The organism is bacterium, from assembly GCA_016786595.1.
Taxonomy (GTDB): domain Bacteria; phylum Bdellovibrionota_C; class UBA2361; order SZUA-149; family JAEUWB01; genus JAEUWB01.
This window is the reverse complement of record JAEUWB010000018.1, coordinates 1-57297: the sequence shown is the minus strand read 5'-3', so window position 1 is coordinate 57297 and position 57297 is coordinate 1. Positions and strand designations below refer to the sequence as shown.

General features: G+C 44.1%; 61 protein-coding genes. 15 read left to right on the top strand and 46 right to left on the bottom strand.

Going from position 1 to position 57297, the window contains the following annotated elements; genetic code table 11:
• Positions 1-336 (top strand): integration host factor subunit alpha, encoded by a 336-nt coding sequence (locus JNK13_03580; protein ID MBL7661815.1) that lies wholly within the window; start codon positions 1-3, stop codon positions 334-336.
• 11 nt (positions 337-347) lie between these two features.
• Positions 348-974, top strand: coding sequence for a TetR/AcrR family transcriptional regulator (locus tag JNK13_03575; GenBank protein ID MBL7661814.1), 627 nt, complete (start codon positions 348-350; stop codon positions 972-974).
• A gap of 78 nt (positions 975-1052) precedes the next feature.
• On the opposite strand, the gene JNK13_03570 is transcribed toward JNK13_03575, so the two are convergent.
• The gene (locus JNK13_03570) at positions 1053-2927 is read right to left on the bottom strand and encodes a hypothetical protein (GenBank protein ID MBL7661813.1); all 1875 of its coding nucleotides are present in this window, start codon (positions 2925-2927) and stop codon (positions 1053-1055) included.
• 289 nt (positions 2928-3216) lie between these two features.
• On the opposite strand from JNK13_03570, the gene JNK13_03565 reads away from it, so the two are divergent.
• The 3 genes from JNK13_03565 to JNK13_03555 are packed head-to-tail and all read left to right on the top strand — an operon-like array spanning position 3217 to position 5713.
• Positions 3217-3471, top strand: a complete 255-nt coding sequence (locus JNK13_03565) for a ferrous iron transport protein A (GenBank protein MBL7661812.1) — start codon at positions 3217-3219, stop codon at positions 3469-3471.
• Positions 3472-3482: 11 nt separating this feature from the next.
• Positions 3483-5546, top strand: a complete 2064-nt coding sequence (gene feoB, locus JNK13_03560; GenBank protein MBL7661811.1) for a ferrous iron transport protein B — start codon at positions 3483-3485, stop codon at positions 5544-5546.
• A gap of 5 nt (positions 5547-5551) precedes the next feature.
• Complete coding sequence (locus tag JNK13_03555; protein MBL7661810.1) at positions 5552-5713, top strand: FeoB-associated Cys-rich membrane protein; 162 nt, start codon at positions 5552-5554, stop codon at positions 5711-5713.
• Here JNK13_03555 and JNK13_03550 read toward each other — a convergent pair.
• Positions 5706-6272: a lytic transglycosylase domain-containing protein gene (locus JNK13_03550; protein MBL7661809.1), complete on the bottom strand. Its 567-nt coding sequence runs from the start codon at positions 6270-6272 to the stop codon at positions 5706-5708. The genes JNK13_03555 and JNK13_03550 overlap by 8 nt on opposite strands.
• Before the next feature lie 107 nt (positions 6273-6379).
• On the opposite strand from JNK13_03550, the gene JNK13_03545 reads away from it, so the two are divergent.
• From JNK13_03545 to JNK13_03535, 3 genes are read left to right on the top strand one after another with little or no spacing between them, the layout of a single operon-like run.
• On the top strand, positions 6380-6985 hold the full coding sequence (locus tag JNK13_03545; GenBank protein MBL7661808.1) for a hypothetical protein: 606 nt from the start codon (positions 6380-6382) through the stop codon (positions 6983-6985).
• Between the two features lie 56 nt (positions 6986-7041).
• On the top strand, positions 7042-7296 hold the full coding sequence (locus JNK13_03540; GenBank protein MBL7661807.1) for a hypothetical protein: 255 nt from the start codon (positions 7042-7044) through the stop codon (positions 7294-7296).
• Complete coding sequence (locus tag JNK13_03535) at positions 7293-7703, top strand: type II toxin-antitoxin system VapC family toxin (GenBank protein MBL7661806.1); 411 nt, start codon at positions 7293-7295, stop codon at positions 7701-7703. Before JNK13_03540 ends, JNK13_03535 begins: the two co-directional genes overlap by 4 nt.
• Here JNK13_03535 and JNK13_03530 read toward each other — a convergent pair.
• Entirely contained in the window at positions 7693-13905 is a 6213-nt protein-coding gene (locus JNK13_03530; protein MBL7661805.1) for a VCBS repeat-containing protein, read from the bottom strand. The genes JNK13_03535 and JNK13_03530 overlap by 11 nt on opposite strands.
• A 194-nt stretch (positions 13906-14099) precedes the next feature.
• On the opposite strand from JNK13_03530, the gene htpX reads away from it, so the two are divergent.
• On the top strand, positions 14100-15020 hold the full coding sequence (gene htpX / locus JNK13_03525) for a protease HtpX (protein MBL7661804.1): 921 nt from the start codon (positions 14100-14102) through the stop codon (positions 15018-15020).
• Positions 15021-15022: 2 nt separating this feature from the next.
• Here the strand turns inward: htpX and JNK13_03520 are convergent, their stop codons facing one another.
• Together JNK13_03520 and JNK13_03515 are read right to left on the bottom strand one after the other, a co-directional pair.
• A complete protein-coding gene (locus JNK13_03520; GenBank protein MBL7661803.1) occupies positions 15023-15613 on the bottom strand; it encodes a hypothetical protein in 591 nt (196 codons plus the stop codon).
• Entirely contained in the window at positions 15610-16851 is a 1242-nt protein-coding gene (locus JNK13_03515) for an acetyl-CoA C-acyltransferase (GenBank protein ID MBL7661802.1), read from the bottom strand. Before JNK13_03515 ends, JNK13_03520 begins: the two co-directional genes overlap by 4 nt.
• Before the next feature lie 267 nt (positions 16852-17118).
• Here JNK13_03515 and JNK13_03510 point away from each other — a divergent pair, with 267 nt between their 5' ends.
• Both JNK13_03510 and JNK13_03505 read left to right on the top strand, forming a co-directional pair.
• On the top strand, positions 17119-17382 hold the full coding sequence (locus tag JNK13_03510; GenBank protein MBL7661801.1) for a Smr/MutS family protein: 264 nt from the start codon (positions 17119-17121) through the stop codon (positions 17380-17382).
• Positions 17383-17611: 229 nt separating this feature from the next.
• Positions 17612-18865 carry an HlyC/CorC family transporter gene (locus JNK13_03505; GenBank protein ID MBL7661800.1) on the top strand — a complete coding sequence of 418 codons (1254 nt, stop codon included), beginning with the start codon at positions 17612-17614 and terminating at the stop codon, positions 18863-18865.
• A gap of 1 nt (position 18866) precedes the next feature.
• Here the strand turns inward: JNK13_03505 and JNK13_03500 are convergent, their stop codons facing one another.
• The 6 genes from JNK13_03500 to JNK13_03475 all read right to left on the bottom strand — a co-directional run bounded on the left by JNK13_03500 (position 18867) and on the right by JNK13_03475 (position 22749).
• A complete protein-coding gene (locus tag JNK13_03500; protein MBL7661799.1) occupies positions 18867-19313 on the bottom strand; it encodes a response regulator in 447 nt (148 codons plus the stop codon).
• A 346-nt stretch (positions 19314-19659) separates the two neighbouring features.
• Positions 19660-20229 carry a Spy/CpxP family protein refolding chaperone gene (locus JNK13_03495; GenBank protein ID MBL7661798.1) on the bottom strand — a complete coding sequence of 190 codons (570 nt, stop codon included), beginning with the start codon at positions 20227-20229 and terminating at the stop codon, positions 19660-19662.
• Positions 20226-20561: a hypothetical protein gene (locus tag JNK13_03490; GenBank protein ID MBL7661797.1), complete on the bottom strand. Its 336-nt coding sequence runs from the start codon at positions 20559-20561 to the stop codon at positions 20226-20228. Before JNK13_03490 ends, JNK13_03495 begins: the two co-directional genes overlap by 4 nt.
• 2 nt (positions 20562-20563) lie before the next feature.
• A complete protein-coding gene (locus JNK13_03485; GenBank protein MBL7661796.1) occupies positions 20564-21031 on the bottom strand; it encodes an RNA polymerase sigma factor in 468 nt (155 codons plus the stop codon).
• 141 nt (positions 21032-21172) lie between these two features.
• Positions 21173-21898 (bottom strand): sigma-70 family RNA polymerase sigma factor, encoded by a 726-nt coding sequence (locus JNK13_03480; protein MBL7661795.1) that lies wholly within the window; start codon positions 21896-21898, stop codon positions 21173-21175.
• Between the two features lie 215 nt (positions 21899-22113).
• Positions 22114-22749, bottom strand: coding sequence for a hypothetical protein (locus tag JNK13_03475; protein ID MBL7661794.1), 636 nt, complete (start codon positions 22747-22749; stop codon positions 22114-22116).
• A gap of 38 nt (positions 22750-22787) precedes the next feature.
• Between JNK13_03475 and JNK13_03470 the strand changes: the two genes are divergently transcribed.
• Positions 22788-24044, top strand: coding sequence for a hypothetical protein (locus tag JNK13_03470; GenBank protein ID MBL7661793.1), 1257 nt, complete (start codon positions 22788-22790; stop codon positions 24042-24044).
• Between the two features lie 4 nt (positions 24045-24048).
• Here the strand turns inward: JNK13_03470 and JNK13_03465 are convergent, their stop codons facing one another.
• The 8 genes from JNK13_03465 to JNK13_03430 form a co-directional block, all read right to left on the bottom strand.
• Positions 24049-26298, bottom strand: coding sequence for a hypothetical protein (locus JNK13_03465; GenBank protein MBL7661792.1), 2250 nt, complete (start codon positions 26296-26298; stop codon positions 24049-24051).
• 132 nt (positions 26299-26430) lie between these two features.
• Positions 26431-28071, bottom strand: coding sequence for a hypothetical protein (locus JNK13_03460; protein MBL7661791.1), 1641 nt, complete (start codon positions 28069-28071; stop codon positions 26431-26433).
• Between the two features lie 21 nt (positions 28072-28092).
• Entirely contained in the window at positions 28093-29427 is a 1335-nt protein-coding gene (locus JNK13_03455) for a hypothetical protein (protein MBL7661790.1), read from the bottom strand.
• An 11-nt stretch (positions 29428-29438) separates the two neighbouring features.
• Positions 29439-30026: a cytochrome c gene (locus tag JNK13_03450; GenBank protein MBL7661789.1), complete on the bottom strand. Its 588-nt coding sequence runs from the start codon at positions 30024-30026 to the stop codon at positions 29439-29441.
• The gene (locus JNK13_03445; protein ID MBL7661788.1) at positions 30016-30540 is read right to left on the bottom strand and encodes a DUF3341 domain-containing protein; all 525 of its coding nucleotides are present in this window, start codon (positions 30538-30540) and stop codon (positions 30016-30018) included. Before JNK13_03445 ends, JNK13_03450 begins: the two co-directional genes overlap by 11 nt.
• Positions 30541-30561: 21 nt before the next feature.
• Positions 30562-31893 (bottom strand): polysulfide reductase NrfD, encoded by a 1332-nt coding sequence (nrfD, locus tag JNK13_03440; GenBank protein MBL7661787.1) that lies wholly within the window; start codon positions 31891-31893, stop codon positions 30562-30564.
• Between the two features lie 18 nt (positions 31894-31911).
• The gene (locus tag JNK13_03435) at positions 31912-34875 is read right to left on the bottom strand and encodes a 4Fe-4S dicluster domain-containing protein (GenBank protein ID MBL7661786.1); all 2964 of its coding nucleotides are present in this window, start codon (positions 34873-34875) and stop codon (positions 31912-31914) included.
• Positions 34876-35039: 164 nt separating this feature from the next.
• Positions 35040-35657, bottom strand: a complete 618-nt coding sequence (locus tag JNK13_03430) for a cytochrome c3 family protein (GenBank protein ID MBL7661785.1) — start codon at positions 35655-35657, stop codon at positions 35040-35042.
• A 298-nt stretch (positions 35658-35955) separates the two neighbouring features.
• Between JNK13_03430 and argS the strand changes: the two genes are divergently transcribed.
• Complete coding sequence (gene argS / locus JNK13_03425; GenBank protein MBL7661784.1) at positions 35956-37668, top strand: arginine--tRNA ligase; 1713 nt, start codon at positions 35956-35958, stop codon at positions 37666-37668.
• Between the two features lie 71 nt (positions 37669-37739).
• A complete protein-coding gene (locus tag JNK13_03420) occupies positions 37740-39608 on the top strand; it encodes a right-handed parallel beta-helix repeat-containing protein (protein ID MBL7661783.1) in 1869 nt (622 codons plus the stop codon).
• An 11-nt stretch (positions 39609-39619) separates the two neighbouring features.
• Here the strand turns inward: JNK13_03420 and JNK13_03415 are convergent, their stop codons facing one another.
• Positions 39620-40273: a hypothetical protein gene (locus JNK13_03415; protein MBL7661782.1), complete on the bottom strand. Its 654-nt coding sequence runs from the start codon at positions 40271-40273 to the stop codon at positions 39620-39622.
• A gap of 205 nt (positions 40274-40478) precedes the next feature.
• Here JNK13_03415 and JNK13_03410 point away from each other — a divergent pair, with 205 nt between their 5' ends.
• Positions 40479-41498, top strand: coding sequence for a hypothetical protein (locus JNK13_03410; GenBank protein MBL7661781.1), 1020 nt, complete (start codon positions 40479-40481; stop codon positions 41496-41498).
• A 7-nt stretch (positions 41499-41505) separates the two neighbouring features.
• Here the strand turns inward: JNK13_03410 and JNK13_03405 are convergent, their stop codons facing one another.
• The 26 genes from JNK13_03405 to rplP form a co-directional block, all read right to left on the bottom strand.
• Entirely contained in the window at positions 41506-41946 is a 441-nt protein-coding gene (locus JNK13_03405) for a hypothetical protein (GenBank protein ID MBL7661780.1), read from the bottom strand.
• 13 nt (positions 41947-41959) lie between these two features.
• Positions 41960-43630: a hypothetical protein gene (locus JNK13_03400; GenBank protein MBL7661779.1), complete on the bottom strand. Its 1671-nt coding sequence runs from the start codon at positions 43628-43630 to the stop codon at positions 41960-41962.
• Positions 43630-44616 (bottom strand): glycosyltransferase family 2 protein, encoded by a 987-nt coding sequence (locus JNK13_03395; GenBank protein ID MBL7661778.1) that lies wholly within the window; start codon positions 44614-44616, stop codon positions 43630-43632. Before JNK13_03395 ends, JNK13_03400 begins: the two co-directional genes overlap by 1 nt.
• Positions 44613-45218, bottom strand: a complete 606-nt coding sequence (locus tag JNK13_03390) for a class I SAM-dependent methyltransferase (protein ID MBL7661777.1) — start codon at positions 45216-45218, stop codon at positions 44613-44615. Before JNK13_03390 ends, JNK13_03395 begins: the two co-directional genes overlap by 4 nt.
• 126 nt (positions 45219-45344) lie before the next feature.
• Positions 45345-46112 (bottom strand): enoyl-ACP reductase, encoded by a 768-nt coding sequence (locus JNK13_03385; protein ID MBL7661776.1) that lies wholly within the window; start codon positions 46110-46112, stop codon positions 45345-45347.
• 13 nt (positions 46113-46125) lie between these two features.
• A complete protein-coding gene (gene rplQ / locus JNK13_03380; protein MBL7661775.1) occupies positions 46126-46635 on the bottom strand; it encodes a 50S ribosomal protein L17 in 510 nt (169 codons plus the stop codon).
• Between the two features lie 23 nt (positions 46636-46658).
• A complete protein-coding gene (locus JNK13_03375) occupies positions 46659-47687 on the bottom strand; it encodes a DNA-directed RNA polymerase subunit alpha (protein ID MBL7661774.1) in 1029 nt (342 codons plus the stop codon).
• 32 nt (positions 47688-47719) lie between these two features.
• Positions 47720-48346 (bottom strand): 30S ribosomal protein S4, encoded by a 627-nt coding sequence (rpsD, locus tag JNK13_03370; GenBank protein MBL7661773.1) that lies wholly within the window; start codon positions 48344-48346, stop codon positions 47720-47722.
• Positions 48347-48404: 58 nt separating this feature from the next.
• Entirely contained in the window at positions 48405-48833 is a 429-nt protein-coding gene (gene rpsK / locus JNK13_03365; protein MBL7661772.1) for a 30S ribosomal protein S11, read from the bottom strand.
• Positions 48834-48880: 47 nt separating this feature from the next.
• Positions 48881-49261 carry a 30S ribosomal protein S13 gene (rpsM, locus tag JNK13_03360; protein MBL7661771.1) on the bottom strand — a complete coding sequence of 127 codons (381 nt, stop codon included), beginning with the start codon at positions 49259-49261 and terminating at the stop codon, positions 48881-48883.
• Positions 49262-49338: 77 nt separating this feature from the next.
• Complete coding sequence (gene rpmJ, locus JNK13_03355; GenBank protein MBL7661770.1) at positions 49339-49455, bottom strand: 50S ribosomal protein L36; 117 nt, start codon at positions 49453-49455, stop codon at positions 49339-49341.
• Positions 49456-49493: 38 nt separating this feature from the next.
• Positions 49494-50258 carry a type I methionyl aminopeptidase gene (gene map, locus JNK13_03350; protein ID MBL7661769.1) on the bottom strand — a complete coding sequence of 255 codons (765 nt, stop codon included), beginning with the start codon at positions 50256-50258 and terminating at the stop codon, positions 49494-49496.
• A 29-nt stretch (positions 50259-50287) separates the two neighbouring features.
• Positions 50288-50845, bottom strand: coding sequence for an adenylate kinase (locus JNK13_03345; protein MBL7661768.1), 558 nt, complete (start codon positions 50843-50845; stop codon positions 50288-50290).
• 30 nt (positions 50846-50875) lie between these two features.
• Positions 50876-52225, bottom strand: coding sequence for a preprotein translocase subunit SecY (gene secY, locus JNK13_03340; GenBank protein MBL7661767.1), 1350 nt, complete (start codon positions 52223-52225; stop codon positions 50876-50878).
• Between the two features lie 101 nt (positions 52226-52326).
• Entirely contained in the window at positions 52327-52791 is a 465-nt protein-coding gene (gene rplO / locus JNK13_03335) for a 50S ribosomal protein L15 (protein MBL7661766.1), read from the bottom strand.
• A gap of 23 nt (positions 52792-52814) precedes the next feature.
• Positions 52815-53003 (bottom strand): 50S ribosomal protein L30, encoded by a 189-nt coding sequence (gene rpmD, locus JNK13_03330; protein MBL7661765.1) that lies wholly within the window; start codon positions 53001-53003, stop codon positions 52815-52817.
• 19 nt (positions 53004-53022) lie between these two features.
• The gene (gene rpsE / locus JNK13_03325; GenBank protein MBL7661764.1) at positions 53023-53586 is read right to left on the bottom strand and encodes a 30S ribosomal protein S5; all 564 of its coding nucleotides are present in this window, start codon (positions 53584-53586) and stop codon (positions 53023-53025) included.
• Positions 53587-53624: 38 nt separating this feature from the next.
• A complete protein-coding gene (locus JNK13_03320) occupies positions 53625-53987 on the bottom strand; it encodes a 50S ribosomal protein L18 (GenBank protein ID MBL7661763.1) in 363 nt (120 codons plus the stop codon).
• 22 nt (positions 53988-54009) lie between these two features.
• Positions 54010-54558, bottom strand: a complete 549-nt coding sequence (gene rplF / locus JNK13_03315; protein MBL7661762.1) for a 50S ribosomal protein L6 — start codon at positions 54556-54558, stop codon at positions 54010-54012.
• 17 nt (positions 54559-54575) lie between these two features.
• Positions 54576-54977: a 30S ribosomal protein S8 gene (gene rpsH, locus JNK13_03310; GenBank protein MBL7661761.1), complete on the bottom strand. Its 402-nt coding sequence runs from the start codon at positions 54975-54977 to the stop codon at positions 54576-54578.
• 40 nt (positions 54978-55017) lie between these two features.
• Positions 55018-55554 (bottom strand): 50S ribosomal protein L5, encoded by a 537-nt coding sequence (gene rplE / locus JNK13_03305; GenBank protein MBL7661760.1) that lies wholly within the window; start codon positions 55552-55554, stop codon positions 55018-55020.
• 32 nt (positions 55555-55586) lie between these two features.
• Positions 55587-55973, bottom strand: a complete 387-nt coding sequence (gene rplX, locus JNK13_03300) for a 50S ribosomal protein L24 (protein ID MBL7661759.1) — start codon at positions 55971-55973, stop codon at positions 55587-55589.
• Between the two features lie 3 nt (positions 55974-55976).
• Entirely contained in the window at positions 55977-56345 is a 369-nt protein-coding gene (rplN, locus tag JNK13_03295; GenBank protein MBL7661758.1) for a 50S ribosomal protein L14, read from the bottom strand.
• A gap of 37 nt (positions 56346-56382) precedes the next feature.
• A complete protein-coding gene (gene rpsQ / locus JNK13_03290; GenBank protein MBL7661757.1) occupies positions 56383-56664 on the bottom strand; it encodes a 30S ribosomal protein S17 in 282 nt (93 codons plus the stop codon).
• Between the two features lie 30 nt (positions 56665-56694).
• Positions 56695-56901 carry a 50S ribosomal protein L29 gene (locus JNK13_03285; protein ID MBL7661756.1) on the bottom strand — a complete coding sequence of 69 codons (207 nt, stop codon included), beginning with the start codon at positions 56899-56901 and terminating at the stop codon, positions 56695-56697.
• Positions 56902-56931: 30 nt separating this feature from the next.
• Positions 56932-57264: a 50S ribosomal protein L16 gene (gene rplP, locus JNK13_03280; GenBank protein ID MBL7661755.1), complete on the bottom strand. Its 333-nt coding sequence runs from the start codon at positions 57262-57264 to the stop codon at positions 56932-56934.
• Positions 57265-57297 lie beyond the last annotated feature (33 nt).

Genomic DNA, 57297 nt, shown 5'->3' with positions numbered 1-57297 from the left:
ATGGAACAAAAAGATAAGGGCTGTCTTACTAAAGCTGATTTAATCGACTCTGTGTATGACAACCTTCCTTTCGATAAGCAGAAGGCTACTCAACTTGTTGAAGATTTAATCGAAACCATTAAAGAAGGTTTGGCGCGTGACGATAAGGTCATGATTTCTGGCTTCGGTGTATTTGAAGTCAAGAAAAAGAAGGCGCGCCCAGGTAGAAACCCTCAAACTGGAGACCGCATTGTGCTTGCTCCGCGCAACAATGTGAAATTCAAACCTAGCCAGATTTTGCGTAAAGATCTCAACGGTGGAGTTGATCCTAGCGGCGGCAAGGACGACGATTACTAAATCAACTATTCATGAGCACAACCGAAATCCCCCAGCCAGACGATCAAGGCCCGCGCGAGCGAATCCTTGATGCATCTTTAAAACTCTTCGTTGGGCAAGGATATTTCAACACCAATGTACCTGATATCTCTAAGACTTCCCGCTGCAGTGTCGGTTCTATTTATCACCACTTCCTTAATAAAGAAGAAATTGCATCTTGCCTCTATAAGGCTGGAATTCAGCAATTTAGACTAGCGCTTGATAATTCTTTTAGCGAAGGAGAAAACTTCGAAGAAGCCCTACCTAAGGTGATTATTGCATTCCTAAAATTCGCAGAAGACCAGGAACTACTTTCACGATACCTTTGGCTCTCGAGGCATTCAGAATTTTTATCGCAAAAGATTTCAACCCCAACCACTGTTGGTTTTGATAGTCTCGGGCGCAAGCTTGCCAGACTGATTCGCGGTGCAATGAAGCGCGGCGATATGGCTCACTATGAAGCTGAAATTGTCTGGAACATTCTCTTTGGCATACCACTAAGTTATGTGCGGGACTGGCTTGAAGGTTTTACCAAAACTAAACCTTCAGAAATTGCCCCAGTAATTGCCCAAGCCTGTCTAGCTGCGCTTAAAGCTCCGCAAAAGAAACACAAGAAGTAAAACAACTGCGTGTAAATAAAAAAAGCCGCTACAGTTTTTGCTGTAACGGCTTTTGAGGTTTAGCTTTACCCTACTTACTTACGGGCAAGCACTTTGCTCATCAGGAATTTGGTTAATGTCCTTGAGCGTATCATTATAAAGCTTTTGCGCGTTTTTAATGATCTTTTGATCGGTCTTCGAAAGTCTACCACCTTGTATACTCTTGATACTTTTCATCAAAGCATTAACACGGTCAAGTTGCTTTTTTGCTAAGACACGCAGCAATTCTTTATTTGCTGTTTCAGATACAGACACGCAGAACTGTGAATTTGAGCAGAACATAAATGTCGCTGAAATATCAATCCAGTTTGTCGTCCAGAATAATGAGTAGTCTGAAGTTGCAGCCTTGGAAGTTTGATCGGCTTTTTTCTTGGCACTATTTAGCTTACTTCCACGCTTATACCTTTTAGTTGCGGCTTGAACGTAGCGCTTGGCGGCGTTACGCACTTGGCGGTTTGCATTTGAAGCGTTACCGTCAGCACCTAAAAGGGTTTGGGAAATATCTAGAGTTTCGCAGCCTAAGCAAGACTTACCATCTCCATCGCAAACGCCGCAGCGATCGCGCTTACTGTCACCAAACGGCACGCCAAAGCAATCGACCGGACAGGCTGGGACATTTACTTCCGATCCACAGTCGGTTTCCTCGACGCCATCAGAGACTAGCAATCTAACGCTACATTCTTGATCGATACCCTTACCAGGTAAGGTTAAAGTCAATGTCGGATTTACAGATTGCGCATTGGCTAATGTTGAGCTTGCGCAGTCTGTCTCCCAACGATAGGTTAAACTACCACCGTCCGGGTCAACCGAAGCACTGCCATCAAGATTAATAATTGTGTCGTAACCTGTGCAAGCGCCAGCATAACCGCCACTTGTACCGCTTGAGCAGCGTGGTGCACGATTTTCAACAGAAACTTTCATTCTACATGTAGCCGTTTCTAAATAGCTTCCGCCTACTTCCATGAATGATAGCAAAATCTCATACATGCTACCGATATCTCCAAGTCCAGGAGTCCAGGAGATAGTTCCCGCCAATGGAGATTTTTCAATTGAATTGTTCGGAATTGATGTTGTCGCTCCAGGAGGAAGTCCAGCATAAGTTACTTTGAGCTTATCGCCATCAGGATCAGCCGCCTTAAATTCACTTAAGAAGGTGTCTCCCACATGCAACACAGTAGACTCATGTTCTACGCTGCAATACGGAATGACATTGGCTGTTTGATTATCAGTGTCATACCATCCACCAGTTTGATAGCCCCATGTTGTAAGATATCCATTATCATATGCTGTACTTAAGCCGTGGCGCGGGTGAAACCACATTCCGATTTTCTTAGCAAAAGTTATACCTTCCCATGCATCCCCGTCAGGGTCTGGATATAGTGGTGTGTGTGCATTGATTTGGGTTGTATCAATTTTTAATACAAATGTTCGTGTTCCATCGACTTCATTTGTAACGGAAATTTCCTTGACCCAGCTTGAATCCAAAATCGACGATGCTATACGGTCAGGAATTTGCGTGCCAGCTTGGCTTGATCCATCACGGTATGAACTTTCTGAGGCAGTTCCATTGTATCCATAAACTGTTACTTTTGGATTGTTCAAATCAACAGCATCAAAATAAATTGCTGCCAAAGTGCCTGCAAAAGGTTTTGGATTTGGGCCGTCATTAACTACAAAGTGATAACCATTGGGTAGTTTACCAGTTGCTGGGGCTGGTCCGAAATTGACATACCAATAGAACTCTTTGGTATCTTCACTGTAGCGGGCCTTGAAAAGTTTTGCCTCACCCGCTGTCGGGTTATAGCTACCAGGAGCTGGTGCCCACTGGAAAACGTAATCAAGCGCAAAGCTAGACAACGGAAAGGTCAGCATTGCAAACATTATTAAGGTTAATTTTTTGATGAAATGAAACATTGCGATAAACCTCTTACTCAAACTTTTGTCGCTCCTACTACACCTTTTTGACTCATTACAGCAATCTACCCACGAAAAGCCTGCCTTTTCGTATTTTAAGTCATGGTTTTGATTTGTTATGTAATATTGAATGATAATCGAAGCATTAAGGGCCTTGCTTTTTTGCGAACAATAAAATCTCAATAAAATTGAGATAGTTACACTACTTGCTTGATATACCAAGCAAGATCATGTATGCTCTATATAGTTAAATAGTTACATAATCGACTAACATATCTTTTGGATACTTATGTTCTGTGAAAAAGGAAAAGAGCGCTGTCTGTCTGAACTGAAAGCCGGTGAATCGTGCGTGGTTTCCTCGGTTCAATGTGAATGTGCAGAACTCAAACGCAAACTCCTTTCACTTGGACTAACCAATGGTCGCGAAGTTTCGGTCCATTCAATTGCTCCACTAGGATGCCCAATCACTGTTTCTGTAGCTAATACGCTCTGGTCACTTCGCAAATCTGAAGCAAGCCATATTCGTGTTAACGATCAAGACTAGCTCAACTAACTGTGCGCACACCTTTTATCGCACTTGTCGGTACACCAAATTCTGGCAAAACGACCTTATTTAATGCGCTGACTGGTTCTAACTATAAAGTCGCAAATTACCCTGGCGTCACCGTAGAGAAAAAAGAAGGAGCTCTGCAGCTCCCTTCAGGAAAAAAAATCATCCTCTCGGACTTACCAGGCATTTACGGCATTGGCGGCAGTTCCTTTGACGAGCAAATCACCTCAAATATCATACTAGGCTTAGATACCCACACTCGAACCCCGGATTTAATTTTAATTATCGCCGATGCAATTAACCTCGAGCGTAACCTCTATTTGATTTCACAATTACTCGACCAAAACACTCCGACCATTCTTTGCTTGAATATGATGGATGAGGTTGAGTCAGCGGGTATTACAATTTATCGCGATTTACTAGAGAAAAAAACAAATCTGCCTGTTGTCTCAATTTCAGCTCGCACCAAATCTGGACTTGATGAGCTGCAGAAAAAAATTGAAGATCTACTCGCTCTCGAGCAAAAAGACGCGCCGCATCTACTCTCTTGGAATAAAGCATCAGAACAGGTTCGTGAAGAGTTAGAACATATCAGAACAGACCTAGAGAGTGTGGCCAATTCCCCCTCTCCTTATGTTTTAGCAGGCGCCTACTTATCTCAGTCGATCGTGCCCGCAAGCGCAAGCGAGCGTGAATTGATTAATCAGGCGCGCGCGCGATTAATTACAAGTGGAATCGATCCGTTTTCTTACGAAGCTTCAGGACGCTATCAATGGGCGCATAGTGTTGCCCGCGACGTGCAGCGCCTACCCGAATTAAAACAATTTTCATGGCGCGCTAAAATTGATAATTTTATTTCCGGCAAGTACACTGGACTTGCTACGTTTGCAATCATGATGTTTTGCATGTTTCAAGCAATATTTTCCTGGTCGAGCGTGCCAACTGAATTGCTCGATAGCTTAATTACAAAAATTAGTGGCGCACTGATACAAATTATCCCTCCTGGACAAATCCAAAGCCTGCTTGTCGATGGCATTCTCGCAGGAGTAGGCAGCGTAGTTGTCTTTGTTCCGCAGATTGCTTTGCTATTTTTATTCTTGGGATTTTTGGAAGATAGTGGCTACCTGGCACGCGCAGCAGTCTTAATGGACCGCATCATGCGACCCTTTGGCCTGCAGGGTCGTGGATTTGTGCCACTGCTAAATTCTTTTGGCTGCGCAATACCAGGAATTCTTTCAACTCGTTCTATTCCCTCATGGGCCGACCGCCTGACAACAATCATGGTTATCCCACTAATGAGTTGCAGTGCGAGACTGCCAGTCTATACTTTGATCATTGCCGCGGTAATCCCCGCAACCACAGTTTTAGGCGTTTTCTCGCTACAAAGTATAACCTTCTTTGGTCTTTATTTTTTAGGCATTATTGGCGCCTTATTTGTAGCATTAATTATGCGCCGTGGTTTTTTACACCATAACCCAACGGTGTTTGTCTTAGAACTTCCCCCACTGCGTGCGCCGTCCCTTAGAACAACGCTACGACAAGTCTGGGATCAAGTTTTAGGTTTTCTCAAGAACGCCGGGACGATTATTTTTCTTTGTTCAATTATTCTTTGGTTTCTTACCACCTATCCGCATTATGACGAACCCCAAGCCGATATTCGTGCGCGAAGTAGTTTTGCCGGGCAGCTTGGGCATATCCTCGAGCCAGCGCTTAAGCCGCTGGGTTTTAATTGGGAGATTGGCGTTGGCCTGATTGCTGCTTTTGCTGCGCGTGAAGTTTTTGTGAGTAGCCTAGCCACGATGTATAACGTCTCCACAGAGGGCGAAAATTCGCACTCACTCTTGCAATTACTCAAAGAGCGGCACCTACAAGGAGATTTTTCAATTGCAACAGCTTTGTCACTACTGGTCTTTTTTGTCTTTGCTTGTCAGTGTATGTCGACTTTGTCGGTCTGTTACCGAGAAACTCGGTCATATAAATGGCCGATCATTATGTTTGGATATTTAACACTACTTGCTTATCTTGCCTCGATGTTAACCTATAACGTAGCATACAGCCTGGGGCTTTGAAATTTATGCATGATGAACTCGAATCACTGGTAATTATTGTTGTAGTGATACTTGCTGCATTTGGGCTTTTTCAACGTCTGCGTCGCAGCAAAGGGGAAAAATCTTGTGGGGGTTGTTGTGCGGAGAAAAACAAAAAAAGTGAAACGCCCCAGAGTTTCCCTAAATAATTTCTTTTTTTAGTTTTGTGACTTTTCTCACATACTCGGATGTTTCTTTATTTTTCGGAATGCCCTTGGCACGCCGCACGCAAGCAGGGCCGCAATTATAGGCAGCTAGCGCTAATTTCTCATCTCCGAATTGGTCAAGCATCTTACGTAAATAGCTTGCGCCTGCAAAAACGTTGTCATACGTGCGCTCAAGCTCGTCGGTCCCAACTTCTGCCCCGGTTGCAGGCATGACTTGCATTGCTCCGCGAGCTCCTTTTGGGGAAACTGCGTCAGTTTTACAAGCTGACTCGGTTGCGACAACGGCAAGTAATAAGGTCTGATCTAGATCATATTTGGCTGCCGCTGCTCTGACTGCCACGCGCAACTCGGGATGCATTTGCCGATTGGATCCTGGGCACACTGCCATGCTTGTTTGTCGTGCTTCGAGAACTAAAGCCAAATTTTTACCAAACGGAGAAATTAATCGATTCTTGTTAGTGATAAAAACATGATAGGCGCAGTATGTAACTGTCGCAGCAACGGCTACATTCCAGAGGTATTTAAGAATCCTTAAATTCATGCCGATTTAATTTTTTTTAGCGTCCCAGTCACAACTCACTCCCAAACGGACGATAATTCTATTGTTACCATTTGACAATTTTGACGAGTCTACAAGGTTTAAAGCGAATGTTTTATCGACATCTGAGTTGGAAGTCGATTCCAACTCCTGAGCATGAACTAGAAATTCGCAGCATCCTGAGTCAAGTTAACAACTTAGCCGACTTTGTGCTGCTTTTTTCTAAACCTGGCCGTAGTCTATTTTTCTACGGACGGGAGGCGTGTATCCAAAAAAATATTTGCTGTGAAATTGTCGACAATGATCAAGTAATTCTAACGATTGAGCTTTCTGACCGTGGGCAGGAGGTAATATTTTCATCTAATAACGAGCGTTTGCCTGATTCAGTTCGCGGATATTTCAAGGAGAATTACTCGTCAGCTCGCGCTGCACTTGTCGAAGAGTGGTTTCGTAAGCGTGATGAACGGCTTGGTTTATATTGGAGTGAGGCTTATGGGGGGATGACATTGCGCCTGGAGGGTTTAGAGATTTTAATGGCGCAGTATTTGGAACTACAAGGCAGTGTGCTGACTATCAGCTATTTGCAAGTGCGAGATTTATTTGTCCAGGCCATTTCGATTTATTTTCAGGATAGAGCATCAAGGCGCGGATTGATTGAGAGATTATATATTGAGTTATCAACTTTCACTAAAAAGCGCTGGGATAATCTATCGTAACTATGGATAAAAAATTAAATTTCCAGTTTATAGAAATATCAGCTATACTCATACATATGAGTATGATTAAAAGATTGCAAATCCCGATTGCACCAGGAGATGAGCATCTCCTCAAATCTGCGGCGAAACGTGAAGGAATTTCACTAGCTGAGTGGGCACGCAGACATTTAAGAGACAAAGCGCTAAGTTCTATCGGAGAGTGCACGACCGACAATAAAAAAACTGCACTAATGAAGTTATTTTCCCAAAATGCTCCAGTGTCTGACGTAGATACAATGATCAAGGAATCATTTAAACGGCGCTATAAATGATTTTTATTGATGCAAATATCTTCATGTATGCTGCCGGGAAACCAAGCCCCGAGCAGAAACCCTGCCAAAAATTCCTGGAGGGGCTCCTACGACCAACGAGTCGAGAAAAATATTGCATAAATAGTGAAGTTTTACAGGAGATTTTGCATCGTTATATTGCAATCAACAAGCGTGAAGTTGCATTTAACTGCTTTGATAGTATTCAAATCTTAGATCTGGCGATTCTCCCAATTGGAAATGAAGAACTATTACGTGCTAGAAGGCTTCTTGAAGATTATCCAAAACTAACCACTCGAGATGCTATTCATATCGCTTGCATGGAAGTCAATCAAATCACCCAAGTTGCAACTTACGATCTAGATTTCGAAATTGTGCCTTGGGTGAAACGAGTGAAATTTATCTCATAGGCAGTGAAAAGATCACAGGTGGCTTGACATACGTGGCATCGGGCTCAGCAACCAGCATATTTGATTTAGAATTATAAGCCGCAGACTTTGGAGTCTTAAACAATTCTAGTGCCTGACTTATGCCATAATCGATCACTATTGACTTAACGCCAGATAAAGCTTTCCTAGTTAACGAGTAGTCAGTTGGCTTATACGGCGTAACAAGATCTTTCGTCGAACTACCTACGTCGACTAAATCGCTTGAGGTTGGATCTTCTTTATTTATTGTTGACAGTAAATTAATAGCCGTAAAGGACTTATCAATCATACTTACGGCTTTGACTTCGGGAAAAAACCAGAATGCGGCATTTAAAACAATTTTCCGATCTTCAAACATTTGCTGCATTTCCAGTTCCGTTTTCGCAATCATTAGAGGATCAGAACCGTTGCGAAAGTTTCTGATCATACTTACATTTGTCGCATCCCGTTCCGCAACAAGCGTGCCTTGGATCGGTTTAAAGGTTTGCAGTGGTTGCATGTCTTGATTCAATCTCATCGCCGCATTCGCAGAATTCACTACCGATATAAATCCCATTCCGTCGACTCCTCTGAATGTATTAACCGCTGAAATATTGGCAGAGATATCTACGACCGCACTAGTTCCACTAAAGGCAATCGGGTCAGGCGGTATTTGCGCATGACCACTTGGATCTGTAAACATTGTTGGACTATTGTTGACATAACTATAGCGATTAAAGCTCTGCGAATTAGTTACATCCGGCACGAGCGTGTCTGCCGAAGCAAACCGCGCAGTAATTGGGTCATAAACCCGGGCATTCATGTCAATCAATTTGAGATTTTGATAATACTCATGTCCGGTAAATCCACGCTGATTTGAGGAAATGCCACTACTTACTGCCTGCCCAAACGGATCAAACTTGTGTCCACTTACAAGATTGCCCGAACTATTTGTCACTGCGGTTATTGAGCCCAAGCGGTCCGTATTATGATAAAGTAGCGTGACTTGTGGTGTTATCCCAACAAACGTGTCAAATCTTGTAGCGACAATCGCATCGCCTACGTAAACAAAGCGCTTCTGAAAACTGCCCAAACTATTCACGGTTGACTCATAAATCTTCCCGACATAATGGGTTCGGAAAGTGTTTAATCCGTCTTGCACAGCAATTTTCTTCAAGTCCGGATTATAAGATATTAATATGTCGTTAACACCATCACTAATTCTTGAGGGCATTCCCTGTGGATCCCAAGCATAATTTTTACCATTTCCAGATAAGGTGTTGCCGGCCAAATCATATTGGAAGTTAATTTGCGGGCCAGAGTATGGCGTAATTGATTTTACTGCGTGTGGCTTAGCGCCAGGAGCGTATAAATAATTTCCTAGGTCTGACTTTGAGAGGATATTGCCAATTTTATCATAGCTATATGTTTTTGGAGCGCTGCAGACATATAAGAAGTTACACGACGTTGAATGCGTAATGCGGTCGATCGCATCATACTGATGCGACAGGATATAGCCATTTTTAATATCGTACTCGGCGCTAAGACGGCTTAGATTGTCATAATAGTAAACAAGTTGCTGATAAAAGTTTGTGCTGCCAACTTTATTCGTATTAATACCTGCAACTTGACCTGACGACCGGTGGTATGTTCGCTTTTCTTCTACGTTATTCCCTAGAATGAAATGACCGGACTGCAAGCGCTCATTGGCTTTGACTAATTGCCAGTAATTGCCGTTATTCGCTGGGTTATAAACACGTGCAAGATATCCAAAAGTATTATATCCATAGGCAACCTTCATTAACGGTGCACCTGGGTATGTGATCTCGGACATACGTCCTGATGAATCATAAGCAAAACTTGTAGTGTAATTACTACCTTGAATAGTTTCTAAGACAGCAGAAGGTCGGGTAAGCGTGTCATATGAATACTGTGCTATGTATCCATTGCTACCTTGTAATCTAGAAAGAGTTCCCTTCTTTGCCAAATCATATGTCCACTGGCTGACTCCTGATGCGTCTGAACGAATCTTTAACCGGCCTAGTAGGTCATACTGATACATCGTAATTAAGCCTCGGGCGTCTTTGCTCGACATGACTTGGCCGAGCGCATCATAGTTATAAGAATTTAATCCTCGGTCAGGGTCATTTAACGAAAGTTGATATCCTAAGTTATCATTAGTTGCAGTAGTGATATTTCCATTGGCGTCTACTGTTTTGAATAAATTTCCATAAGTATCATAAGAATAACTCTGCATTTGTAGCATTGTTCCATTGGAACTGCTGACGTCATGTGTTTGAATTAACTGGCCTAAATCGTTATAGCTGGAGATACTTTCCCGATTTCCTGTTCTCAATTCCCGGACAGTCCGCCCATAAGTTGTCGCGCCCACAACCGGATTAGCAATAACCACCGCTGGAGCTTGATAAGTAAATTGCGAGATCGCTCCAGTTGGATAGGTAATTTTTGCTGGGCGGTCGATTGGATCATACTGATAAATCTTTGCGGGAACGTTAGTGTTTTGTCCTTGAAAATACGGCACAGTTGTCGATATTAGTCTCATCAATCCATCAAATTTATTATCAACAAAGATTGGAGTTCCATCAAAGCCGATTTTCACACTTCTAAGACTTCGTCCCAGATTGTCAAAGTGCATTCGTCTTTCTGGTTTCCCGGTTTCTCTGATAACGATCGAATGACTATATAATGGAGGGATTTCAGCCAATGTCGGCGTATAACAATAGTCAATAGACGTAATGGTTCCGTCTGGTCTTAGCGTCCCAATGTATCGACTAAACGTATCGTAATAATTATCCGTCATCTGATTATTTACATCGATAGTGCTGTCGAGCACTCCGAATTTACTATTGAAATAGTAGCGCTCGATATGACCTAGAGCGTTCATACTCTGAGTAGGGAATTGCCCAAAAGCGTCATAAATCGTATCCATCTGACGTGTTGAGATGTTCGTGCCAGAGATTTTTTCAGTCAGAATATTTCCTCGAGAATCGTAGGTATAATCTATCCTTAAGGTCATGGAATTTAAGTTTTGCATCCAAGTCGTAGTAGAACTTAATAGCCGGCGCCGCTGCGTATCAAAGGTGTTAAAGATTGAATACGATTGCGAACTACCATTTGCGACGGAAGCACTACGAACTTCGCTACTATGCAAGCCAATTGTCCATGACAACTCATCTGCTGGTAAATACGTATACGTATTCGTTTCTCCATACGCAGTTGGCGTAGTTCTTTTGATCGACAAGATATTATTGTAAGCATCATAGGAATTTAAAGTCGTGACGTTACTGATAGTGGCGCTATTAAGCTCGCGCTCGTTACGCACAGTTTTCTCGAGATAGACTCTTTTAACTTGCGGGTTAAGAGTATTCGATTGGGTTTTCCAAGTATGAACGTCCTGTAGCACATTGACTAAATTAGCAGTTCTTAAAGTTTCAGAGGCAGTAGTTCCTGTCAGCGGATAAAGCTGATTATATTTCGCAATTCGGCTAAACTGGCGCTGCGGGTCGCTTGTGGTGATTTCTTCGAATCCAAGTAAGCCATAGCTCAAATGTGCCTTGGAACCACGATATGCATGTGTCTCACTATACATTCCATCATTGCCATTAGAGCGGCCAATTGACTCGACTACATAAAAAGCTCCACGTTGATGTCTAGTTAACACATCGAATGACGTAAGCGGCGTATCACCTGTATAAATTGAATCATCTGAGATCGGCTTGTAGCTAATGTCGATGCGCTTTCCATGGCCGTCAAAAATTGAGGCGATACGGTCAGGGAATAGGAACATATCTGACAACCATACTTCTGCAGAGTTATTAGTATCTTGATGAAAACTAATGATATCCGATCTACCATCACCGTCAGGATCTCCAATTAAGATCTCATCGTGCCCAGCAACCCCATTGGCCCAAACAATTGGCGGTAGAAATCCGTTAGCGCTAGATAGTTGGACCTCCACATCATTGGTAGCATTTTGCACAAACCGAACTAAATCAGATTTGCCGTCACCATTGATATCAGCAATCTGCCCGATGAAATCAGGCCTTGTGAATACGTTCGTGCGATAAAAGAACCCCGTATCCGAAACATCGAACGAAGAATCTCGCACCAGCGTTGTGGCATATGGGGCATTGGCAATACTTCCTGTAGACAAAAATACATCTAATGGGGAATTATGAATATTACCTAAAGTATCCATATCGGGATCGAATATTAATAAATCTGCAAGCCGATCTCCGTTTACATCAGCTAATGTTGTAACGGTTTTTTTATTCAGATCGGAATTATGTAAACCTGGGTAAATCGTCTGGATTTCGCTGAATTGAGCGCCATTAGAGAGGTAGACCTTAATCTCTGGAGTATTAAACGCATTGCCGGGATCGGCAGTAACAACGTCGGATAAACCATCTCCATTGATATCCCCGAGATGTATCTGATCTACTCTGGGGAAATTGTACGCTGATGAAAAATCGATTACAGTCGTGTTAAAACCGACATCTTTAGATAACCACACTTTTGGCTTAGTTTTATTTGGATTGTAGTTACCAAACTCTTTTTTCTTCTCGAATTCAATAACGTCTGAACGAGCATCCCCGTTTACGTCAGCAATAATTACATCTTCGGCACTACCCGCAGCGATAGAAGAAAATACTGTATTAAATCCGCTTCCGGTTGAATATAAGATCTGAGTCGAATTGCTGCTGTATAGAAAATTAATGATATCCGTTTTGCCATCACCATCAAAATCACCCAGTCGGAAATCTTCAATTGAGTCAACAATTCCCCACATCCCTTGAGAAACGAACTGGGTGCCATCTGAAAGCCATACATAGACTTCACTTCCACCACCTGTCGGATGAATTTGAAATGCGTCAGTTTTGCCGTCACCATTAAAGTCAGCGAGAAAGTCTTGCAGCACTTTAGATCGATTATACGCAAAGTTGACAGAAACCGGACCAATACCAACGCTGGCAGAAATAGAAAAGCCGTTGGATCGGAAGCCGGGTAGAGCAATCGGGATCGGAGTCGCACCTTGAATCAATGCTATTGTGCCTAAAGCTGATCCTATATCCGGAGACCAGTCTCCCACTAAAGTATCTTTTGTAACTGTTGTCTTACCTCCAAATCCAGTCCCCCAGACTCCGGCGTTTCGTGCATCGTATGATTGTGACCCCGTAGCTGGATCGGTCCAGATAAACCGAGTTGGACTTAAACACACTCCAGACTGGTCGCAGCGTTTAATCGCGTCGAGTCTGGGGCGTTCCGTTTGTATTCCCGGACTAGACTGATAAGATAAATTATACGACCCTACCGCTGAACCGTGTGCAAAAATCGACACCTTAGAAAGTAGCTGCTTAACTCTTATGTACGAACCTCCAACCCAAAGACTTTCGGACTGACCTAATGCATGTTGGAATCTTATGAGATTGTAGGGCTGTCGCTCTTCGATGCAGTTTATGGGTAATCCTGAAGAATTTCTTTGCACTGCGCAGATACCAGAATATTCGATCGAGGCTGGAAAATAATCTCCATCAGAAACGCCATACGTAAATTTCATGAAGTTTCCAGACCTGTCATATACTCGACTAAGTGCCCAGACGCGCACTTCGGCCGGGCTCAGTCCATTCGTGAGAATCCTTCCATTTGACGCGATCGCATTTCCACCGTATTCGTATACTAAACCATCTTTGGTATAGACCATGAAATGCTCTGGACCAGTATTACCTTGACCTAAATCGTAGGCCACGATTAACGATTGTGAATCAACAGATGTTCGGTAAGTTGACCCTTGAAGCCCATAAATGCCAGTCATCAATTGTAGTTTTTGTCCGTCGAGACAAAAACGATCTTGAACATCAAAATGAACTGAACCAATGTATCCATCTTGATGGCGGTTCGCATTGCAGCGTGTAATTGCTGACAGTCCCGATAATTGCCAACCCATACCAAGATGGCTTGCACCGCCCATACTTGAATAATGAAAGGACAATTGCGGCTGCATACCATTTGTTGCTGGCGGGACAACGATCGGAATGTCGTAGTGGGCTTGACCGAGGTGATCAACTTCAAATTCACCGGGCAATGTGCCCTTCAAGCAACTCTGCTGTGCTTGAATTTCTTCAATGCAGAATACCAAACAAAATAACAGTGCAAGGATCGGAGCAAGTAAGCAGATTTTTTTCATGCAACACCTAATAGATAAAACCTATAAAAATATATCCATCACTCTATGTCAGATGCCTAATAATTGAATAATTCATCAGCATTGTCCCTGCGCCTAGAAAAAATAATCAAAAATTTGCCCTCCGTGCGTTAAATGATTATTAGTATTTCAATTATTCAGTATCACGAGTATTCTATTGGGGAATTTTAGTATTAATTATGTTTAAGCGAATTGGATTTTTCTTAGTAACAAACTTGGCGATCATCTTGACTATCCAACTTATTCTTGAATTAGTTGGCGCTAAGCCATGGATGACACGTAGTGGTATTGACTACCAGTCACTAGCAGTTTTTTGCTTAATCTACGGCATGGTTGGATCATTTATCTCGCTCCAACTCTCCAAGTTCAGTGCCAAGATGATGTATGGGGTAAAGATTATTAACCCCGATCAGCCTGGGCAATATTCCGAACTCGTGCAGATGATCCGCCGCTTAACGCAGTCTGCAGGACTGCCAAAGCTTCCCGAAATCGGCGTATATAACAGCCCCGAAGTCAACGCCTTCGCGACAGGGCCTTCTCAGTCACGGGCACTCGTGGCCGTGTCCCAGGGATTACTCAATACGATGGATCGCAACCAAATCGAAGCAGTCATGGCACATGAAATCGCACACATTAAAAATGGCGACATGGTAACCATGGCCCTCATTCAAGGCGTGATTAACGCTTTTGTGATGTTCTTTGCGCGCATTCTTGCATTCGTGGTCAGTCAAGCGATTCAAAATCGAAATTCCGATGATGGCGAAGCTAGCCATTCTCCCTGGTTACAATTTATCCTTGTCGAAGTTTTCTCACTGCTCTTCGGGTTTTTAGGAATGATGGTTGTCTGCTACTTCTCACGTCAGCGCGAATTTCGTGCAGACCGCGGCGCAGGTCAATACGCTGGACGTGAGAAAATGATCTCCGCCCTTGAAGCTCTCGGTTCGCTTTCCGGCCGTAGAGCACTACCAGCGACCCAAGCTGATGCTCTGGCCGTCTACAAAATCTCTGGGGGACGTAGCCGAGGAATTGGCGCGTTATTTATGACACACCCACCAATCGAAGAACGGATTAAAGCATTACAGAGCTTTGCTACTTAAGCCTAGCTAAGTCTAATAATTTTTGGCGCCTCCAGATTTTCTCGACGGTGAAAGTCTGGGGGGTCACAGCGAAAGCTTGCTGCTGAAAAGTATTTCCCGTCGCTCATGCACGTCACATTGATTAAGAGTCGATCTAAGTCTGAAAAATTTGTTTTTAAAACACGAAGCGGAATTGCCATTAAAATAACCTGTGTCCAGATTTCTACTGTTACTACACCAGGGTTAGTAAGGCTTCGATCGTTATCGGCACGTTGGCGATAATCACTAAATGCTTGTGCCCACCAGGCTCCATCAGGGGCAAGATGAATTTCTTCGTAGGCTGGGCTACCCTGATTAGCAATAAATAGCTCAAGCACATTACCCTTCCAGAGATCCTCGCAATACTTACTTTCCCTAGCAGAAGCTGTTGTATAAGTTTTGTCGTTGAGCGCTATACATAGTGACGGGGTTTCAGCTTTAAGATCCAAAGCGATATTATAAGTATACGGGCAATTACTCTTGAGATCGTTCCAATCACGTTCAAATCCATAAAAAGGCAGATCGAAAGTCGCCAGTTTATCTCCGCCCGATTGATCAACAAAAATTGGAATCATCTCTCTAAAATCATAGCCCCGGCCATCGCTCCGGCCGCACAAATGCTAATCAAGCCCCGTTTGAGATTTTTACGCTTGAGTTCGTGCGCAAGTGCAACCGCAATACGGCCCCCCGTTGCAGCAAATGGATGGCCGAGGGCAATTGACCCGCCGAGGGTGTTAACCTTTTGCCAATCAATCTTGCCACAAGCTGGCTCTTTCCAGCCGTTCTCCCAGGCCCAAACGTTGGCTGCAACTTGCGCACCAAAAGCTTCATGAATTTCAATCAAGTCAAAATCCTCAAGCTTAAGATTATGTCGGCTAAGTAATCGCGGCACGGCAACTGCTGGAGCCATCAATAAACCGTCGCTAGCATCGATTGCGCTGAATTCATAGTCACTAATCCAGGCTAGGACGTCTTGATTAAGCTTCGAGGCAGCTTCAGCGCTAGCAAGCGCAACGCAGGAAGCCCCATCCGTGAGCGCACTGGAATTACCAGCTGTCAGTGTTCCCGAACCCTTGCGGTCAAAAACTGGCTGAAGTTTTGCAAGTTTTTCGAGCGAAGTATCTTTACGCACAATCGTGTCACTGGTGACGCCCTGAACGGTCATGGTCAGATGCTGATGAATACCTTCTGCCCAGGCACGTGCGGCATTTTGATGACTTCGCAAGGCAATTTCATCTTGAATTTGTCTAGCAATAGCAAGTTTCTGAGCTGTAAGCTCCATGTGCTGTCCCATCGTCAATCCGGTTGAGGGTTCAGTAATCCCCGGAGGATGTGGAGCAAAGTGCTTCGGACGAAGTTTTAAAACCTGGCTAAGTTTCTGACCAAGGGTTTTTGTGCGCGCCAGGTTTAGAAAAATTGAACTCGCTTGTGGAGAAAATAAAACTGCTGGATTGGACATTGATTCGGTTCCGCCAGCTAAAATTAAATTCGCTCGCCCCGAACCCAAACGATCAAAGCCTGCAGCAATTGCCACTAATCCCGAAATGCAATTATTTGAAACTGCGTAGGCATAAACGGTCTTGGGTAGTCCTGCAGCAAAGAGGATTTCACGTGACCAATTGGGAATTCGTGGATCGAGTAAAACAGTGCCCATAATGAGCTCGTCGATCTTTGCTGGATCGAGATTCAACCGCTCGATTGTGCCTTTCACCACTGCAGCCCCAAGGTCTTTTAATGTTAAATTACGAAATTCTGCGCCAGCTCTGACAAAAGGTGTGCGAATACCGCCGATAATTGCAATTTTTTTATTCATAGGATTCCATTTTCATACACTGTAACTCTAAGAGTTGCATTGTAAAAAGTAGCTTATAGCGTTTCCCATAAATATTTTGATGATGTAGCAAACACAGCTGAGTCATAAAAACATTCCCTCTGCATGCACAAGCTTTGCATGGGCTTGTTTTTAAAGGGGGAAACGCTATTTATTGGCTGGTTGTGTCTCCGACATAACTTATATACCAGTTTGCAAAAACCCTGTGTTTGATCCAAAATCTTTTTGCAAACTGGTATAATTAAACAGATGAAAAAGCGACCGATCCCTCAACGTAAGCGTATTGTGAAAATTGACCTGCATGGAATGACCGTGCGAGACGCAGTTGACTCCTTCGAAGAAACCCTTAATCGGGCAATACTCGATGAAGATGTAGCACAAATTGAAGTGATTCACGGGATTGGAACAGGTAAGGTCCGTGAGGGAATCCATCAATATTTGAGAAAATCTAGGGTCATTAGCAGTTTTCGCCTACTTGATCACAACGCCGGGACAACGCTTGTCTATCTCTAGCAAAGTAACCCCGTACCTTGACTGCGTCCTCCCCACAAAGTAACCCCGTACCTTCATCCCAAAGTAACCCCGTACCTCTTCATCCCAGCTTTCAGAGGCAAACAGAAAAGCGCTTAGCGGCTATTCATGGAATTCCATAACTCACCGAATTTATTCATATAATAAACTTCTGTTTGACTTTATATGCTCATCGATAGGATTATATAGCTTTGGCGTTGCCACCTTCTAAATGCACGATCTGCTTTCAATCTCCGTTGTCATACTGTCGCTTTTCATTCTGCGCCTATTCGTGCGCATGGTTGAAGTCGCGCTTGAGCAAAATATTTCAGATGATCCAAAGGACCGAATTGAGCAGGAAAATCAAATCTCGAGCCTGCAATTTATCCGCATAATTCTAACATTAATTCTAGGTATGTATTGCGGCTTAAAAATCATGCCGCTGCTTAAGATTTATTTCCCCGGCGTCATTTACTCTTTTTTTGCTGCACTCTTCTTAAGCATCCTGATTGCAATCCCCTACGCGATCATTGGAGAGCTCGTCCCACGTGGGCTTGCCCTCAATAGCCCTGAAGCATTAGGGCGCACTTTCTCTAAAGTAGTTAAGCTTGCCAGTAATTTGGCCCGCCCCCTACTCGGGTTTCTAAATTGGTGCGCAGCACAAATCCTTAAAATCTTCGGCGTCAAACCCCCAGTTGAAATGGCTATCGCAGAAGCAAGTGAAGAAGCACAGTCTGACGAAGAATCACTCCTCGAAGAACACCAAGAAATGCTTGCATCCAGAATCGAGCAACTCTCTGAAAGACGAGTTGACTCAATCATGACGCCACGCACAGACATTTTGTGGATTGAATATGATGATAACTTTGAAGAAGTTTTGCAGAAAGTATCAGATACACGACACACGTACTTTCCAGTTTTTGAAGGATCAATTGACAACCTCAAGGGAGTCATTTGCGCTAAGGATTTATGGAAACCAGTTGTCGAAGGTCACGACATTGATTGGCGCAGTTTAATCAAGCCTGCACTTTTAATCCCAGGATCAACAACAATTTTGCACTTACTAAAACAATTCCGCACTTCAAATCAGCATTTCGGAATTGTCATTGACGAATACGGTGGATTGGACGGCTTAGTATCATTACATGACGCCGTAACGGCAATCCTGGGCCTTGAACTCGTAGCTGATAGTGCCACCGAAGAGGGCATTGTTGAACGCGCTGACGGGACTTTTCTGGTTCCTGGGTCAACCTCACTGGAAGACTTTTTTCACTATTTCGAAGTGGACCTTCGCGGCGATGAATCCAATGTAGGATATCAGACCGTAGGTGGCTATGTGATGTCAGAGCTTGGTCACGTCCCGCGCGTCACCGAAGTCGTTGAAGCCAAGGATTTAGTGCTAGAAGTCATCGATATGGATGGCTTTCGCGTCGATAAGGTTCTAGTCAAGAAAAAAGAAGAGCTGCCTAAAGCCGCTCAAGGCTAGATCACTCGCGAGCTTTCGATTCACCACCCGTATTTAAAACATTAGAAATATCCTGCTCGAGCCGTTTCAAATGAAATGGTTTAGGAATAAAGCATGATATTTCCGACATTGGGACTTGGGCTTCGATGGTATCTTGTTCGTGTCCGCTGGAAAGAATCAGCCTTAAATCTTTGCGGCGTTCTCGAACATAACGGATAATATTTGCGGCGTGCATTCCCGGTATTTCAAAATCAAGAATAATGCACACGAGCTCATGCCTTGCCGCATCGAGTATTGATAGTGCAGAATCAGCATCATAAGCCGTTAATGGCTGGTAGCCGAGGGTGCGGACAACATCGGCCATTAATTCATTTACTAGAATATCGTCTTCAACAACGAGAATAGATTGCGCCACTTCGCGGAAGGCGTAGTTTGGATTTGTATTCGTCTGAGAAAGTTTAGCCATCATCGGAACTCCTCTTGCGAACTAAACCTCGTTGGAAACAAGCATAGCCTCCAACGGACGCTGGAGTTATACATGTACAAAAAATACAAATCCAGTATTTTCACTGAAATTTCTTGCATACAAGAAATACATTGTCCGTGTATGCAAGAAAGATATGACAAGATTGTAGAAATTTAATCCAATAAACGCATTCTCAGATAACTACTTGAAATAATTGGCCCCAAACCTCTCCGTTTAGGGCCAATCATTAATCCTCGAGATCTAGAGCATCTTCCTAGGTTCTACATCTAACAATTCTTTGATAGCTAGACTGCAACGCATAACACGCTAGGTTACCGTTACTATTAAGTCAGTTTCGCGGCTCAGCTCCCGGACGATCCCCCGAAGCGCCCTGCGCAGTAAAGCGCTTTTTAAATTCTTCTCGACGATGCTTAAAGTTCTCTTTGCGATTTTGTCCTAGTCGCTCCATTCCTTCATGGAAATTCTTAAGTTGCTCGTCAGTTAAAATACCGCGGGTTGCAAGCATCATTTTCAAGCGAGCTGTATTAACTTCTGCGAGCAGTTGGTTGACTTTATCGCCCTGTGAGATCACAGTTGCTTCAGCCACATTTCTATCGGTCAGCATTTCTCTCAAGGCTTTACGTTGTTCCTGAAGTAACTTTGATTTCTCTTCAATTCCAGCACTCTTACGCAATTCTTGTATTTTTTTGCGCTGCTCTTCAGTTAGATTCCCCATTTTCCCCTGAAATCCACCCTGCTTCGGTCCAAATCTACCAACATTTCCCGCTTGTTTGTGCTCCGGGACGGTCGTTTGTTGAGGCGATACCTGCGCAAACAAATTCGTCGGCTGTGTAGTTGCACAAAATACAACTAATGGCATTAGCTTTAACACATTCTTCGTCATCCAGTTTGTTTTCATATTACATCCTCCAATAATAAAAGACTTTCATCAAAGGCTTCGTTGTCATCAAAAAGCCCTGTAACATCATCTGAGAGATAAGAAACCAGGTCCTCCGCAGGAGTGTTCTGATTCTGTGAGATCTGAGAATTTGGATTAATCAATAGTGCCAAGCCCAGCACCAGGACCGTTAAGGCAAAAGCGGGTTGAAGCAATTTGCGAGTAGTGAAATAGCCCTGTTTCCGCTCCTGACTAACACCTAGACGCGAGTTTTGTATTAAAGCGTGCTTGAGATGAACAGGCAGTTTGATCGATTTAAGTTCATTGCAGGCACTCTCGAAACGCTGATTCATAATTAAACCGCCTCTAACTTAGCACGTAAGCTCTCCAGCGCCCGTGCCAATTGAGATTTAACTGTTCCTGGGCTAATCCCCAGAACATGGGAAGTTTCCTCAACTGATAAATCTTGGAAATATCTAAGTGTAACGACCTCGCGCTGACCCTGCGATAAAAGCTGCATGCAGGCAAGCACACTAAGGGCGTCTTCACTAAGCTGAGGCTGGACTCTATCCTCAGCGCTCTGTTTAGACAAAAAAACGTGCGTTCGTTTCCACCAGCGCATGCGATCAATGCAAGTATTGCGCGCGATTGATAAAAGCCAACTTTTCGCTTTACTTGAATCGTCAAGTGTCTGGTGCTTACGCAGCACTTTTTCAAAAACTTCTTGAGTTGCATCTTCAGCATCTTGGAAATTACCCAACATATGAAGACAGAAACGGAAGATGTCGTCGCCAAACTCCTCAACCAGTCTTTCTATCGACACCCTATGATCTCCTTTCAGCTTGGCGATGGCGCAGCAGGTCATGAACTTCCGTCTACTGTCTAGTTTATCGTGTTTCTATACAGTAGACGTCAGAGCTAGGTATACGGTTGTCATAATATTTATTGCAATAGTTTTACATAGTTATACTGCCTGGTCGAGAGAGAGCCTGTCCCTTGCTAGCCTTTCCTCTGGAGCAGCGGTATTTCCTGTAAACTCTTCATAAGTTCGTTTGAGACGTTTTCGAAGCATCATCCGTGCCCTGTGCAGTCTCGATTTTACAGCTGGCACAGTAATATCCAGCATAGCCGCGACTTCTTGATTGGAAAGCCCATCAACGTCTCTCAAGACAAAAACTGCTCTGTATTCTTCAGGAATACGCTTAATAGCAGCTTCAAGGATTTCGCCTAATTCTGCGCCAGCAACCAATTCCGAAGCATCATCACCATAATCACGTTCTTCAAACATATACTTGCTTTCGATTTGGTCGATTGCTTCTTCAATGCCTAAGAATTCATGGTTTTTGCGTTTACGTAGTTTCATGAAGGCTGAGTTAACAGTAATGCGATAGAGCCAGCTTGAAAATTTAGATTTACCTTCAAAGCCTTCGAGTTTACGGTAAACTGTTAAAAATACGTCTTGCAGCACTTCTTCTGCGTCTTCCTGATTACGAGTAAGCCGCATTGAAAGGTGATAGGCTTTAGTTTCGTAGCGCTTAATTAAGTGCTCAAAACTTTGCTGACAGCCAGAGCGAAACATTTCAACTAGTTCTTCGTCTGTTGCTGTATTAAAGTTAACAGGTTCAAATTCAACTTCAATCTTTGTTGCTAAGTTCCCGGCAACATTATTTGCTTTTGCTAATGTTTTCATTTTCACACACTCCCTAAAAAATCTTTCCTTGGTTTGTTTATGCAGTGGAATATCTCCGTGCATGAAAGAATTTTTAGCAGTGCAAAGTCAGCAGAGAATCACAGTTGAGTAAAAGCTATGAAATTGTGTTGTAAAAGAATTGTCACAAGCAATCGCCTTGCCTGTCCGCGTGGTTAATTATTACTTGGTGTTTTGCCTGAAAAATAAGGGGATTCTTACTTTGCTTTAAATGCAAAGAACTTCTCGCGGTTTAAATTAAAAAACTCACTAATCATGCCCGCTGCATTGCGGTAATTATCCTTCCACTCCTGGTGCGCGTTCTCAAAGCAATAGTTTGTGACTACGCCAAGGCTACCCCAAGGCACCTGCAGTTCCTTACAGGCCATTGCAACGCCAAAAAGTTCTAGATTCTCACAAGTTGTGTCTGATTGCTTGGCAAGGGCTGCGGCCAGTCCGGGGGTTTGCGTAATGCGCATTGTCGAGCGGACAGCTAGTGAGTGAATCTGGGATTCGGGGAAGATGTTTGAGATCTTGATATCTGCGGCGAAGTCAGACTTCATCGTCGGGACCAAATACGAACTGTTGTCCTCTACTGTAGCCAGCCTTACTGTGCTTGCACTAACTAATGAATTAATTGGTAGATCTCTAGTGCTTGAACCGAGGCTCCCGACAAAGATCACTGCGCGATTAGATTCGCTCGATATGGTCAGGTATTGCGCGGTTTTTGCTGCGGCTTCAATCGATCCAACACCACAAACCAAAAACTCAAAACGCCGGTCACTCGACATCGTCGCCCGTAATGCCTCGATTTCAGGCTCGAAAGCTGCTGCGATGATGAGCTTACTAAACATCTAGATATGAATACTCCGTTCAGCTATAGCTATATTAAATGCCAGCGAATCACAAAAACAAACTGAATTTTACCATACTTCTTGTCGCTTTACTCTGCGTCGTCATGTATTTAGGGAGGCGCTTTGACGTAATTAGCAATCCTCAGTTCTACGCCGAAGATGGCACTGTCTGCTTTGCGCAAGCTCATAATGAAGGCGCATTAATGACACTGCTCAAGCCCTACAACGGAACGACTGCGATGCTCTGTCGCCTGGGTGGATCTTACTCGACATTTTTCCCCTTGAAGTTGGCACCGCTAGCAAATAATGTCTTGGCAATATTACTTCAATTGCTCCCGGTATTCTTTTTTCTATCGAATCGATTCGAACATATAATTAAAGCACAAAAAAACCGAGCCCTGATTGCTATCGCTTATTGTTTAGCCCCGAATACTGTTGAGATCTATGCTAATCTTGCCAACACCCAATGGCACTTACTAATTTTCAGTTTCTTAGTCTTAGTCGCAAAACCTGCCACTAGTAAGGCGATTTATTACTTCGAAACTACAATACTCTTACTAACTGCACTCTGTGGCCCATTTTCCATATTTCTGACGATACTGAGCACTGCCGTATGTTATAAGAATCGCACGCGTTTAAACCTCTATCGTTTAGCATTGCTAAGCTCTTGCGCTTTAATCACCATATACCTGTTGACGAGTGGCTCTTTTGGTGACCGACCGAAAATACTGTTCGAATTTAATCTACTCGGATTTATGCAGGTGATTTCAGGGAAGGTTTTTTTATCTTCGCTGATCGGCTTTCGCGGATTTAGGGCGTTGAGTCAATCCGAGCATTGGAATATTTACTCAGCAATAGTGCCCAATCTGATTGGCTCAATAGTGATATATTTAGCATTAAGGCGCTCAAGCTATGAGCTCAAGCTATTTGCCTTGCTCGCCGCAATGATATTATTTTCAGCATTAATAAGTCCCACCGTTCCCGACATTGCTCCGCATTGGCAGATTCTTGCAAAACCTGGAACCGCCGGCAGATATTGGTTCATTCCAGCAATCTGTTTCTATTGCTGCATCTTTAACTGCATTAAGACCTACAAGCATAAGTTTGTTTTAACTACTTGTTACACCTTAGTCTTAGTGCTGACTTATGGTGTTTACCGAGATTATTTCTATCCGCGGTCGCATGATTCGAAATTCACCAAAAGTGTTATGCGCTATAATGCTGCAGAAGTTGGCGCAGTTGTAGATATTCCCATCACCCCTAAGGGCTGGGCAATGAGTTTAGTTAAAAAATAACAAGTTATTTAGACTGACTGACAAAGCTAGCGCGCAAGCTTTTATATTCTTCAGCTGTAGCTTGACCACCAATTACACTCGGACCAGAGCTACGAGCTTGCACATAGAGATAGTAGCGCTGCTTTTTTCGCGTCTTATTTTTCGGAATTGAAACTCGAGCAGTATAACGGTTAGTCGTCCCTGGGACTAAAGTCATTGGGACGGTTTTACGCCACTTACTTGGTTTCCGCTCAACAAAAAGATTAACACTCGTCAGTGGATTATTGTCACTGACATCGACCGATACCGTAACTCGCTTACCCTTCTTCGAAACACTTTTCGGACTGATCACTAAATTAGAAATTGCTATATCGCGCGGTATCGCAGGAGGAGTTTTAGTTTGATACTGGCCTCCTAGAATTGGCACTGAAGCATAGGCGCGGCGAGTATTTGTCCCGTCGCTAACAACTGCATAGACATAAACAGCTGTATTTGCTGCAATCGAAGACATATTCCAAACATGCGAATGATTGCCCGGTGCAATTCCACTGAGGGTCGTAATCAGTGTTCCGTTATAACCCACATTATCTAAATCATAATACAAACTAACGTCTACAGTAGCGCTATCGCTATCTGCTACTGAAAACTCTAAATCGATATTACCACTCGAGTCTGGCCTTGGATCAGCAGTTAAGCGGAAATAGTCAAGATAAAACCATGTGGGGAGCACAGTCTCGAGGGGATCAAATCTTAAGTGATATAGCCAAGGATTATCTGTGAACTTTTTATTATACTCATGAGTTAAAGGATCATGCAGATCGAAAACATACGTATGCCAGCCCTCATAAATTGGATGGTCATCAGTATGTCCAACGGAATTCCAAAATGATGAAAAATGCCGGGGATCTTCTTCGTCACCTGTCCACCAGACTACGCGGCCGACCCAGCCATCTCGAACTTTATCAGAGATTGTCGGAAATTGGCTATCATCAACAGCTAAGCGATAGCTGACATAACGATATTTACTGGTATCAATTGGCTTATCCAGCGGTATCCTAAAATGTGTTTGTACGTCCGTATGCAGACTTCCGGACAGAGGCGAGTTTGCAACTGCCTGAAAAATTCCTGCATTGAAAGATTCAGAAGAAAATTGACGCCATTGTGTCGGCCAACTTAAATCTAAATTTGGTAAGTCAGTAGTCTGATCCATATCCCAAGGATCACCTAACTCGGTCGTTGCATAATCATCCCCTGAAACCATTGAAGGAGCTGAAAAAACTACCTCCGGCGCCTTACTGACTCTCAAACGTGGCGTGTATTCAGAACGTGCATACTGTGAACTAGGATCACCGGCCACGTGTCCGCTAACATAAAAGTAATAATCTCCGGGAGGCAGCATTGCCGTCGGGAAAGTCCAAGATCCTGGATTAGATCCATTGGTAAAGCGCTTAATTGGCGTTCCATCAAAACCAGAATTGTTAGTGTCGACGTAAATCGTAATTACAGCATTGCTTTGATTGACCCCTGTAGTGCTCCACGTAATGGTATGGTTTGGAGCAGAAGTTGGATCAACCAACCTCACCCAATCATATTGAGCTTGAGATCCAACAGCGCCAACAATTGACGGATCCAATCGCAATGAAATGATACTGCCGCTCCAAGAGCCGCTGTAGGCAGCGAATTGTCCCCCATTCGCGGACATATCAAATGAATAAACCTCCCAAGGTTCTCGAGCAAAAGCCCCGGCACCATGATAGTACCCATCATATTGGCCAGCTAAATTGGAACCATTTGGCCAACCTCCTGGGAGATTTGGATCGTTATTCCAATATATAAAATAACTTGAGCGAGAATTGTGATTCACTCTGTAACTAAGCAGCGTATACTTTGCAGCATTAATTGGATTATTATAGCCAAGCGCAGGTAAAGACCGATCTCCCGGTAGCACATCAGGCTTTAGTCCTTCACGGAATCCCTGAAAGAGCGGGAATACGTATGCCCCTGACGCTGCATTAATGCCTGACCAAACACCACCACTAACACTAACCGTAGGACCATTATAACCTTCTTCCCAACCGATATCTCGGCGCTCGTTAAAATCCCATGGATTCTCTAATTCTATAGATGCAAAATCATCACCTTCAATCACTTCAGTGTCAGCTAAAGGGGCAGTAATAGAGAGGCTATCTGCAAGGGCATTGCTGCTTGGCAGAAAACTAATTGCTAATATGCAAAATAAAAACTTAAATCTGAGAGAATTTTTTAGATTATTCATAGTGCGCAGTTCATCTTAATTATCGACTAAGTTCTTAGTTTTCTTTATATTTCCACTTCAACCTTAAGAATAATGATATATTTCAGCGAGTTAGCATGCTCAAGCAAAAAGCCCTCAAAGCTAGATCTGAAATCATAATGTTAGCGTTCTCTGGCAATCAAACTTACGTCTAAATTTACGGTTCTTCATTAGAATTTCCACTTTATACTGTCCCGTAGGAACTTGATTTCTGTCGATTACGGCAAAGTAACCAGTATTTAAAAGATTTGGATTACTAGATGTTAATCGATTTGCGAAGTTAATTCGACTTTGCGTCGTAAAGGCAAGCTGACTGTCCGCGCTCTTTAAAATTACGAAATAGTTATTACGCATTCGACTCACATCTGGGGGATAAAATGTCCCATTAATAATCAAATGCCGAGGAGTAGCAATTAAATGGGCACACACGCCAGTTTTCCCATAGCGCGTTTTCTTTTCAGAAAGACTTACAGGATTAGCAAGTGAAATCTCAGGCTTGGCAGTCGATAAATCAAAATATTTATTCCTGGACTCAGCTATAATCTGCTCGGCCACTCCTTTGAATGGATAATTCAAACCTTCTTCGCTGAGAGCATATCGTGTTAGACTATCACTGGCTCGCTGTTGACTGTAATCATAGCCGTGTCTCCAAAGATCATAATGTGACCAATAGCAACTCAACGCTAGCAGCAACGTCGCTGGCAGTAGCAAATTAGAAATTTTCGCTTGCCTGATTAGATTGAGGATTAACACGCCCCCAACAGCAAATGACGGCAAAGCGTAGCGAGATTGAATAACCACAGCTTGAGAATCGTAATTACCTCGGGCAAGTAAATTCAAAGCTGCCGTTCCAACTAAAAAACAAAAAAACAAAAACGCAGCGCGCTGCCGACTAAAGGCTGAAAATATACCTAAGAGGATAATTACTATCCCGAACCATATGCCAAACTGGAGCGATTCTGAGGCAAATCCGTTACCAATAAAACCTAAAAAATAGTCATACTTCGATAAAAACACGCTCAGGTCTAACTCCTGCTTTCGACTCAAACTCTGCAGTGCAAGATATTGAAGATAAGTAAAAAAAGTCGTCGGAATTAACCAGAGTGCTAAAATTCTCCATCTGCGTTGCAAAAAAAATTCCAAGCAACAAATAAAAAATACGATAAATCCATTGGCTAATGTCATTGCGGCAAGTATCGCAGGCCAAAGTGCGCTGACCCAGCGATTACAGAAGGTAATTAAGTAGAATGAAAGAAATGCGCAAAATAAACTAGGAATACCAGTCAGAGCCGCTGTCGCCCATAAATGATTATCGTAATTCTTTGTGTTTAAGACAAAAAGCAATAAGAGTAAATATGCGTAAATCCGCTCCCTCAAATTGCAGAAAAATTTTACGGCAACAAAGTATTGAAAGCAAACCAGTAAGAGTAACCCTATACAGGTAAGCATCATAAAATTGACTTGCCCGAAGAGTGCGCAATAAGAAATCACAATCAATCGCAATGCTAGCACCCTGTGTTCGTTATGTGGGCCAAATAAAATAGATAAAACCTGATCAAACGATTGACTTGCATTGAGGCGAGTCAATAAGTCTATGACTGAATTAAAATCGTCATCGCGGGGCAGATTGTTAATATTTTCAAAGATTAACCGGAAGGAATGCGCTAGCGCGACAAGAGCTAGGCTAATCAAGATCAAGTCAGCAGTAAACCGGAAAACGCGCCAAACATTAAATTGTGTGGCGCAGCGCTGCATGAGCTTTAATTCAAACCTATCTTAAGCATGCCCGTGAGCTTCATGCGCAGCTTGAGCATGACTGCCTTGCGTTAAATATAAATCACCAAACGGAATCAACGGCACTCGGGAAAGAAACCGAATTTGCAATAACAATAATGCCGCCATAAAACCGAAAGTAATTAACACTTGGTGGACACTAAGCGGTATGATGTCCGGATAGTGAAAGGGCACAATCAATAAATAAATCTGCAGCCATTGACCAAAAAGCACAATCACGCCAGTTGCCAGTAAAAGCTGAGGCACCTGCTTAAGATCGCGACTAAGCCCAAGTAAAAATGGAATGATAAAACTACAGCCCAAGACCAGCCAGGCTAAGCCGTGCCAAGGCTCTTCACGTAATCGCACAATCACCCAATGCGTTTCTTCTGGGATATTCCCATACCAAATCGTCAAATAGTGACTCCAAAACATATACGCCCAGAAAATACCAAAACCAAAAAGAAGCTTGCCTAGGTCGTGTAGGGTGCGGCGCTCAATCTTCTTGCGAAAAATTGGATGCCAATCCCGAGCGAGATTTTGACAAACCGCCTGCCAAGCAACCGCTGAGTAGACTGCGCTCATAAAGATCAGCGCGCCAAAAAGAGTTGAATACCAATGCGGGTCAACCGACATTACAACATCAAATGCTACAACTGAGATACAGAGTGCATAAAAAATAACCACGACTGGACTCGAATAGCTCATTTTCTCTTCCACTGTAGCAAGTGCCTGAGTATCCGTTCCCAGCGCGTAATGATTAAGCTTGCCGTCAAACCAACGTGAAAGCGCATCCTTATTAATCCCCGTAATACCTGAACGCACGCTGACGATATCGCGCGCAACTGATAATTTAACAATGCGCCAGACCAACCAGGCAATTAAAAGCGCTGCAACAGTAACCCTCGTAAACAGAAAGTCTTCATCAAGCCACATACCACGCCCATTATGAGCACTCGGATCATGGGCCCAACCAAACAAATGTTCGTAACCAAAGCGCAAGGCAACAAGCGGAATGACAAACCAAAAAACAGCTGCTGAAGTTGATTCAAAAAGCCTACGGATTGGACGTGACCACTGTGAATTTGAAATATGAAAAACCGCAGAAAATCCAGCTGAAGCAATCGCTAAGTCAAACCAAAACACCGCATTTACATGCAGACAAAGCCAGGTAGTGTCCACAAGTGTTTCGTCCATCAATCCAAAACCAAGTGACAAAATGCCAGCAATTAAAAATGCCCAGAGCATGCCCTTTTCAATTGAGCGCACCCTGATCGGCTCTTGAGCAAGAATTTCTGGAACGTCTTTTAAATCAACAGATGATAGCGAGTGTGACATAAGGTTATCTTCTAATTTTGCGCTGCGATTAAATCTTGATGCTGTCCTTGGATATAACGAACATAATTTACAAGATCCCAATGGTCTTGTTCGGTAAGTTTATAACCGTAACGCGGCATATTATTTAGACCAGCATGGATTACAGAATATATCCATCCATCCGTGCGGCTCTTATAAAGATCTAACTTAAGTGAGGGTGCTTTAACTTGTGGGCCAACTACACTATTGCCATCACCCTGAAGACCATGACAGGTGGCACAGTTTGAATTCCATAAACGGCGGGCACGCCACAGCGATGCACGCGTCGGAGTGCTGGGGTTTTTTAAATTCTTTCCAGCATCTTCATGTGACAGCGTAAACGGCTTTGCGCCTAAAGGAATTGTTCCCTTAACAGGAGAGCGAGCCATTTCTGAAGTTTTATAAGACTGCTGATGATTTAAATCTGTATCCCAAGGCAAGGCGTAGGCAGATTGGGCAAGCGCAATATATAATACAGTGATCATATATATTTTGGAGATCCTTGGACTTCGCCGCGCTCCGCTCAGGATGACATAGATTGACAGTGCCAAACCATCTTTTAGATTTATACTATCGGACATATTCACTCTCCACCTTCTCTGCTCCAAAACTGCGAAACTCAGATTCAATTCCAGGAGCTTGGTCTTTAGCAACGCGAACAACTAAGCCAAAAATGTCCTTGCTAAAATTTGGGCGGTATCCGGGACTACTAAAAATGTGCGGAATTCTAGAATTATGTAGCATGCCAATTAATGTAAAAATTGCCCCAAGTAAAATCGTACACTCAAACCCAATCACAACAAACGATGGGATTGAGACTAATGGCTTAGCACTTACACGCAGCGGATAATCTAAAGACATCCAGCAGGTCATTAAAAAAGCTCCGGAAAGTCCAGTAAGTGCGCCCAAGAGAGTAAAGCGCCTGACGGGGCTGCGCTTTTTTCCATAATACAGTTCTTCTTCTAAATCATGATTAGGGACAGGTGAATAAAGCACCGTCTTAGGCACTAATCCGTGATTACGGAGAGAAATGATTGCCTTGCGAGCATCATCAACAAACTTAAAATGGCCAACTACTACGTAATCTGTAGACATAAGATCCTCTATACCTGCAACCTAGTGCGCCTTGCGCATAGGCACTTCACTAATTTCTTTAATTTCAGTCAAAGCCATTGAAGGAAAAAACTTCACGAAGATAACAATAAAGGTGAAGAACCAACCAAACGCACCAATTGTAATACCAATATCTGTCCATGACAGATGATATTCACCCCAAGCGTAAGGGATGTATTCTCGTGCAAGTGACTGCAAGATAATATTAAATCGCTCAAACCACATGCCGATGTTGATAAAAATCGAACAGATAAATAGCCAAGTTAAATTTGTGCGCCACTTCTTGACCCATAGACTTAGCGGAATGATACAGTTACACGTTACCATCATCCAAAAGGCAAAGGCATAATAGCCAAACGGTCTAAACCAAAATTGGTAGCGTTCATAAGGATTATTGCTATACCAGGCGATGAAAAACTCAATGCCGTATGCATATGTAACAATCCCCGAAGTAAACATGATCAGCTGTGCCATTTTCTCGTAGTGCCACATCGTCAAATAGGCTTCGAGGTTGAAAATCTTACGCATTGGAATTGTAATGGTAATTACCATCGCCAACCCCGAGAAAATCGCTCCAGCTACGAAATACGGAGGGAAAATCGTGGTATGCCAGCCCGGCACGTTTGACATCGCGAAATCCCAAGATACGACAGAATGCACTGAGAGTACGAGTGGGGTTGCAAGCGCCGCAAAGAATCCATAGGCAGCAGTATAATGACGCCATTGATTGTTCGAACCATTCCAACCAAGTGCGCAGACAGTGTAGAGCATTTTTCTCACCCCAGTAGAGCGATCTCGCGCAGCGGCGATATCTGGGATTAGTCCAATGATAAAAAATAACACGCTGACTGTTAGATATGTACTGACCGCAAATACGTCCCAAAGCAGTGGCGACTTGAAGTTAACCCACAGGTAGCGTTGGTTTGGCACTGGCAATAGCCAGTAGAAATTCCAAGGACGTCCCATGTGAATAATTGGGAAAAGCCCAGCAGTCGCAACCGCAAAAACAGTCATTGCTTCAGCAATACGATAAATCGGCATACGCCACTTGGCGCGAAACAGGAACAACACCGCAGAAATCAGCGTTCCCGAGTGCGCAATACCAACCCAAAAAACGAAGTTAGTGATGTATGCACCCCACATGATCGGGTGCATTTTTCCGGAATTACCAATACCTTCAAGAATCTGTCTAATCCAAGAGTACGCACCAACTGAAAGAACCGAAACAGTTAAAAACACCAATAAGTACCAACCCACAGTTGGAGGTTGAAGAGTTTTAAGAATATCCTCATCGATTCTAGAGTATGTCAGTTTCTCGCCATCGTGCTTAGACATGATAAAATACTTCCTGAATTAAATTTCTTGCTCGACAACAACGCGCTTCAAGTATGTGACAGCAGGTTGAGTGTTAATCTGCGCATCTAAAACTCTATATCCCGAAGACGAAGCAGAGAGCTCTGCAACCCTACTTTTCCGATCAAGGAGATTGCCAAAAGTTATCGCTTGTGTCGGACAACTCGAAGCACAAGCCGGCTGAATTTCACCATCTTGAACGTGTCGCCCTAAATCCTTGGCATTGTTTTCTGCTTCTTTAATACGCTGCACGCAGAAAGAGCACTTTTCCATGATTCCGACTTCGCGGATTGTAACATCAGGATTTAACTGCCAAGTCAGTGGTTCAGGCCAGCTATACTTAAAGAAGTTAAAACGACGCACCTTGTAGCTGCAGTTATTAGAACAATAACGAGTTCCCACGCAGCGGTTATAAACCATCGTGTTCAGGCCTTCTTCATTGTGATACGTAGCGTAGACAGGACAAACTGGTTCACAAGGGGCGTTACCGCAATGTTGACACATCATCGGCATAAAACCCGTAACAGGTCGATGTTCTGGGCCATCTAAATAGCGTTCGATACGAATCCATGACATTTCACGGCCGGAGCGACATAGTTCACGGCCAACAACTGGAATATTATTTTCAGAGTAGCAGGCTACAACGCAGGCCGAACAACCAGTACACTTAGATAGGTCGATACTCATCGCCCAGCGGTAGAGCGGATGTTCCATTTGCGTATACATCTGCGGCCGAGTTTCCATGTCTTCAAAACCATGATGCCCGCCACTATGCGCCGCACCATGACTGTCATGACCATGCGCTCCCGCGCCATGTTCATCCTTGCCAAGATCAACAGTTGTGACGTCTTGACGAATTAACTCGCGGCCGTGCTGAGAATCACTGCCACTCATCGTGACAAGTTCATCCTTCCATTTGACTTTTGAAATTTCTAAACCACTGACTAGTAATTCGACGCCAAGTGATGTGCTTGAAGCCTTACTGAGTTTAAATGCATTTGCACCAATTCCCGCAGCAAAGCGGCCGAAGGCCTCATGACCTTGACCAATCGGCATTGCCACAAGATTTGGATGAATGTGCTGCGTTAAATAAACTGGGGCTTCAACAGATTCGTTGCCAAGCTTAACCTGAGCGACATCCCCTTTAGCGAGGCCGTGACGCTCTGCAAGTTGCGGATGCATTTCAATCCAACTTCCCCAGACTGCAGTTGTTGTTGGATAGGGCAATTCTTGCAACCAGGCTCGGTTTGCCGTAGCTCCGTCAGTAGATAAAAGTGTCGGGAAGGCAAGAAACCTTAGGCCGCCTAGCTCACTCTCTACTTTTTCGAAGCTGATTTGCTTCAACTCAGGTGTTAAGCCAGAGTGATTGATCTTAGAAAAATCTCCACCTTGCTCAATTGCCCGATTAAAAGTCGCACCTTCGAGGCCAGCACGCTGTTTCCACTGTGCCTTAATGTACTCATAAAAACTCGTAGCACCGCCGGCAAAAAACTCTGTCGCACTTGCGCCTGCTGGTGCCTTAGTCTGACTACCCCAAGCTAGCATTGTATCGCCGAATGATTGCGTCTGATAGAGCGGCTGCATTGCTGGCTGATTCAGATTCCACCCGCCATTTGAAATCTCGCTGTCTTGCCAAGACTCAAAATTTGTACTGAGCGGTAAAATTAAATTTGCCAGTGCTGCAGTTTCATCAATGTTTTTTGCAAAAGCAACAATTGACTTGACTTTATTCAGCGCGACGCGAACCGGGTGAGCGTTGGGTAATGTGTAGTGCGGGTTGATTCCGTAAGTAACTACCAAACCAATTGCCGGCTTTGCTTTAGAAATTTCTGATTTAAACCAGTCCTGCCCTGAAGTAGTGGACTTGCCTTGCTCGATCAGCACGCTACGACCAATGTTACCAAGCATTGTATTTAAATAAATTGCCCCAAGCGCGGCTTGAGATTCAGAACCGCTCTGAACGCTTGCACCCCCGGCCACGACCAATGAAGACTTAGCTGTGCTTAGTCGTTTAGCAAGTGACTTGATTGTTCCGGCTTTAATTCCAGCTTGCAACTCAACATGCTCAATCTCTACGCCAGCAGCAAAAGACTTAATCTGCGCAGAAGCGCTTTTGCCTTGAGCGATCAGCGCTGCAATTAAGGCCTTAATAATTAAGAGTTCTGAACCTGGATTATTTGTAACCCAATAGTCAGCGTTACTTGCAGTCAAGGATAGACGGGGCTCAAAATGAATGAAAAAACTTGGATGCGAGTGACCAGAATTATTACGACGTGAAGCCCATTGGCGCGAGAACTCGACTGGAGAAACCCAAGTCTCCAGGAAATCTGCCCCGAAATTAACAATCAAATCGGCCTTTGAGAAATCAAAGTGCGTGCGGTAGCCGGTTCCGTATGCAGCTTCAGCAGCTTCCTCGAGGTAACTATGCGCAGTAGTCTCAAAAACTACGTGCTTGAAATTTGCATTGCGTTGGATAAATTCATTAACAATTGAAAGTTCTGATCCACTCAAGGCTTTGGTTAAAAGCACTCCAGGATTAGTCGGACTTAGATCTGCCGAAAGTGAATTGAGGTTTTCAATTGCTTCCTTCCAAGAGACCGACTTAAACGCACCATTCAACTCTCGACGCAGCGGTTCACGAACACGATCTGGATCATAGAGTGTCTGTAATGAAGATTGGCCTCGCGCGCAGAGTCCACCTTGATTCACCGGATGCGCCGGGTTTCCTTCCACTTTAACAACACGCCCCTCGCGGACACGTACAAGCATTCCGCAGCCGGAACTGCATTCCTCACATGTTCCCGCATACCAAGTGGCTTTACCAGGGATGACCTCATCGGGAGCAACGACGTAAGGAATAATTTTTTGGACCGGATCGTCCGTACACCCGACTGCAGCAGCTCCAGTTGTCGCCCCGATAACTTTTAAAAATTCTCTTCGATTAAATCCGCGCTTGCTTGACATAATTCCTATGGTAATCAGTCTATACCCGTTGCCAATAGTTTCTTCGGTTAACGAAACTTTCGTCAACGGGTATTCATTTATTTTGTCCAGTAAAATTAATTTACCGGACGATTAGACTGAGTGCCTAGAATACTGCTTAAACGACAGCTCTTTTAGCACTCAGTCTAATAGTGACAAGTTGCACAGTCAATGCTTGCACCTTGATCACGATGACAACTTACACAAAACCCCATTTTCATTGAGGACACTTTCTCAACTTGATCCATTTCCTGAACCAACCCGTGACAATTTTGACAACCTACGCCACTTTTAATGTGTCGTTCGTGATTAAAACGCGCGTGGTCCTGTAGCTTATGCACCTTGATCCATGGCACTGGTAAGCCTTTGTTGTGATATTCTGTGAGTTTTTTAATTTCGGGAGATTCGGTTTTAACGAGCTTATGACATCCCATGCACAGCTCGCTCGGCGGAATTGTAGAAGCGCTAGATTTAGTAACTCCGTAGTGGCAGTACTGACACTCCATTTTATTCTTACCGACGTGAATCCAATGGCTGAATTTTACCGGCTGCTCTGGGGCATAGCCGCGTGGATTCCAGTCAAAGATACCTAATTCAGGCAAATCCCATTCGATTGCTTTGCCATCTTTCCAAAGTCCGCTTTTGATATTTGGCGAGTTGTTCTGTCCGTTTCCAGCACGAGCTCCTGATGCATACATCAAGAAAGCTGCAACTATAGTTACACTAACAACAAGCCCGAAAAGTCGAGTAAAGTTTTTGCGCATGAATCCAATCTAAAAAACAGGCTACGTAAGCAGCCAATAAATTTAAGCAAATGGCGCTAACTACTTAAAAAGCTTCTAGTATTAGCTGCCAAGACTCGTTGGATCTATTAACGTAAGTAAAAAAGATTGTCACCAAACAATCATTAATTTTTTTTGACTCAAACAAACATTTCCCTACTAGCGAGCTACGAAAACTTGTTTTTACTTTTTGCTTGATTTTGCTGGCTTTAGCCAGTGCTCGCATTTCTTATCCGGGCTGAGCTTGCTGTTCACGACTGGTACTGACAAATAGTAAAGAATGAAAGATCGTTTAAAACAGCTTCTTGCTTCATCGCTTGCCTCATCTGGACAGATCGATCAGCCGACAGCTTATCGATTACTGGAGAAACCAAAACAAGATTCACATGGCGACCTTGCTTTCCCCTGCTTTGAAATTGCAAAACGCTTGAAGAAAAATCCAAAGGATCTAGCTATTGAATTGGCAAGTAATCTTACTTTGCCTGCTGGATTTGATCACGCTCAAGCAGTTGGTCCGTTTGTAAATTTTCATTTTACTCGCGAGATTTTCATTCGAGACACATTAGAAAATATTCTCAGTGAAAAATTCTCGAAAAACGCTCAAAGCGAAAAAGTTGTCCTCGAATATAGTAGTCCAAACATCGCCAAGCCATTTCATGTTGGGCATTTGCGCGCCACTTTAATCGGCAACGTCCTTGATAAAGTTTATCGTTTCCTCGGCTATCAAGTCGTCAGCGTTAACCATCTCGGCGATTGGGGCACGCAGTTCGGTTTTGTTTGGGCCGGATGCGAACTCTGGGGCAAGCCACAAGATCCAACCGTAGAAGCGCTAGTTGAGCTTTACAAACGTGCCACGACCTTAAAAGACAATCAGGAAAACAACACCGTTTCCGAATCAGACCAAAAATTCCCGGAAATTAACACACTGGCGCGAAAGTATTTCGTAGATCTCGAACAGGGTGAGGCTTATGCAGTTGAATTTTGGCAATGGTGCCTAGCGATTTCACTCCAATACTTTAAGCAAACCTATGCTCGACTTGGCATTAGTTTCGATCACTACACTGGTGAGTCTTTTTACTCCGACAAACTAGACTCAGTAAAAGAAACGCTAAATGCCGCCAAAATCCTTAAGGAGTCAGAAGGCGCTTTTGGAGTTGATTTGGGTGAAAAACTTGGATTTGCAAGAGTCTACACCGCTGATGGTCGCTCTTTATATTTGACTCGCGATCTTGCCACAGCTGAATACCGCGCCAAGGAATTTAAGTTTGACCGCTCAATTTATGTAGTCGGCGCACCGCAGACCTTACACTTCCAGCAGATTATTGAAATCCTCAAACGTCTTGGCAGATCATACGCCGAGAAAATCACGCACGTGCCTTTTGGTCTTGTGCTTGGAGTTAAAACACGCGGAGCTGGTGACACGATTGAGCTCAACGAACTATTAGACGAAGCCCAAAGTCGCGCACTTAAGGCCTACCATGATCAAGTCAGCAAGCGCCCAGATGGTCTAGACGAGCATGTCGTAGCCTGGGGCGTTGGCGTGAGTGCACTTATTTTTGGCATGCTTTCAAAAAGCAGAATCAAAGATGTGCAATTTAATTGGGATCAAGCCTTACAGTTCCAGGGCGATACTGGACCATATGTGCTTTACGCTTGCGCTCGCGTGACTGGCATTAAAGAAAAAGTGACAATTGATATTGCTGGAGCAGTAAAAGCTCAGTTCTTAGTCGATGATACCGCTTATAGCCTAGCTAAGCTTTTGGCTGATTTTATTCCAACATTAAGACTAGTCACGATAGAACACGAGCCGGCGATTCTTGCAAATTACTTGCTTGACGTGGCACATGCTTTTTCTAAGGCCTACTTGGAGCTTAAAGTCTTAGGGGTAGACGCTGAGACTGCGAAAGCCCGCTTGCAGCTATTCGAAGCCACAGCAAAAGTCCTAACCCAAGGTCTTGAACTAATGGGCATGGTGCCCCTTCAGCGTATGTAAAAAAGATAAAGCAATCGGACACTTATTTGCGAGTCCTCATCTCTATCAATAATTCTGTCGATACTAAAGGAGTGAAGTATACAAACTACGTCTTATTGCTAAGCTATCTGTGCCTATCAATACATCACGACTGCTTAGCGCAAAGCTTAGAGACGATAAATTATGCAATCGGTTCTCCGACAGTAGTTGACTACTTTGTAGATCCGCTTGCCGGCAATGATGGCAATGCCGGGACAAACCAAAATCAAGCATTTAAAACTTTGACGCGGGCTTGGAATCTGATCCCGATCAACCAAACACTCTCAACAGGGTTTCGGATCAATCTATTACCTGGCGTGCTGACTGAATCTGAATTGCCTAATTATCTCGAATCAAGGCATGGCACATATACGGCACCGATCATAATCCGCGCCTTGCATGGTCGAGGTTCAGTGACTTTAGGAGGAGATTTAAATGTCTTTGATACGCGTTATTTATATTTAATAGACCTGATCATCAATCCTCAACCGGCCGGGGACGCGCTACACTTTGAGCGCTGTGACCATATCTTAATTAAAAACTGCGAACTAAATGGCGGCGAGCAAATTGCCCACGAAGCACTAAAAGTAAATCAGTCTCAGTATATCTATATTGAAGATTCAAGTATTCACGGCGCTTACGACAATGCAATTGATTTCGTAGCAGTGCAATACGGTCACGTGTTGCGTAATAAAATTCATAACGCCCAAGACTGGTGTATCTACGCAAAAGGCGGATCGGCATACATTCGAGTCGAAGCAAATGAAATATATAATTGTGGCACAGGAGGCTTTACTGCTGGGCAAGGCACGGGCTTCGAATTTATGACTTCGCCGTGGCTCCACTACGAAGCCTATGACATTAAAGTCATAAATAATATAATTCACGACACACAAGGAGCTGGGCTGGGTGTAAATGGTGGCTATAACATTTTGCTCGCCCATAATACGCTTTTTCGCGTGGGCAGTCGCTCTCATACAATTGAAGTAGTCTTTGGTGGAAGATCTTGCGATGGCAATCGTAGCACTTGCCAAGCACACTTAGATTCAGGTGGCTGGGGAACTGCAACTATCGACGGCGGGGAAACTTATGCAAACATCGGCAATAAAAATGTTTTGATCTATAACAATATCATCTTTAATCCTGCAGACCATCCAGGAGCAGCTGAACACTTTGCGATCTATGGACCGCGAAGCGCGCTACCGGGAAGTAATGTTCCTGGACCGGTCAGTAGCGACGAAAATCTGCAAATCAAAGGAAATTTAATTTACAATCTACCCGGCACTGCTAGTTTAGGTATTGGAGAAACTAGTGGCTGTCAGCCCACAAATCCTAGTTGCAATCAATCCCAATTAGTTAGTGAGAATACAATTAGCACGACAATCCCGGAATTCATAAACGCTATGAGTGGCGATTTTAGGCCTACCTTGGGCAGCAATTTACTCGAGGTCGCAACATTTTTAATCCCAAACTTCCCTGGTGGTGACCGTGTTGCTGCACCGCTAGCTCCTGAAGGTAATCTTATGAACCATTTTACGCGTGATCTTTCGCTAGCAACACGTTCACTACCAGGCACTCCTGGTGCTTATGAGTCAGGAAATTCTGAATTAGTCCCTCCAGGTGGCCAAGACGACCCACCTTTCTTAGATTTGGCACCGGTAATTTCAAGAGCAAAATGTTCTCCAAAAATCTTGCGTAGAAATCGCACGATTCTTTGTGAGGTGCACGTTAGCGATGATCATGGCATAGCACGAGTGACGATTACAACACCACGGTCGACTTATCGACTCAAGCGCAGCGGCAGTATTTATAAGACAAAGATCAGACTGAGAAAAAAAGGTAAATATAACTTTACGGCACGAGTCGTAGATAGCGGCGGAAATCAATCACAACGATCAATCGGCAGAATCACTGTGAAATAATTTGTCTGTCCTTAAAATGACTCAACACCAGTGCTCTCTGCTACGCAAACCATTGGCGTCCCCTCAGCACTAGCAGGGGCCTTGCAAACCTTAGCACAACGTGGACATTTTGCTGGGTCGATACCACCGATTTTTTCGTTAACGATGTTACCGCTGTTACTCGACCTACTCCAACCCTTGACGTTTGGACCACCGCGACCTTCAAAAGCCTTACCGTCAGGGAAATGCATCCAATTGTTACGTTTATCTCGGAAGGTAAATGTTTGCTTCTGACATTTCTCATCTAACCAGTTGAAAGTTCCACGGAGATCCCATTGCATATGGACCCATGTATCAATATTCGGATCTGGTTCCCCATCCTCATCGCAATCAATGATATATTTATCGCTGTTAATGATCTTCTCGATACAGCCGAGTTCAAACTTAACGCTCCCCGGTTTCCAAAATGTTTCGATCGTATAACTACCAGAGAAGATCATTTCACCGCATGATTCATTCTCTTCAATCGCTTCACTGCAAGCAATCAACTCCGCAAAGCCAGGAGTGTTCTTAATTATTTCGCTGAGCGTATCTTCAAGATCATCTGCATCGGCAAGGTTAGGCGCAGAAAAAGCAATTAGGAGGAATAAAAGTGTGAGGTAGAAGAGCTTTGGTAGATCCCGCATAATTCCTTAATATTTCTAACAACTGGCTAACATATGAGAATTAGTATGCAATAATAATGGACTTGCTTACCACTCCAATCTGATGCGCTGATAATCGTCAAAGATTCGTTTATAAACGATAGCCTGAGGGGGGGGGCTGAGATTTAGCTCTAAGGTCACGGTTCACTAGGTTCTATTCATAATAATATCAGCAACAAAGGTTATTATGAATAGAATCCTCAAAACACTTGTAACGATTTCAGCTAGTTACGCAATGGGCATTACATTGGCACAAGCTCAGCCAATCGCCATTGAAACGCCAGCAGACAATAATGTGCATGGCTATACCTTCACTCCAGCTGACGCTAGCCGCGGTATTACATTTTTCTATGTTTCAAATGGCAAGATTTCAAAAGCAAGCTCTTTCACCCTCCGTGGGCCAACTGGCTTAATCGGACGTGTTACAACCAAGCAAATCACGTCTAGCGTCCCTGAAGCTCTAGCTTCATCTGCAGGGCTCTATTCCGTATTCTATAAGAAAAACGGCAAAACAACCAACGCGATTGAAGTCGGACAAGGAACAGGCGGAACGGGAGGCGGTTCTGGCGGTGGTGGCGGAAGTCAATGTGATATTTTTAATCAATCTTTTTATTTCAATTTTTACTGCTCAATCTATCGCAATGAATGTAACCCTTGCACAAAAGAATGCCTTTGCGAGCAGGTCTATGGCGGAGGTGGAACTGGCGGCGGTGGTGGCGGAGGTGGAGACCCAACAAGTTATGGTCAAGCCTCAATGCGCATTCGTAAAGACGCCTGCAGCGCAATCGATAAATATCTTGTCAGAGTCGACCTAGATTTCTCAAAATTAACGCTAAATTCGTCAATCAATGTGTCCATGCAAATCAGCGAATTCGAGTACAATGGTTCGCGTGCTTTTAAAATTAAAAAGAAGCCCGATGGAAAATACAATAAGTCACCACTTGGCTTACCAGCCGTACCTGGTGGAGGCAGTCCAGCAGGAATTGACGTGGTTTCATTTAAAAATCGAGTTCCCGCTAAAGTCACAAAAAATTCCCCGAAGGATCGCATTTACTATCGTGGACAATCGCTCTGGCGTGTGCCCCTCGCCAATAGCATCTTCAAGGGCGGCAAAGGGACTTTTGAAATCTATGCTGGAACGCGCATTTATTCACACTGCGCAAAACTGAAAAAGACTGACCAAAGATTTGGCGGATATCGCAACTAAAAGTGCTCTAAGCTTGCAGTGCGTTAGGAATTTCTTCCTCAACAAAAGCGATTGAAGGCTTGTAGACTTTAGTAAGAATGATCCCAGCAAAAACGTACTGTAAACAGCTACCAACTAGCCACAAATAAAGTAAGATTAGAGTGATCGGCTGTATCGAGTAAAGCACCAGATAATGCCCCTCAAACATTGTCCAAATCAGCATTCCATAACGGATGCCTTCATTTGCTCCTTTTGCTTCGTAGCCCTTAGTAAAAGCATAGGTGAAGGCAAATGACTGTAGCATCTGACCAAGCACGATAATCGGCCATGTGCCATAGAGGTGCCCGAGGGGGCGCCACATCCAAGGCGTTTCTTTGTATAGCGAGATGATTATCACTCCATGATAGAGCCATTCATAAGCTACAAAAAAAAGAAAAACGCAGGTCCAAGGCAAAAGTAATCGTTTCATATTCGAGCTCAGTTTACGAAGGAGTAGTTTTAATTGGCAAGCAATAAATCAACTGTTTCTTACTTGCATAACAAGCAGCGACAATTTCTGCCTTTTTCCGCTGAAATACATAGTTATAATACTCAACTTCAGCGCTGCGGTGAGTCAAAAATTTAGCTTTGAAATCATCAATCACATGCGTTGTCCCAAAACCAGCAGCGCGACCGCGATCATTGATCAAGACGAAACATCCCGATTGCGGCTCAGCGGGTGCCTTGAATCGATAAAGTTTAAGTCGCTTACTTTTCTTACGTGCATGGGTAACTTCAATCTGTGGAGCTTGTTTGAGATAGTTTTGATAATCAAGACCCGTTCCCCAGCTTGGGCATTCATCGCTGATAGCTCCAAACGGATAATGTCCGATCTTATGCAACGAAGCACTTTGCCGCTCAAATGCCTGCACATTACGCGTCAAAGCTTCACTAATTAAGCCGCCCTTTAGAGGAGTCTGCGCTAGAATCATTTGCTCTCCGGCGCGCCGTCGCGTATCGGCACTTAAATTATTTTCAATAATATAACCGTGCGAAGTATATAGATAGCAATACCAGCATAAAATCAAAATAATGGTCCAACCGCGAAAAAGTCGCGGCATACGATAGGCAGCTTCGAATACAATTCCAATCCAAACTAAAGCAGCAATACTAAAATATCTGGATGCAAAGGGATTTTTAGCCCCATACTCTGCACGAGAGAGTGAGATTAAGACTACAATTTGCGCGCCATACAGCAACACTCCGAGCCACCACATACGCTCAACAGAAATGTTTTGTTGGTAGAGGCGTACGCAAAAATTTACCCCGCAATATACGACAAATAACGCCACAATCGCTCCAATGTATATGGACTGGGTCAAATCTACGTTGAGGGGGGAGGCAAAAAACTGCAGCGCATATTTCACGTAAACTAAGGGAATAAATTCTAATGCGTCATGTTTTGCTGGGCGATGATAGAGTATTCCGTATACGCATAGTAGTCCAGCACCAAAAACAAACAGCCAACCTCTAACGAGCATATGCTGTCTTGAACAGAGAAAAATACAAACAAGAACCGGCCAAACAGCTAGACTTGAACCGTATGTCAGTGTTGCAAGAATTCCAGCGCCAGCCGCCAAACCAAAAGTGCACAAACCTTTTAGTCCTTCCTGTTCAAAACCGCGGGCTGCAAAAAATATGGCATAGAGGCTAAAAACATTTGCCGTGAGCCAGGCCGTTCCACTCATACTTTTAATCCAATAATGCAGACTAGCTGGGTGGAAAACAAACACGCCAATTAAAAGCGCAAGGGCCATCGTAAGAAATTTATTTGGATGAGGCTGTTTTTTTTCGAATTGATCGATCAATAATTTGGCGATCAAGATTGCTTGTAGGATCATTACCAGCATCACCCAATACAACAATCCGTGCTGAGTGCCATTTGTCAGCCAAATATTCGCTCGATAAATCAGCACTGGTAGGCCGACAAAATGCTCATTTTGCCATACTAATAACGAAGAGAAGCTGAAGCCGCTAATCATTATGCTTTCGACAATTTCCCAGTAATCTAGGTACTGAATATTACTTGAGGTAAATCCAAAAAATACCAAAGGTAGGCTGGGCAATAGGCCCAGGAGGGAAAGCATCAGAAATTTACTAGACGGTTTTGACATTAACGCGCTCCTGAACGCGCAATATCAACTGGCTTAAGATTTAGGCCAGCTATTTCAAGCACTGCTTCATCTCGATCGACCCCCTTTTGTCCTTGGTGTAAAATTAATTCTGCCAGTAAACCCGAAGAGAAAAAGTGCACGCCAAGAATTAAAAGTAATATTCCAAGAAAGAAAAGCGGTCTGGTTCCGATTGGTTGAACACCGAAAAACCAAAGTATCGTCATATAAGTCAAGACTAGTAAACCAGCAATTCCAAAGAGGACTCCGATTCCGCCGAATAGATGTCCGGGCCGCTGTCTAAATTTAGTGATCATTGTAGCCGTGAGTAAATCAAATGCTCCACGGAAAATGCGCTCCAACCCGTATTTAGACTTTCCAAAAGACCTTGCACGATGCACTACACCGTCTTCAGCGACACGAAATCCCAAACCAGAGGCAATCATTGGAATATAGCGATGTAATTCGCCGTAGAGCGGCACTGATCGGAAAACAACCGATCGTCCGACTTTTAACCCACAATTTCCATCATGCAACTTTGTGCCGAACACGGCCCCAGTGACAAAGTTAAATATTTTTGAGGCAAAACGGCGGCCAAATGAGTCACGTCGATTTATTTTCCAACCACAGATTAAATCTATCTCGGGGCTTAGTTTCCCTAGTAGTCGAATACCCTCAAGCGGGTCATCTTGGAGGTCGGCATCGAGGGTCATCACATATTCACCGCGGGCATATTCGATTCCAACGGCAAGCGCTGTTGCCTTTCCAAAATTTCTACGAAGCCGGACTGCGCGGCACCAGGAATATTTTTCTGCAAGCTCGTGCATTACTTTCCAAGTGTTGTCACGGCTCCCATCATCAACAAATATCAATTCGAAGTCATATTGCGTTGTTGAACTGCAAGCCTTCTCGATTTCTTCAGTTAATGGAGTCAGTGACTCTTGTTCATTTAAAGCCGGTATGACGATGCTCACTAAACTTGGTTTCATCTGGCGACTCCAATAATCCATGGGAATGAAGACGTAACTTTTACGTCTTTACGACGTGTCTGTAAAAAGTTTTTAAATGTTCTGAGATTCCAATGGTTAACGTGCTCGGGGTGATTCCCCAATGTCTGCAAATATTTGCCGCGCATTAGATTGCCCAGTTGAAAATAAGGCTCATAGGGCACAGAAACGATCAGCGGGCCCCGTGTAACACGATCGAGCTCAGCAAGTCCTTTTTCAGGCGTCTCAAGGTGTTCTAAAACCTCAAAGCAAAAAGCAGCGTCGAATGTCCGGTCGCTAAAGGGCAAATTATAGATCGAGCTATTTAAGAATTTTGTAGCTTGGTTCTGGTGGTGGCGAGCCACGGAGTATTTTACAGCACCAAGCGAGAAGTCCAATCCAACGTAGTTCAGATTTTCAAGTTTCGAGCCAAGTTGTGAAACTGTCTCGCCTTCGCCACAACCAGCATCCAAGACTCTTGCTGCGTCGTGAGGCAAGTTTTCATAAACGGCGGCACGAATTTTATCGAAAAATTTATCGATCAGATTTCTGACGACCGGATTTTTCGTCTGATATTTCTCAAAATTTGTGCTGGAGTAATTCATCTTAAAGATATTAGTCCTCGTTGTAACCGTGGCTAGCCCTCTTAGGCTTGAACTTGAAACTACCCTTTTACTTGCACTAAAATGAAGCCTAAGCCAGGAATTACAAGCTACATGCAACCGCAATACTTAGATTGCGGTAACATTGAATCCGCAATCAACAAAAGTAATCTCGCCGGTCACTGCCGCAGACAAGTCGCACAAGTAAAAGATTGACGCAGCTCCGACATCTTCGATTGTAACTGGTTTTTTTAGTGGCGCGCGGCCTTCGAAATGTGACAGTAATTGTCTAAATTCCGAAATACCTGAAGCGGCAAGTGTTTTAATTGGCCCAGCAGAGACTGCGTTTACGCGAATGCCACGAGGTCCGACATCAACTGCAAGTTCTCGAACTGTTGCTTCAAGTGCAGCTTTTGCAACGCCCATGACCTTGTAATTGGGGACAACTTTTTCAGAACCAAGGTAGGTAAGTGTTAAAATCGATCCGCCTTCTTTCATTAGCGGAATTGCACGGTTGGTCAACGCCAGTAGCGAATAGGCACTAACTTGCATTGCCAAGGAGAAGCCCTCGCGCGAGGTTTGATTAAATTCGTTTTTAAGATCATCCCCACTTGCGTAGGCAAGAGAGTGCACAATGAAATCGAGAGAGCCCCAACGCTTTTGCACTTCAGCAAACACGCTATCGATTTCAGCATCGTTATTTACATCACACTGAAGGATCAGCTCTGAATTGAGAGATTCAGCTAAAGGGTAAACACGCTTAGCCAAAGACTCATTAAGATAAGTAAATCCGAGAGTTGCGCCTTCCTTGCGCGCGCGCTCGGCAATCCCCCAGCCGATGCTTCGATGATTAGCAACACCGAAAATCAGGCCACGTTTGCCGTCTAGCAAACCCATAAGAGCTCCTTAATTACGAAGTTGCTTCGGTAGTTGCCGCTTCAGTTGTGGCTTGCGCACGTTTCACAGCACGCTTCTTCTTTGCTGGTTTTTTAGCTGCGGACTGTTCTTCCACAAATTCAATCACAGCCATCTGCGCATTGTCTCCGGGACGCTTACCATTCATGCGCTTGCCAATTGGCTCCTTACGCCCACGTACTACGCGAGTGTATCCGCCGGCACGCTCAACGTAGCGGGGAGCAAGCTCAACAAATAGCTTATGCACGGCGCTGCGCTTATCTGTGGCTTGATCTACTTCCCGATTAATCGGTTGCAAAAGCGCAAGAGCTTGGCGACGCGCATGCAGAGTGTTCTTCTTACCTAAGGTAATTAGTTTATCTGCGATACGTCGTAACTCCTTTGCCTTCGGCAAAGTCGTCTCGATCCGCCCGTTCATGATTAAGGCAGTTGCTAAATTACGAAATAGTGCGCGTCGGTGCGACGGTGTTCGGCTTAATTTTCTAAGAGAGACTCGATGATTCATAAAACTCTACATCCAAATATTAATTACATTGCCGCCTGAGCCATTTGCGTCTCAGCCATGCGGTCTAATTCTTCACGAGTTGGGAAACTATCGAGCTTCATGCCCAGCCCTAAACCCATTTCAGTAAGAATTTCCTTAATTTCATTTAAAGATTTGCGACCAAAGTTCTTCGTTCTAAGCATTTCAGCTTCTGTCTTTTGTACTAATTCGCCAATATACTTAATATTGGAATTTTCCAAGCAGTTTGCCGAACGCACACTAAGCTCAAGTTCATCAATGCGACGGAACAAGTGATCATTCAGACGTGGTCGGTCTTCGGAGATTTTCGGTGTTTCTTCCACATGCACAACTAAATCTTCAGCTTCTACGAAAACTGAAAGTTGATCACGCAGAATGTAAGCTGCTCCCTTTAAAGCGTCTTCGGGAGTGATTGAGCCATTGGTCCAGATTTCTAAAGTCAATTTGTCGTAGTCTGTGCGCTGACCAACACGGGCGTTAGTAACAACATAGTTAACTTTACGAACTGGCGAGAACAAAGCATCAACAGGAATAGTGCCCAGTGGCGCATCTTCATCGAGGTTTGACTCAGAAACAACGTAGCCACGACCTGACTTAACAACCAACTCCATTGTCAGCTTTCCATCGCTGTTAAGCGTGCAGATGTGAAAGTCAGGATTAATCACCCGGACGTTAACATCTCCAGAAATCATGCCTGCAGTTACTTCACATGGACCTTGAGCATCGATACGCAAAGTCACCATGTCCTTATCCCCCATGTCGAGGATAACTTGCTTTAAATTTAAAATAATTTCAGTAACGTCCTCAACACAGCCAGTGATCGTTGAGAATTCATGCTTCACATCTTCAATCCGCACCGCTGTAATTGCAGCGCCTGGAAGCGAAGACAGCATGATGCGGCGTAAGCTATTACCAACAGTAGTGCCATAGCCACGTTCTAGCGGCTCAACTACAAACTTGCCATAACGCGCAGATGGCGCCTCGTGTTCAACGCGGCGAGGTTTAATCAAATCACGGAGAATATTACGTTGCATGGTTATCTTTCCTAATCAATAAAATCTTTAAATTACTTAGAGTATAATTCAACAACCAACTGTTCATTAATTGTTTGTGGTAAATCGCTACGCACAGGCAATGACTTAACTGTTGCGCGGAAATTACCCTTATCAAGTTCAATCCAGTCAGGGATTTTACGGCTTTCCCCAAGCGCCATCGACTGATTGATGCGCAACGCTGGACGACTCTTTTCAATCACTGAAATTACATCTCCAGCTTTAACTTGAGTTGAAGGAATATTTACGTGTGTTCCATTGAGCATGAAATGTCCATGCTGAACAAACTGCCGAGCTTCACGACGCGAAGAAGCAAAACCAGCACGATGCACCATATTATCTAAACGCGCCTCTAAGGAGATCAAAAGATTATGTCCAGTGATGCCAGGCTTTCTTTCAGCAAAGCCGAAAGTCTTACGGAATTGGCGTTCCAGTACGCCGTAGATACGTTTCATTTTTTGCTTTTCACGAAGCTGCACTTTGTACTCCGAGAAGCGGCCTTTCATCTTGCCGTGCTGACCAGGCGATCCTTCACGTCTTTCGACTGTGCACTTAGTGGTGTAACAACGTTCGCCCTTGAGAAAGAGTTTTTCTCCTTCACGACGACAGAGGCGGCAAACTGGTCCAGTATATCGAGCCATATTATTTCCTTAAGTAAACTTTATATATCCTTAAAAATTATCTTCTCTACTTGCAAAACTACACGCGACGACGCTTACGCGGACGGCAACCATTGTGTGGCACAGGTGTAATATCAATAATTGAACTAACACTTAGTCCTGCAGCCTGGAGTGCGCGTAAAGCAGACTCACGCCCAGCACCAGGACCCTTTAAACGAACTTGGGCACTGCGCATGCCTTGCTCAACTGCTGACTTAGCAGCTTGCGTAGCTGTCACCTGAGCAGCAAAGGGCGTAGACTTTCTAGAGCCACGGAATCCATTTGCTCCCGCTGTTGACCAACTCACCACACCACCACTCATGTCACTGATCGTCACAATTGTGTTATTGAAGGTTGAGTAAATATGAACGATTCCAAGCGGAACGTTCTTGCGCTTATCGCGTTTCTTTTTCCCGGCCTGCGCTCCAGCAGCTTGGGTTCCACCTTGTTGTTTATTTGCCTCGGCCATGCGTAACTCCTAAAATCTTATCTTTCGCTAATTATCTTTTTTAATTTCTACTTAGTAACTTTTTTCTTACCTGGGATTTGTGCCTTACGCGGCCCCTTACGGGTGCGGGCGTTCGTGTTAGTGCGCTGCCCACGCACAGGCAATCCCTTGCGGTGACGTAATCCGCGGTATGTACCAAGGTCCATCAAGCGCTTAATGTTTTGTGAAACTTGTCTACGCACGTCACCTTCAAGCGCATAGTTTGCGTCGAGATATTGACGAATCTTACCGACTTGATCTTCGGTCAAATCTGAGACGCGCATATCAGGAGAAATCCCTGTATCCGATAAAATTTTCTTGGCCGATGGGCGACCAACACCTACGATGTAGGTCAGTGCGATTTCTAATCTTTTTGTTCGCGGAAGATCTATCCCTGCAATACGAGCCATGCTCTTTCTATTCCCCTAAACTAATTCTCAATAATAACGTGTACAAAAATCTCTAACTAAAATTCAGTTATGTTGATCTATCCTTGACGTTGCTTGTGTTTTGGCGAACGTGGACAAATTACATAAACTACACCACGACGTTTAACAACGCGACAGTGTTCACAAATTTTCTTTACCGATGCTCTAACTTTCATAATCAAAAATAACTCTTACAAATGTCACTCATAATTTTTTATGGGCGACTTAAAATCAAAGGTCCATTTTCCGTAATCGCAACCGAGTGCTCAAAATGCGCAGCAAGGCTACCGTCTTTAGCAACAGCAGACCATCCGTCAGCGAGTACTCGTGATTCGAAGGAACCGGCTGTTACCATTGGTTCGATGGCCAAGACAAGCCCCGGACGAATAATTCTTCCTTGGCCGGGCCGGCCGAAGTTTGGCACATGTGGCGGCTCATGTAAATTTCGCCCAATCCCATGTCCGACAAATTCTCTTACCACAGAAAACCCATTAATTTCAACATGTTGCTGGACCACATTTGAGATGTCCCCGATGCGTCGACCTGGCTGGCACTCCTCAATCGCCAAATTTAGTGATTTTTGGGTAACCTCGAGAAGTTTACTTGCTTGGGCATTAATCTGCCCAACAGGGACAGTGATCGCACTATCGCCATACCAACCCTGATATTTACAACCATAATCAATACTTAAAATATCCCCTTCGCGAAGTGGATGATCATTGGGGATTCCATGCACGATACATTCATTTACTGACGCACAAATTGTTCCTGGAAATGGCGCAACATTTTTTGAGTGCGCAGGATATCCCAGAAAAGCAGCCTGTGCTTTATGCTTGAGTGTCAACTCTTCGGCCTTGCGATCTAATTCTTTGGTAGTGATTCCCGGACGCACCAGCTCTTGCAGCGTCATTAATACTTCATAGACGATTGCATTTGCGCGCCGCAAACATTCAATCTCGTCGCGTGTTTTTAATTGTATCTGTGAATCTGCAGCCAAAAAAATACCTCTTAATTTTCAAGCGCAACTAGAAGTTCAGAAAAAACTTCTTCAACGCTACCAGAGGCATCAATATCGAGTAGATTCGTTTTGGAACGATAGTGATTAATCAACGGAGCAGTTTGCTCACGATAAACTCGCAAGCGTTCAAGTTGCACTGCAGCATCGTCGTCGACGCGATTCTCCGATTCACGGCGCGCTTGTAGGCGCTTGGCCACTGCAGCATCATTCACGTCGAAATGGACAACTGTTAATTTTGCGCCATTGAGCATCTGCGCTAAGGCTTCAGCTTGTGGCACGGTTCGAGGAAAACCATCGAGAATATAGCCTTTCTCACAGTCTGGCAGTGCAACGCGTTCGGCAATGACCTTAACCATCAGCGCATCTGGAACGAGCTTACCTGATTCCATCAAGACTTGGACTTCCCGACCTAGCGCAGTGCCAGCTTTAACTGCCTGGCGAAGCATATCGCCGGTACTGATGTGTTGGATTGCAAAGTGTTCACTTAAAAGCTTAGCTTGGGTGCCCTTTCCTGCCCCGGGTGCGCCAAGAAATACTATACGCTTCATTCGTGGAGTCCTCCCTTAGAACAAAATACGTTAGCGCTGAATTAAGCGGCCACCTGATCGTGACTGCATCGCACGACTTAGTCCCCCGCGTACCTTTCCCGGTCCCTTAGCTAAAAAGCCTTCATAGTTGCGCGCCACAATATGTGATTGAATTTGATTGGCCGTATCAAGCATTACGCCAACCATAATCAACACGGCAGTGCCACTGAGGAAGTAGGCAAACTGCGAAGCATTAAATTCGGCATAAACAAGGATTGGCACAACACAGATTACAGAAATATAAATACCGCCCCAAAAGGTTAGGCGAGATAAAATCGTGTCCAAGTATTCTGCGGTTTCCTTCCCTGGTCGAACTGTCGGAATAAAGCCGCCGTTTTTCTTGAGATTATCTGCGATTTGATTAGGATCGTAGATAATTGCGGTATAAAAATAGGCAAAAAAGATAATCAAGAATACAAAAATTGATTCATACACCCAAGTGCCATGTTGAAAATAGCTGGCAAGCTTTTGCAAACTTTCATTGCTACTAAATTGCGCGAATGTTGCGGGCACGACCAACACTGAAGATGCAAAAATTGGTGGAATTACGCCGGCAAGATTTAACTTTAACGGCAAATACTGCGTGCTAGCTTGCATGATATTTTTACCTACAGCACGGCGTGGGTATTGAACGGGGATCTTGCGATAGGTGCGCTCTACAAAAACTATTAGGGCGACAGTCAGAACACTGAAAACCAGTAAGGCAAGCAAGGCAAAAGGCGTTAATTCGCCAGTACCGACAAGTGCAAAAGTCTGACTCAACGATGAGGGCACGCGGGCGACGATACCAGCGAAAATAATGATACTCATGCCATTACCGATGCCATTTTCTGTGATTTGCTCACCTAACCACATAATAAATGCAGTGCCTGCTGTGAGCGTAATCATCGTCAAAAGCCTAAAGCCCCAACCTGGATCAGCCACTACGCCTTGGCTTTCCAAGCCTCGCGCAATTACAAAACTTTGAAACAGTGCCAGAAAAACAGTTCCGATACGGGTATAACGAGTAATAATTCTACGGCCTTGCTCGCCCTCCTTTGAGAGCGCCTCCAAGTGAGGAATGCTTGTGGTCAGTAGTTGAATAATAATTGACATGCTGATGTAGGGCATAATCCCCAAAGCAAGCACGGAAAAATTTTCCAAGGCACCACCCGAGAACATGTTGGCGATACCAAAAAGCGTGCCTGCTGCACGTTCAAACATAGATTTAAGTTTATCGACATCGATTCCTGGAGTAGGAACGAAAACTGCTAGGCGATACACAACAAGCATTAAGAGCGTGAAGAATATACGTTTTCTTAATTCAGGGATTTTTGTTGCATCACCAAACCCAGACATCATTTTATTGAATCTCCCTTAAAAACCTCACCAGAAATAATCTTGTTCGGTAATATTGATATGGCAACAGCAGACTGAGGCAAATCAGCCCTACTTTGTAGGCTCTACTTAACGCGCGCCTCTCCGCCAGTCGCTTCAATTGCTCTGCGAGCTGACTCAGAAAAAGCATGCGCCTCGACTGAAATTTTACGGCCGATTTCGAAACCACCAAGAATTTTGATTTTACTTGTGCGCGAGCCAACTAATCCTGATTGATAGAGAGTTTCTAGGGAAATCTCAGCTACGCCAGCAGACAGTTCAACTAATTTCTTAAGCGCTACCGGTGTGAATAAATTTTCGCCACGTATTTTCTTTTGAGAAGTAAATCCAACTTTTGGTAAGCGACGGTGCAAGGGCATTTGTCCACCTTCGAAACCACGTGGAACTCCACTGCCTGAGCGCGAGCCTTGTCCTTTTTGTCCACGGCTTGAAGTTTTACCGTGACCGCTGCCTTCTCCAATTCCTAGACGACGGCGTTTCTTACGCGCACCTGCGTTCGGAGCTAACTGAGATAAATTTAAACTTGCCATAAAAGTCCTACGTTATAAGTTCGTTATTTTGCTTTCTCAATATCAACTAAATGCGACACTGCTTTTAGCATTCCTAGCACAGACGCATTTTCAGTAAGCACTTTAGTCTTACCAATCCGGCCAAGCCCAAGTGCAGTTAAGGTCTTAAGCTGCTCTGGTTTGTGGCCAATGTGACTTCGAGTTTGTGTGACCTTGAGTTTTTGACTTGCCATAGCTTTTCCTAACTAGCGACTAAGCGCGAACTTCCGTTACTTGTTTAAAACGTTTTCCGTGTAAATCTGACAACTGCTTGGTGCGGCGTTGAGCGATTTCTTCTGGTGCTTCTAATTGCAACAAGCCATTGATTGTAGCAGCCAGCAAATTGTGAGGGTTACGCGACCCAAAGCATTTAGTAAGAATGTCATGAACCCCGACACGCTCAAGCATGCTACGCACTGCACTACCAGCAATTACACCTGTTCCGTTTGAAGCTGGCTTCATAAAAACTCTTGCAGATCCATAAGAACCTACAACTTCAAATGGGATGGTGCGGCCAACAAGTGGAATCTGCACTAATTTTTTCTTAGCAGCTTCTGTGGCCTTGCGGATTGCATCAGGCACTTCATTGGCCTTGCCTAATCCATAGCCGACGTGCCCGTGGGCATCACCGACAACTACCAGCGCACTAAAACTAAAGCGGCGTCCACCCTTTACTACCTTAGCTACGCGATTTAGAGAGACTACTTTTTCAGAAAGCTCTCCGCACTCTTGTGGCGCTACGCGCTTATATGAAGGACATTCGTAATTTGCACCCATAAGTATTTCCTTAACTCAATATTTGAGAATTATTTCCTTTAAAACTGCAGTCCAGCTTCACGTGCTGCATCAGCAACCGCTTTGACTCGCCCGTGATAGGAGAATCCATTGCGGTCAAAAACAACGTTTTCAACGCCAGATTTTTTTGCAACTTCAGCAATCTTTTGCCCAACAGCTTTTGCCGCTTCAACTGAGCCTTTGGATTTCGTTGTTAGGTCTTTAGACGATGCAGTGCAGACTACGCGGTTAGTTTCGTCAGAGATAATCTGGGCGTATGTGTATTTCAAACTACGATAGACACACAAACGCGGACGCGAATCAGTGCCACGTACTTCGTTACGCACACGTTCTTGTCGGATTAATCTTTTTGCACGCCGCTCTCCGGCTTTACTCTTTAACATATGGCCTCAACTTAAATTAGATTTACTTCTTACCTGCCTTACCTGCTTTTAAGCTAATCACTTCGTCTTTATAGCGAATTCCCTTACCCTTATAGACTTCTGGCGCTCGGAGGCTACGAATTTGGGCGGCAATTTGACCGACAAGCTGACGATCTGCGCCTTCAACTTTTACATAAGTATCACGATTATCCTTAATCACACTGCCCTTGATTCCTGCAGGCAATGGGAAATCTACTGGGTGCGAATAACCTAGGGCGAAATTAAAGGTATTCCCTTTCTGATCTGCTCGATAACCGACGCCGATCAACTGAAGCTCTTTAGAAAATCCTTCGGAGACACCTTTGACCATGTTGTTAACTAACGCACGCTCCATACCGTGAAATGCACGCACGGTCTTAACGTCGTTAAATCTTGCAAATGTGATTTGCCCGTCCTTAATTTCGACTTTAATTTCAGGGCGCACAGTACGCTCCAGCTTGCCCTTGGGTCCCTCAACTTTCAGTAGTTGGCCAGCAATGGTAGCTTTTACGCCTTGCGGCAATACAATCGGTTGTTTTCCTACTCGTGACATGACACGAATCTCCTAACTTAGAATACAGAACACAATACTTCGCCACCAATGCCACGCTTGCGCGCCTGATGGTCTGACATAATACCTTGGGACGTAGAGAGAATGACCACTCCATATCCACTGTGAGAGCGAGGAATTTCGTCGGTCGGAACATACATACGTTTTCCGGGGCGACTGATTCGCGCAATATTTTTAATCACCGGCAACCCGGCGCGTTCATACTTAAGACCAATTTTTAATTGCTTTTTATTGCGGCCGCTATCGTAAACTTCATAGCTATCAATAAAGCCTTCGTCTCTAAGCACGTTTAATACTTGCTCGCGTAACTGCGAATGTGGACAGCTTGTTGTAATATGCCCGGCATTTTGCGCGTTACGAATATGCGTAATTAATGTGCCAATCGGATCAGTTGTCATAATTTATCCTCAAACTCGCTACAGTCAAAGCTCCTGGTTCAGCTTACTTCCTGAAAGGAAACCCTAGCTCCTCTAGCAACGCCTTCCCTTCTTCATTATTCTTTGCAGTTGTTACAACTGTAATATTCAATCCACGAATCGTAGTTTTCTCAGTATCGATTTCCGGAAATACAAGCTGCTCGGTTAAGCCCATCGAGTAATTACCATGTCCATCGAAAGAATTTGCAGGAATGCCTTTAAAATCGCGCACTCGCGGCAATGCCGTAGAGATAAAACGATCGAGAAATTCATACATGCGTTCTTTGCGCAAAGTCACAGCAGTCCCAATTGGTAAACCAGCACGAAGCTTAAAATTTGCAATTGATTTCTTTGAACGCTTAATCACAGCTTTTTGACCAGTAATCGCTGTTAAGTCAGCTACTGCACTGTCGATTAGTTTTTGGTTTTGCACTGCTTCACCAACTCCCATACTCAACACAACCTTCTCAAGCTTAGGAATTTGATGAACGTTTGAGTATCCAAAACGTTTTTTTAACGCTGGAATTACTTCAGTTTTATATTTATCTGTTAAGCGTGCCATATAATTCTCGATTTATAATATTCCTTCTCAGCCTAAATTTGCTCAAATTTCTTAGTTGTTGGATTCACATAGCCACGAACTTTTTTGCCGTCGTTAAGAACGCGACTGCATAAACGCACTGGACGTTTCAAACTCTCGCTGTAAAACATTACATTTGAAAGTGCGATTGAACCTTCTTTCACGACAACGCTAGAAGAATCTTGTGAGTTTCGTGCACGTTTATGACGTTTCATCATATTCAAGCCCTCAACGATCACACGCTGATTCTTAGGTAAAATTCTGAGAATTTTACCGCGCTCACCTTTAAGCAATTTTTTAGTCTTAGAATTGCCACCAGCAATGACCATCACCATATCGCCTTTCTTCAGCGCAGTGAGTTGTTGAGCTCGTGGCTTTAATTCCCCTGATCCGCGTTTCATAAACTACAGCACCTCCGGTGCAAGTGAAATAATTTTCATAAAATCTTTGCCCCGCAACTCACGCGCTACTGGTCCAAAGATACGGTTCCCAATTAATTCTTTTTGCTTGTCAATTAAAACTGCAGCATTTTCATCGAAGCGAATATACGATCCGTCCGCACGTGGGACTTCGCGGGAAGTTCTGACAACTACAGCGCGGTGCACATCCCCCTTCTTGATTTTTCCATTGGGGATCGCCTCTTTTACAGCGACCACAATGATGTCACCAATGCCCGCATAGCGACGGCGTGTTCCGCCTAGCACCTTAATACACATCACTTTCTTGGCGCCGCTATTGTCGGCTACTTCCAAATTTGTGAATGTCTGAATCATGACTAACTCCTCAAGAGCCTTAACTCTAAACTAAAATCTAAACTGCCTTCTCGACGATTGCCTGCACGCGCCAACGCTTAGTCTTACTAAGTGGACGAGACTCAACGATTCTCACGCGGTCTCCGACTTGGCATTCGCTACGCTCATCATGCGCAACGTATTTTTTTGTGCGGCTTACAAACTTTCCGTAATCAGCATGGCGTTTTTTTGTTAATACGCTGACCACCACCGTCTTGGTCATTTTATTGCTGGTTACATAACCTTCACGGGTTTTCTTTAGTGCCCGTGCTGTTTCTGAATTTTCTGTTGTTACTGTCATAAATATCCCCGCGTTTAATCCGCTCTAAAACTAGGCCTGCGTTCGAGCCTCACGTTGCACCGTCTTTGCCCGTGCAATGCGGCGACGCAAGTTACGCATTGGAACACCTGAGGCAAGTTGACCAGATGACTTACGGAAATTTAACTTCATTAACTCTTCTTGCATTGAGCTAATTTTATTAGCCAAGTCTTCGGCGGCAAGCCCTCTTAGATCTGATTTTTCCACACTACGTTTCATAATCTTCTTCCTCGTTAGTCCCCGTGCTTTCTATTGCACTCGCGAAATAAATTTCGTTTTAATTGGGAGTTTAGCACTCGCAAGCTCAAGTGCTTCTTGAGCAACTGCTTTAGTTACACCCTTAATTTCGTACATCACACGGCCAGCACGGATTTCTGAAACCCATACTTCCGGAGCGCCCTTACCGTTACCCATACGAACTTCGAGAGGCTTCTTAGTCAGCGGCTTATCTGGGAACATCCTGATCCAAATTTTTCCGCCACGCTTAATAAAGCGAGTCATCGCAATACGGGCAGCCTCAATTTGACGATTTGTAATCCAAGCTGGCTCAAGCGCCATTAGTCCAAAATCACCAAAAGCCAAGCTCGTCCCACGCGTTTCTTTCCCGCCAAGGTG

Excerpts from the sequence above, each read along its gene's own strand:
- JNK13_03475 (MBL7661794.1), bottom strand. The coding sequence starts at position 22,749 with ATGTTTAGTAAGCTCATCATCGCAGCAGCTTTCGAGCCTGAAATCGAG.
- JNK13_03580 (MBL7661815.1), top strand. The coding sequence starts at position 1 with ATGGAACAAAAAGATAAGGGCTGTCTTACTAAAGCTGATTTAATCGAC.
- rpsQ (MBL7661757.1), bottom strand. The coding sequence starts at position 56,664 with ATGACAGTAACAACAGAAAATTCAGAAACAGCACGGGCACTAAAGAAA.
- rpmD (MBL7661765.1), bottom strand. The coding sequence starts at position 53,003 with ATGGCAAGTCAAAAACTCAAGGTCACACAAACTCGAAGTCACATTGGC.
- rpmJ (MBL7661770.1), bottom strand. The coding sequence starts at position 49,455 with ATGAAAGTTAGAGCATCGGTAAAGAAAATTTGTGAACACTGTCGCGTT.
- rplE (MBL7661760.1), bottom strand. The coding sequence starts at position 55,554 with ATGGCACGCTTAACAGATAAATATAAAACTGAAGTAATTCCAGCGTTA.
- JNK13_03545 (MBL7661808.1), top strand. The coding sequence starts at position 6,380 with ATGTTTTATCGACATCTGAGTTGGAAGTCGATTCCAACTCCTGAGCAT.
- JNK13_03345 (MBL7661768.1), bottom strand. The coding sequence starts at position 50,845 with ATGAAGCGTATAGTATTTCTTGGCGCACCCGGGGCAGGAAAGGGCACC.
- rpsM (MBL7661771.1), bottom strand. The coding sequence starts at position 49,261 with ATGGCTCGTATTGCAGGGATAGATCTTCCGCGAACAAAAAGATTAGAA.
- rpsK (MBL7661772.1), bottom strand. The coding sequence starts at position 48,833 with ATGGCCGAGGCAAATAAACAACAAGGTGGAACCCAAGCTGCTGGAGCG.
- rplF (MBL7661762.1), bottom strand. The coding sequence starts at position 54,558 with ATGTCACGAGTAGGAAAACAACCGATTGTATTGCCGCAAGGCGTAAAA.
- JNK13_03405 (MBL7661780.1), bottom strand. The coding sequence starts at position 41,946 with ATGAAACGATTACTTTTGCCTTGGACCTGCGTTTTTCTTTTTTTTGTA.
- JNK13_03535 (MBL7661806.1), top strand. The coding sequence starts at position 7,293 with ATGATTTTTATTGATGCAAATATCTTCATGTATGCTGCCGGGAAACCA.
- JNK13_03510 (MBL7661801.1), top strand. The coding sequence starts at position 17,119 with ATGAAAAAGCGACCGATCCCTCAACGTAAGCGTATTGTGAAAATTGAC.
- JNK13_03445 (MBL7661788.1), bottom strand. The coding sequence starts at position 30,540 with ATGTCTACAGATTACGTAGTAGTTGGCCATTTTAAGTTTGTTGATGAT.
- JNK13_03385 (MBL7661776.1), bottom strand. The coding sequence starts at position 46,112 with ATGGGTTTGCTAGACGGCAAACGTGGCCTGATTTTCGGTGTTGCTAAT.
- JNK13_03515 (MBL7661802.1), bottom strand. The coding sequence starts at position 16,851 with ATGAATAAAAAAATTGCAATTATCGGCGGTATTCGCACACCTTTTGTC.
- JNK13_03550 (MBL7661809.1), bottom strand. The coding sequence starts at position 6,272 with ATGAATTTAAGGATTCTTAAATACCTCTGGAATGTAGCCGTTGCTGCG.
- nrfD (MBL7661787.1), bottom strand. The coding sequence starts at position 31,893 with ATGTCTAAGCACGATGGCGAGAAACTGACATACTCTAGAATCGATGAG.
- JNK13_03320 (MBL7661763.1), bottom strand. The coding sequence starts at position 53,987 with ATGTTAAAGAGTAAAGCCGGAGAGCGGCGTGCAAAAAGATTAATCCGA.
- JNK13_03285 (MBL7661756.1), bottom strand. The coding sequence starts at position 56,901 with ATGAAACGTAGTGTGGAAAAATCAGATCTAAGAGGGCTTGCCGCCGAA.
- JNK13_03520 (MBL7661803.1), bottom strand. The coding sequence starts at position 15,613 with ATGATTCCAATTTTTGTTGATCAATCGGGCGGAGATAAACTGGCGACT.
- JNK13_03465 (MBL7661792.1), bottom strand. The coding sequence starts at position 26,298 with ATGAATAATCTAAAAAATTCTCTCAGATTTAAGTTTTTATTTTGCATA.
- JNK13_03565 (MBL7661812.1), top strand. The coding sequence starts at position 3,217 with ATGTTCTGTGAAAAAGGAAAAGAGCGCTGTCTGTCTGAACTGAAAGCC.
- JNK13_03540 (MBL7661807.1), top strand. The coding sequence starts at position 7,042 with ATGAGTATGATTAAAAGATTGCAAATCCCGATTGCACCAGGAGATGAG.
- secY (MBL7661767.1), bottom strand. The coding sequence starts at position 52,225 with ATGATGTCTGGGTTTGGTGATGCAACAAAAATCCCTGAATTAAGAAAA.
- JNK13_03570 (MBL7661813.1), bottom strand. The coding sequence starts at position 2,927 with ATGTTTCATTTCATCAAAAAATTAACCTTAATAATGTTTGCAATGCTG.
- JNK13_03455 (MBL7661790.1), bottom strand. The coding sequence starts at position 29,427 with ATGTCACACTCGCTATCATCTGTTGATTTAAAAGACGTTCCAGAAATT.
- argS (MBL7661784.1), top strand. The coding sequence starts at position 35,956 with ATGAAAGATCGTTTAAAACAGCTTCTTGCTTCATCGCTTGCCTCATCT.
- JNK13_03500 (MBL7661799.1), bottom strand. The coding sequence starts at position 19,313 with ATGATGGCTAAACTTTCTCAGACGAATACAAATCCAAACTACGCCTTC.
- JNK13_03415 (MBL7661782.1), bottom strand. The coding sequence starts at position 40,273 with ATGCGGGATCTACCAAAGCTCTTCTACCTCACACTTTTATTCCTCCTA.
- JNK13_03460 (MBL7661791.1), bottom strand. The coding sequence starts at position 28,071 with ATGCAGCGCTGCGCCACACAATTTAATGTTTGGCGCGTTTTCCGGTTT.
- JNK13_03555 (MBL7661810.1), top strand. The coding sequence starts at position 5,552 with ATGCATGATGAACTCGAATCACTGGTAATTATTGTTGTAGTGATACTT.
- JNK13_03575 (MBL7661814.1), top strand. The coding sequence starts at position 348 with ATGAGCACAACCGAAATCCCCCAGCCAGACGATCAAGGCCCGCGCGAG.
- JNK13_03435 (MBL7661786.1), bottom strand. The coding sequence starts at position 34,875 with ATGTCAAGCAAGCGCGGATTTAATCGAAGAGAATTTTTAAAAGTTATC.
- JNK13_03390 (MBL7661777.1), bottom strand. The coding sequence starts at position 45,218 with ATGAATTACTCCAGCACAAATTTTGAGAAATATCAGACGAAAAATCCG.
- JNK13_03530 (MBL7661805.1), bottom strand. The coding sequence starts at position 13,905 with ATGAAAAAAATCTGCTTACTTGCTCCGATCCTTGCACTGTTATTTTGT.
- JNK13_03400 (MBL7661779.1), bottom strand. The coding sequence starts at position 43,630 with ATGTCAAAACCGTCTAGTAAATTTCTGATGCTTTCCCTCCTGGGCCTA.
- rpsD (MBL7661773.1), bottom strand. The coding sequence starts at position 48,346 with ATGGCTCGATATACTGGACCAGTTTGCCGCCTCTGTCGTCGTGAAGGA.
- JNK13_03490 (MBL7661797.1), bottom strand. The coding sequence starts at position 20,561 with ATGAATCAGCGTTTCGAGAGTGCCTGCAATGAACTTAAATCGATCAAA.
- JNK13_03375 (MBL7661774.1), bottom strand. The coding sequence starts at position 47,687 with ATGCAACGTAATATTCTCCGTGATTTGATTAAACCTCGCCGCGTTGAA.
- rplX (MBL7661759.1), bottom strand. The coding sequence starts at position 55,973 with ATGAAACGCGGATCAGGGGAATTAAAGCCACGAGCTCAACAACTCACT.
- JNK13_03395 (MBL7661778.1), bottom strand. The coding sequence starts at position 44,616 with ATGAAACCAAGTTTAGTGAGCATCGTCATACCGGCTTTAAATGAACAA.
- JNK13_03430 (MBL7661785.1), bottom strand. The coding sequence starts at position 35,657 with ATGCGCAAAAACTTTACTCGACTTTTCGGGCTTGTTGTTAGTGTAACT.
- rplQ (MBL7661775.1), bottom strand. The coding sequence starts at position 46,635 with ATGAATCATCGAGTCTCTCTTAGAAAATTAAGCCGAACACCGTCGCAC.
- JNK13_03450 (MBL7661789.1), bottom strand. The coding sequence starts at position 30,026 with ATGTCCGATAGTATAAATCTAAAAGATGGTTTGGCACTGTCAATCTAT.
- JNK13_03495 (MBL7661798.1), bottom strand. The coding sequence starts at position 20,229 with ATGAAAACAAACTGGATGACGAAGAATGTGTTAAAGCTAATGCCATTA.
- rpsE (MBL7661764.1), bottom strand. The coding sequence starts at position 53,586 with ATGGGTGCAAATTACGAATGTCCTTCATATAAGCGCGTAGCGCCACAA.
- rplN (MBL7661758.1), bottom strand. The coding sequence starts at position 56,345 with ATGATTCAGACATTCACAAATTTGGAAGTAGCCGACAATAGCGGCGCC.
- JNK13_03470 (MBL7661793.1), top strand. The coding sequence starts at position 22,788 with ATGCCAGCGAATCACAAAAACAAACTGAATTTTACCATACTTCTTGTC.
- JNK13_03505 (MBL7661800.1), top strand. The coding sequence starts at position 17,612 with ATGCACGATCTGCTTTCAATCTCCGTTGTCATACTGTCGCTTTTCATT.
- rplO (MBL7661766.1), bottom strand. The coding sequence starts at position 52,791 with ATGGCAAGTTTAAATTTATCTCAGTTAGCTCCGAACGCAGGTGCGCGT.
- JNK13_03410 (MBL7661781.1), top strand. The coding sequence starts at position 40,479 with ATGAATAGAATCCTCAAAACACTTGTAACGATTTCAGCTAGTTACGCA.
- JNK13_03480 (MBL7661795.1), bottom strand. The coding sequence starts at position 21,898 with ATGAAAACATTAGCAAAAGCAAATAATGTTGCCGGGAACTTAGCAACA.